The sequence below is a fragment of the Enterococcus sp. DIV0546 genome, from assembly GCF_051712785.1.
In the GTDB taxonomy this organism is placed as follows: domain Bacteria; phylum Bacillota; class Bacilli; order Lactobacillales; family Enterococcaceae; genus Enterococcus; species Enterococcus faecalis.
In genome coordinates this window covers 2,163,943-2,221,613 of sequence record NZ_JBIOPO010000001.1, presented here as the reverse complement: position 1 = coordinate 2,221,613, position 57,671 = coordinate 2,163,943, and the positions used below count along the sequence as shown (strand labels likewise).

Sequence of the window (57,671 nt, the reverse complement as noted above, 5' to 3'; positions counted from 1 at the left end):
CACCCGAAAATTAAGATTGTTTATAACACAGAAGTGAAAGAAATTACGGGAGATGATTTTGTCCGGAAAGCTGTGTTTGTCAATAACCAGACGGGAGAAGAAACGGTTTATGAAGCACCAAAAGACAGTACATTTGGTCTGTTTGTTTTTGCTGGAAATAAACCAAGTACAGAAATTTTTGAAGGAAAAATTGCCTTAGACCGTGGGTATGTGCCAACAACTGAGAATATGGAAACCAATATTCCTGGAGTTTATGCAGCAGGAGATTTACGAATAAAAGAATTACGTCAAATTGTGACGGCGGTTGCAGACGGTGCAATTGCCGCCACTCATGCGCAACGTTACGTGACAGAACAAAAAACACAGGCGGGCCAACCGATTGTAACGAAGCGAATGACTGAACGATTAGCTAATCAATCTGCCCCTGAAACAAACAGTCAGCAATCAAAAGAAAAACAGCCAGCGAAAGTTACTGGTAAGCATCAGTGGTTCCCAGAAAGTATGCGCCAACAATTAAGCGGTATTTTCGCTAAACTAACCAAAAAAGTGACATTGCTTCAGTTTTTGGATGCAAGTGATGAAAAATCATTGGAACTTCAGTCATTCTTAACAGAATTTGCAAGTCTGGATCAGAAGATTACTTTAGAAACGATTTTGAAAGATACTGAGCCAGCCAAAGAATTGCTGTATGGGATTGAAAAAATGCCTAGCGTTGTGCTCTTAGATGCGGCAGGAAACTATACAGGAATTAAATTTAGTGGTATTCCTAGTGGCCATGAAGTAAACTCGTTGGTTTTGGCAGTTTATAATGTCGGCAGCGAGGGGCAGCCGTTAGAAGCAAGTCTGCAAAAGAACATACTTGCATTGCCAAAAAGAAAAATAGAAATCTTTGTTTCACTAACATGTTATTTCTGTCCCGATGTCGTGGCGGCTTGCCAACGTATTGCATCAATTAATCCTCATGTGGAAGCAGAAATGGTGGACATTAGTCTATTTCCAGAGTTGAAAAAAGAAAAGAAAATTATGAGCGTTCCAGCAATGCTAATTGATGGCGAACAAATGATTTTTGGTTCAAAAACAATGACCGAAATTATTGAAGCCTTGGCTTAAAAGAGGCGGAAAAAAGTAATTAACCTAAAGAACCTAAGTCATTCAAAAAAGTGAGAAATACGTCGAGATGACGTATTTCTCACTTTTTTCGCATAGTTAGTCAAGTATCTCTTTTGATTAGGCGATTGAGTTTCCTAAAAAGAATTAAAAAGACACAACAGCAAATGAACAATAGGCTTCCTGTTAGTGGTAAAAAGATACCTTGCATGTAGCTATAGATATGCATTAAACCAGGTACCTCGCTGAAAAAATCATGGATAAACTGTTGAATGAGCTTATTGGCTAGAAAAGCAGCTAAAGGCAAAACAAAAATCAAATAATAGAGGGGTTGTAAGGCATAGCTAATTAAAATTTGTAATTTTGTCGTACCTAAAAGAGCTAAGATCAGTAAGTCGTTTTTTTGCTCTAAAAAAGTTAGGAAGAAAGTTCGGCAAATATAACTAATCAGGAAGAAAAAGAGTGTTCCAGCGCTGATTCCAGCCAAACCTCTGAAAATTGTCAAGGGAGGAATCACTGCATAATTATCAAGAAGAATCATTTGTGAAAGCCATCGAGAAAACAACAAAGTCAATAATAGAGCAGAAAAAGTCAGAAAACTAATAATAAAGATAAGAATCAACGTACTAAATTGGTTTTTTGAGCGCCACGCATTTTTGAGAGAGTCTGTGAATAAGTAAAGAATCGAATACATCATCGCGTCCTTTCTGAAAAATTTTTGGTCTAGAGGAAAAGTTATGTAAAAGAAAAGACGTTATCTCCTGCCAACTAGCTACTGAAAGAGATAACGCCCTTGCTGGAAACAAGAACTGGATTATTTCACCAATACTAATTTTTTTAAAGGTTCAACCCCAAATCGTTGTTCTTGCTGTAAAAGAATTTCGGCACAAGCTCGGCTATCTTCTAAAGCATCATGATGATTATTTAAAGTGATATTGAGGTTTTCACAAACGGTATTTAATTTATGATTAGGAAATTCAGGAAACAGTTTGCGACTCGTTTTGACTGTACATAAAGAAAGGTAATTAGGTTGTTCTAAGCCATAGTAATCTAAACAGCCAGCCAAAACACTACAATCGAAACTTGCATTGTGAGCGACCACTAACCGATTTGGTTGAAAACAATGCTGAATTTGTTGCCATACTTCAGGGAATTTGGGCGCATTGACAACATCTGATTCATGAATGCCGTGAATTTGCGTATTTCGCCAGAAAAAAGGTGTTTCTGGTTTGATTAACGTGTAAAATTCATCCACAATCTGACTATTTTCTACTTTAACAATTGCAATGGAACAGGCACTATGTTTATCATAACTAGCTGTTTCAAAGTCAAAAGCGTAAAAGTTCATTAAAAAAACTCCTTTCAACGCGTTGAGTAACACTTAAAAATCAAGTACAACTTCCACTGGACAATGATCACTACCAAGAATATCTGTATGGATTTTAGCACTGACTAAACGTTCATTCAAGGATTCTGACACAACGAAATAGTCAATCCGCCATCCTGCGTTATTTTTTCGTGCGTTAAAGCGATAACTCCACCATGAGTAGATGCCTTCAGCTTCTGGATAAAAATAACGGAATGTATCAGTGAAACCACTGTCTAATAACTCAGTAAATTTTTGCCGTTCTTCAGGCGTGAACCCCGCATTTTTTTGATTGGTTTTCCAATTTTTTAAATCAATATTTTGATGAGCTACGTTTAAATCACCGCAAAGAATGACGGGTTTTTCTTGATTTAATTCGTTTAAATAGGCACGAAACGCATCTTCCCATGTCATTCGATAAGCTAAACGCTTTAGTTCAGCTTGTGAGTTTGGTGTGTAGCAAGTGACCATGAAAAATTCTGGATATTCTAAAGTGATCACGCGGCCTTCTTGATCGTGAGTCTCGATACCTAAGCCATAGCGAACACTTAACGCTTCTTCTTTAGCGAAAATTGCTGTGCCAGAATAGCCTTTTTTTTCGGCGTAATTCCAATACTGATGATAGCCAGGAAGTTCTAAATCAATTTGCCCAGCTTGTAATTTTGTTTCTTGTAAACAGAAAAAATCTGCATCTAATTCATTAAAAACATCCATAAAATTCTTTTTAACAACCGCTCGTAAGCCGTTGACATTCCAAGAAATACATTTCATTGTTGAAACTCCTTTCAAATAAGAAACGCTTTTGCTCGTTTCAGTGCAAACCAGAACCAAAGAAAAGGTCGCTTGGTGCTTTCTTCTATTCTAATACTTTTTAAAGAAGTTTTAAATACTTGAAAAGAAAAAGAGAAAATGACTGATTTTTGGAAAGAAGTAGTCTATGATAAAATAGTAAAAAGAGCAGAAATGAGGACAAACGAATGAAAATTGGAGTCATTGGTTTAGGAAATATTGCACAAAAAGCGTATTTGCCAACTTATAGTGAATGCCGCCACTTGGCAGAGTTTGTATTAGCAACTAGGAACCCAGAAACACGACAAAAAATCGCTGATCAGTATGGCTTTACAGAAACCGTTGGGACCATAGAAGAATTGATTGAAGCAAAGATTGATGCTTGCTTTGTCCATGTAGCCACAAAAGTGCATGGTGCAGTCGTTCGCCAATTATTACAGGCTGGTATTCACGTCTTTGTGGACAAACCTTTAAGTGAAGAGCTTGCTGAAGTCAAAGAATTACAAGCATTGGCAGCAGCAAAAAATCTGCGCCTGATGGTTGGCTTCAATCGTCGTTTTGCCCCTTATACGGAAGTATTGAAAAATATTCCTGAAAAACAAACAATTTTTATTAAAAAGAACCGCATCAATACAACGAGAGAAACAAGTTTTATGATGTATGATTTATTTTTACATGTCGTTGACACCGCAGTTTATTTAGCGGAAGGACCGCTCCACGTGGTGCAGTCAAAATTAGTGGAAGAAAACGGTTATTTAAAACGAGCAATTTTACAATTAGAAACCGAACAGACAACGATTGTTTGTTCCATGGATTTACACTCTGGGGCCAATACAGAAACTTTTGAAGTCACCAGCCCCACAGGTACTTATCGCTTGGAAAATTTAACGCATTTGACCGTCCAAACAGAAGAAGAATACCAAGTAAAAGAGATGGGGGATTGGACGCCAACATTGGAAAAAAGAGGTTTTTACCAAATGGTTACTGCTTTCATCCAGGCCATTCAAAAACCGCAAGAGCAAGAGTTAAAACAAGAAAAAGTCTATGAAAGTCATGCGTTATGTGAAGAAATGCTACGCCAACAACAACGGCATGTTCTTTAAAGAGGACTAGCAACTTTCTTTCTATCATGCTAGAATAAGACAGATATTTTGAAAAGAAAGGACTAACTTTCGTGAACACTAAAGCTATGTTAGAAACATTAAACGAAATTACTTTATTAGTAGATGAACCATTAAAAAACGTAACCTTTACCAAAACAGGCGGACCAGCTGATGTGTTGGCCTTACCCAAAACAAAAAAAGAGGTCGAAGAGATTGTGGCGTATTGCCGAGAACAAGGACTTTCATGGTTAGTATTAGGCAATGCTAGCAACTTGATTGTTCGTGATGGCGGTATTCGCGATGTCGTGATTATGCTAACAGAAATGAAAGAAATCAAAGTAGCCGGTACCACCATGATTGTGGATGCTGGTGCCAAGCTGATTGATACAACCTACGAAGCCTTAGCAGCTGATTTAACTGGTTTTGAATTTGCTTGTGGCATTCCAGGAAGTGTCGGTGGTGCTGTTTATATGAATGCTGGAGCATATGGCGGGGAAATTAAAGATGTTTTCCAGTCTGCAGAAGTGCTGTTGGCAGATGGAACTATCCAAACCATGACGAAAGAAGACCTGAATTTCCGTTATCGTCATAGTGAAATTCAAGAATTACATTGCATTGTCTTGCAAGCTACGTTTGCTTTAGAAAAAGGGAATCATGCAGAAATTAAAGCCCAAATGGATGAATTAACGGAACTTCGTGAACTGAAGCAACCGCTAGAGTATCCCTCTTGTGGCAGTGTCTTTAAACGCCCTGTTGGTCATTTTACAGGAAAATTAATCCAAGACGCTGGCTTACAAGGCTTAAAATGGGGCGGTGCTCAAATTTCCGAAAAGCATGCGGGATTTATTGTTAACATCGATCATGCAACCGCAACAGATTATGTGGAATTAATTGCACATATCCAAGAAGTGATTAAAGAAAAATTTGATGTTGAATTGCAAACGGAAGTTCGAATTATTGGTGAAGAAGTCTAAAAAATAAGCTAGGGAGGTAAGTCATTTTGACTTGCCTCCCTAGCTTTAAATCCTAAGATAAAGGTCGTAAATTTTACTCGTCTTCTAAATTTTCCAATTCTACAACTTTAAAGTTTTTCCGCTCTAAATGTTCTACAATGGCTGTACACGTTTCGGCAGTTGTGCCGGCTGGTAAAGTAATAAGTGTGCGACGAACAAATTCTTCACTATCGACATCCAATGTAATACAGCTGGCGATGCTGCTATATTTGGCAATGATTTTTGAAATGGCTGCTAAGTCGCCTTGTTGACCAACTGAAGCAATTGTTAAAACGTAGCTCCCTTGTTTTACATTCCAAGATTGCGCTAAAATATTTAATAAGGTGCTGTGTGTTAAAATGCCGTAAAAATAATTATTTTCATCTAAAACAGCAATGTAAGGTAGTTCTTTAATAGTAAAAAATACCTTGAAAAATGAAGTGTTGACATAAATAAATTTTGTGGCATTTTTTAACAAATAGGTAACAGGTAAACTCATATCGCCACCGTTTGCTTTATGGCGGTAAATATGCATTTTATAGATATTTCCTCGGAAAATTTTTCCAGATTCGTCTAAAATTGGGACACAACGGTAACCTGAGTCTTCTAAAATAGAAAGAGCTTCTTCTAGAGTACAAGATTCATTGACGGTTGTTAAATTATCTTTTTTAATAACTACAGATTTTAATAACATAAACAGGCCTCCTAAGGGTTCATTTTTAATAAATTTATCATATCATAACTTAGCAGAAAACAATAGCTGAGACCTCAGAATAAAAGCAATTTTGTTAAAATAAATAGAAAATAAAGAAAAATCAGATATTTTATAAAAGAAATCAAGCACGTATTCGCGATAATGGTAAAAAATTACGTAAGAATCGGCACGGCGCTTCTTTAAAAAGTAAATTAAACTTTGACAACTTTTTCGAATAATGGTACTGTTAAGAAGTAAATTTGTGAATAGAGGAGGTCGAAGAACATGGCAACAAAGAAAGCAGCTCTTGCTTGTTCCGTTTGTGGCTCTCGCAACTATTCTAAATCCGTTAGTGAAGGTAAACGTGGCGAACGCTTAGAAATCAATAAATTCTGTAAATATTGTAATCAATACACGTTACATAAAGAAACGAAATAGATTTAGAGGAGGGTATCAACATGAAATTTTTCCGCAGCGTTGCTGATGAGATGAAGCAAGTAACTTGGCCAACAAAAAAACAATTGCGTAAAGATACATTAGTTGTAATTGAAACATCTATTTTATTTGCAGCATTGTTCTTTATCATGGATACTGTTATCCAAACGGCATTTGGCTGGATTTTAAAATAATTAATTCTAGTATTTCCCGACGAGGGGTGCTATAATAGTATTCGAGAAAAAGCTTCGGGAAACTGAGCTTTTTTTATTTGCTCGAAAAAAATAAACTAAAACATTTAAAGGAGCCGAATCAGTAATGGAAACTTTTGAAAGAAATTGGTACGTATTGCACACCTATTCAGGCTATGAAAATAAAGTAAAAGCAAACATTGAATCACGTGCACAAAGTATGGGAATGGGCGATTATATTTTTCGTGTCGTTGTACCAGAAGAAACAGAAAAAGAAGTCAAAAATGGTAAAGAAAAAGAAATCGTTCATAAAACTTTCCCTGGTTATGTGTTAGTGGAAATGATTATGACCGATGATTCTTGGTATATTGTTCGTAACACGCCAGGCGTAACTGGTTTTGTAGGCTCACATGGTGCCGGTAGTAAACCCGCTCCTTTATTACAAGAAGAAATTAACCACATTTTACGTTCAATTGGCATGAGCACCCGTCAATCAGACTTAGAAGTAGCGCTAGGCGATACAGTGAAAATTATCGAAGGTGCCTTTTCTGGTCTTGAAGGTGTTGTGACAGAAATCGATGAAGAAAAACAAAAATTAAAAGTAAACATCGATATGTTTGGTCGTGAAACAAGTACAGAATTAGACTTTGAACAAGTCGATAACATTGATTAATAAACAAGCTGACAAACTATTGTTCAGCTGATTGATACAGATTGTAGGGTCTGGAAAAGCAGTCAACTGACTTCTTTTCCAAGCCCTTTTTTAGTTCATCGCAGAAAGGAATGAAAAAAATGAAACATGCCCAAAAATATCGTTATTTTTCTTTGCTAATGGGTCTTGTTCTATTATTAAGTGCTTGCCAAATTGGGGCAACCACGAAGAATGACAATCAAGCCGCCACAAAAGAAGCAACTGTTGAGTTAAACCGCACAACAACACCAACACTTTTTTTTCATGGTTACGCAGGAACTAAAAATTCGTTTGGCTCGTTACTGCATCGCTTGGAGAAACAAGGTGCCACAACTCAAGAATTAGTGCTACTCGTTAAACCTGATGGGACCGTGGTTAAAGAGCGAGGAGCTTTAAGTGGCAAAGCGACGAATCCCAGTGTTCAAGTTCTATTTGAAGATAATAAAAACAATGAATGGAATCAAACAGAATGGATAAAAAACACATTACTCTATTTACAAAAAAATTATCAAGTGAACAAAGCCAATATTGTCGGGCACTCTATGGGTGGTGTTAGTGGTTTACGTTATTTAGGAACCTATGGGCAAGACGCATCGTTACCTAAAATTGAAAAATTCGTCAGCATTGGAGCACCTTTCAATGATTTTATTGATACGAGTCAACAGCAAACCATCGAAACGGAACTAGAAAACGGCCCCACAGAAAAAAGTAGCCGCTATTTGGATTATCAAGAGATGATTAATGTTGTTCCAGAAAAACTGCCCATTTTATTAATTGGTGGTCAATTAAGTGCAACAGATTTAAGTGATGGAACGGTACCGTTATCTAGTGCCTTAGCAGTCAACGCCTTGCTAAGACAGCGGGGAACCCAAGTCACTAGCCAGATTATTAAAGGAGAAAATGCACAACATAGCCAATTACATGAAAATCCTGAAGTAGATCAATTGTTAATCGAATTTCTATGGCCGAGTAAAAAATAGCAAAAAGGCACATGTTCCATAAAAAATGGAACATGTGCCTTTTTCTATACTTGGGCTAGCGAAATAGCTTTTTTCAGCTATAATAAATAAAATTATTTATTTTTAGGAGATATTGGAATGGAATCCTCATGATTTAAATAAGCACAAATCAAGGCTTCAAAGGTGATTAATGTTTGGCCAAAAAACATTTGTGGCTGAGCGACACTTGTTGAAAACGGGCTGTAAGAGTCAGTTGAAAAAACGAGATCTGCCAGTCGACCAAGAGTTGAATTTTTGGCACCAACAAAAGAAATGATAGGATGTTTTTTCTCTTTCGCAAGCAGAGCTGTTTCTTTTAGGTATTTTTCTTCACCAGAATGTGAAAGAATGATAAAAAGAAAATTCTGATTATTTTGACTATTTATCGAATGAGTATGGGCTGTTGTGATACTGGGGATGCCATGAAAATTGAAAACCTCACTAATGTAAGCCGCCAAATGTCGTGAAAAGTCATGACCTAAAATAACAAATAAATGACTCTTGTGTTTGGCAAGCAGTTGACAAAACTCGTTGGTTGTTTCAAATGAAGGCGCTGTTTCAAAAGGGATTGGCTGAGAAAAATGGGCTTCTTTTAATTTGTAAATAAGTTCATTATAACCTGATAAATTTAATTTTTTGGCTAAACGAATGATGGAACTAGGCGAAGAAAAGCAGTGTTTGGCAACTTCTCGAATACTCAAATCGGCCGCGTTCGTACTTTGTTGATCCAAATAATACAAAATCTGACTTTCTGTTTTTGTTAAATGATACGTTTCTTTTAAGTAATCTAAGTTCATGAGCAAACCTCCTTTATCAGATTATAAATAATTTTGTGGGAAAAAGGTATCAAAAAATAAAAAAATGAGGTGTTTTTATGAAAAGGGCAACAAAGCAAAGGCTGTCTTTGGCAGCAATCATGGTTCTACTTCTCTCGGGCTGTGGAAGTGTTGGGAAAGAAACCAAAAAGCAAGAACAACAAGTATTACGGGTCGGGATTGATTCGGAATTATCAACGGCAGACGTGTCGTTGGCAATGGATAATACAGCAGCAGATGTAATGAGCCAAGTAGGGGAGGGACTTTTCTCCTTTGACGAAAAAGGAGAAGCCAAACCAGCATTGGCAACTGAAAAAGTACAGCCCTCCAATGATGGTTTAATCTATACTTTTACGATTCGAAAAGATGCAAAATGGAGTAACGGCGAGCCAATCACAGCCAATGATTTTGAATACTCTTGGAAGCGCACAGTGGACCCAAAAACAGCTTCCCCGCAAGCGTATTATTTTGAAGGGCTAAAAAATTATCGTGCTATTGTTGACGGTGGCAAATCTAAAGAAGAGCTAGGGGTAACAGCCATTGATGACCATACCTTGGAAGTAGAGCTGAGCTATCCTATGAGTTATTTTCAACAATTATTGGCGGTGCCAGCTTTTTATCCTTTAAATGAAGCATTTGTCGAAAAAACGGGCAAAAACTATGGTACATCAGCTGAGTCAACACTTTACAATGGCGCCTTCACATTAGAAGGTTGGGATGGCACGAATAATACTTGGTCCTATGTGAAGAATAAAAATTATTGGGATCAAGCGAATGTTTCGCTAGATAAGGTGGATGTCCAAGTAGTTAAAGAAGTCAATACTGGGAAAAATCTTTTCGAAGGGAAAGAATTAGATGTTGTAAAAATTTCTGGAGAAATTGTTGCACAAGAACAAGGCAATGCAGCTTTGAAAATTCGTGAAATTCCTGGAACGTATTATATCCAATTAAATACGCAAAAAGATCTTTTGGCAAATAAGAATGCACGTCGAGCGATAGCATTATCATTGAATTCTGAACGTTTAGCTAAAAATGTTTTAAATGATGGCTCAAAAAAAGCACTTGGCTTCGTACCAACAGGTTTCACTAATCAAGAAACGCAAAAAGATTTTGCAGAGGAATTAGGAGATTTAAATCCTAGTGAACCAGAAAAAGCGAAAGAGTTATGGCAAACGGCTAAAAAAGAATTAGGAATTGAAAAAGCGGAGCTAACGATTTTAAGTTCGGATACAGAAAATGCTAAAAAAATCAGTGAGTATGTTCAAGGAGCTTTAGCAGATAATTTAGAAAATTTAACAGTCAATGTTTCACCAGTTCCTTTTAATAATCGTTTAGAAAAAAGTCGCAGCGGAGATTTCGACATTGTGGTTGGTGGCTGGACGCCAGTATATGCTGATCCAATCGATTTCTTAAACTTACTGCAATCAAAAAATTCCAATAATTTTGGTAAATGGTCTAATAAGACCTTTGATCAGTTGCTTCAAGAAGCAAACGTAACTTATGCAAATAAATATGAAGAACGTTGGAAAACATTACAAAAAGCGGATCAATTGGTTGCGGAAGAAGCACCCCTAGTTCCTCTTTATCAATTAACAGAAGCACGCTTAGTGGACGATTCTGTCCAAAATTTAGTCTATGGTCCATTAGGTTCAGGCTATTACAAATCAGTCTCTATCAGCGACAAGTAAAGGTTGGGAAAAAATGAAAAAAAGTCAAGCTGTTCAATTAATTCAGGAACTTTCAAATGCTAATGGTGTTTCAGGCTTTGAAACAGAAGTCGTTAGAATCCTTCAACACGCAACTGCGGATTTTACTATTCAACGGCTAGATGCCATTAAAAATTTATATCTTGAGAAGAAAAATAATCTAAGTGAAGGTCCAGTTGTGCTTTTTGATGCCCATAGTGACGAAGTGGGTTTTATGATTCAAGCAATTAAAGAAAACGGCTTGTTGCGTTTTCTTCCGTTAGGTGGCTGGGTCCCTAATACGATTTCTGCACAAAAAGTTCGGATTCGTAACCGGGAAGGCACCTATCTGCCAGGCGTAGTTACTAGTCGGCCCCCTCATTTTATGACACCAGAGGAACGTCAGCGGCCATTAACCATTGCTGATTTGACGATCGACATTGGTGCTACCTCAAAAGAAGAAGTAATTGAAACGTACAAAATCGATCTTGGTGCACCGGTCATTCCAGATGTGACGTGTTGTTACAACGAACAGACAGATCTTTTTTTAGGAAAAGCTTTTGATTGTCGCATTGGCTGTGCTTGCTTAGTGGACGTCATGGAGGAGTTGAAAGAAGAGACACTTCCATTCAAGTTAGTTGCGACAGTAACTGCACAAGAAGAAGTTGGCGAAAGAGGAGCACTTATTGCCGCAAAACAAGTCAATCCTGATTTAGCTATTGTTTTCGAAGGCTGCCCGGCTGATGATACGGCAGAAACGCCAGAGATGATTCAATCAGCAATGGGAAAAGGACCGATGTTACGTTATTTTGATGTTTCTATGATTACGAATCCGGAATTTCAAGAGTATGCACTAGAGATTGCTAAAATACACAAAATTCCTGTTCAAGTTTCTGTTCGAAGTGGTGGTGGAACCAATGGCATGGCGATTACACAAGTTCAAGGAGCCCCGACGATTGTTGTAGGAATTCCTGTCCGTTACGCTCACACACCCCATTGCTATGTGGACTTTCAAGATTACCAAGCGGCGAAAGAATTAGTCATTCAATTAATCAAAAATTTAGATGCTGACAAAATTCAAGCACTGGTTCAGCCATTGTCAAAGGAGTGGAACAAATGAAAATTTATGTGTCATGCGATATTGAAGGATTAGCAGGTATTGCGACATTTGATATGGAAAAAGAAGACACCGTTTTATTCCGAGAATTATATCACCAACATGTGGCTTGGTTGATTGAAGGGATTCAAAAGAGTGCCAAAAATGAACAAATTACAGAAATTACTATTGCCGATTCGCATAGCCGTGGATTGAATTTAGCTTATGCGCGCTTGGCAGAAATGGATGAACGAATTTCCTTAGTGAGCGGCTTTCCTCGCATGGATTATATGATGAGTGGCTTGGATAGTAGCTATGATGTGGTCTTTTTCTTAGGTTATCATGCCGGTATTGGCAAACAAAAAGGGAATATGGATCATGGGTATAGCGCTAGTGTTGCTTATGATTTAAAAATAAACGACTTAGCGATGAATGAAACGACAATTAATGCAGCTTACGCTAGCGAATTAGGTGTCCCTGTTGGTTTAATTATCGGTGAATCAGGCTTAGAGGAACAACTTTTTCAAGAAAAAATGATGCCCGAAGTTCCCTTTGTTTCCACCAAAGAATCTCTGGGACGTTATGCAATCAAAAATAGACCCATGCAACAAGTTCGGGAAGCTATCGTAGCGACTACAAGTCAGGTGTTAACTTCCTTTGCGTTGTCTGAATTACCCCGATATGCCTTGCAAACACCTGCAACTGTAAAATTGCAATGTGTGACGACAGCACAAGCAGATCGTATTGAAATGTTACCAATGATTAAACGCATTGATGGTAGAACCGTTTCATTTGTGGGTGAAACGATGAAAGATGTCATGAATGGAATTGTCGCTGTGGTTGGTTTAGGCGGAACAAGTTATTAAAGAAGAAGCTTACGGAAAAAACGAATGGACGTTTTTTTCTGTAAGCTTCTTGCTATAGTTATTTCTATTTTTGTTTCTCTAGAATTTCTTTGCTTAAACGTTGTGCAGTTGGTGTCACCGCAAGACCGCCTTCAGCGGTTTCCTTGAAAATTTGTGGCATTTGGCGACCCACTTGGTACATTGCGTGGATGACTTCATCTGGTGGAATGACACTTCGGATCCCCGCTAAAGCCATGTCAGCTGAGATGAAGGCTTGAGAAGAACCTAATGCATTTCGCTTCACGCAAGGAACTTCAACAAGTCCCGCAACAGGATCACAAATGAGGCCCATCATATTTTTTATCGTAATGGCCACAGCTTGAGCAGATTGATCAGGCGTACCGCCAGAAGCCGCAACTAAAGCGGCACTTGCCATTGCACTAGCAGAACCGACTTCAGCTTGACAACCACCTTCGGCACCACTGATTGAGGCATTATTGGCAATCACTAAGCCAAAAGCCCCAGCTGTAAATAGAAAATCCAATTGTTGCTGATGCGTTAACTTTAAGCGATCAATAACTGCCAACAAGACGCCAGAAACTACTCCGGCACTGCCTGCGGTTGGTGTAGCACAAATCAAGCCCATTTTTGCATTAACTTCATTAACAGCAATCGCATTTCGCACGGCTTGTAAAATGGTCTCACCGCTTAAAAAGTTGCCTGAATGTATGTAATCATTTAAGCGGGTTGCATCGCCACCAGTTAGCCCTGTTACTGAGGTAACACCAGCGATTCCTTCAGCGACAGATTGTTTCATAACGGCTAGATTTTTTTCCATTGTTTCAATAATTCGTTCACGAGAATACCCGCCATGAGCCATTTCTGTTGCAATCATTAATTCGCTCACAGAAGGGTAATCTTTCGCTTGAGCTACCAAATCTTCAATTGAATAAAACATCGTATTACTCCTTTACGTTCATTTAGTCAAAATAGTTAACGCTATATATATGAGGGATTTCAGCTAATTGCATGACAATGTCACCGACTTCGGCTTGATCAACTTCAATAATCATAATCGCTTTTTCCCCTTTAGATTCTCGGGTAACGGTCATTGTACTAATATTGATATCGCTAGCTGAAAGGATGTTGGTCACCTTAGCAATCATGCCAGGAACATCTTGATGAACAACGATAAATGTTGGCGTGCCCATACTTAAAGACAATTTGAAGCCATTTAATTCAGAAATTTGAATGTTTCCACCACCAATTGAAATTCCTGTCACAGATAGTTTTCGGTCGCCAGAAGAAACCACAATTTTAACTGAATTAGGGTGGTCTGCTTTTTCACTTTTAGGAATAAAACAAACTTCCATTCCTTGTTCATAAGCAATTTCCAAAGAATTGGCTAGTTGCTCATCATCTGGTTCCATGCCTAAAAGGCCGCCAACTAAGGCGATATCTGTTCCGTGACCACGATAAGTTTTGGCAAAAGACTCATATAAATAAATGTCAACGCTATCAGGTTGCTGTCCAAAAATACTGCGAACCACTTTTCCAATTCTTGCCGCTCCAGCTGTATGAGAACTGCTTGGACCAATCATAACGGGTCCGATAATATCAAAAACACTATTAAAGCGTAACTCTTCCATTTCAGCACCTTCTTCATTAGAATATGTTTTCATTGGAAGTCTAACACAAAAAATGGCGGGGAACTAGGCAATCGCTTGTGTTTTAGCGAATAATTTAAATTTTTATCAGAATGAAAGCAAGGGGCCTTCGTTGACAAATCAGTGAAGAGATGCTAAATTCTAGATAATAAAAGACGAAAAGAGGGATTCGTGCGTTGAAAATTTAAGTTAATTTTTTAGAGAAACTGTATAACTTTGCCTGAATATAACGGGTGGAGTGTGCGGATTTTCGGAAATTAGCTTAAAGAATTCAACCACGGGTCTTTTTGTATACCTTGGATTGATGCCGCTGATTTCCGTAAAGCTGCATCAATTTTGCTTTATGGAGGTATATTTATGTCGAAAATTGAACTAAAACAACTATCTTTTGCCTATGATAATCAAGAAGTATTGCTTTTTGATCAGGCAAGTATCACGATGGATACCAATTGGAAATTAGGATTGATTGGCCGCAATGGCCGTGGGAAAACAACCTTATTAAGATTGTTACAAAAGCAGTTGGATTACCAAGGAGAGATTCTTCATCAAGTCGATTTCGTCTATTTTCCACAAACAGTTGCAGAAGAACAACAGCTCACTTATTATGTCTTACAAGAGGTGACTTCTTTTGAACAGTGGGAATTAGAACGAGAATTAACGCTTTTAAACGTTGATCCTGAAGTTTTATGGCGTCCCTTTTCTTCTTTATCAGGCGGCGAAAAGACGAAAGTTTTATTAGGTCTTCTTTTTATTGAAGAAAATGCCTTTCCTTTAATTGACGAGCCAACAAATCACTTAGATCTAGCTGGCAGACAACAAGTGGCTGAATATTTGAAGAAAAAGAAACACGGGTTTATTTTAGTCAGCCACGATCGGGCATTTGTTGATGAAGTGGTTGATCATATTTTGGCGATTGAAAAAAGTCAATTGACACTGTATCAAGGGAATTTTTCTATTTATGAAGAGCAAAAAAAATTAAGAGATGCTTTTGAACTGGCAGAAAATGAAAAAATCAAAAAAGAAGTCAATCGCTTGAAAGAAACCGCTCGTAAAAAAGCGGAATGGTCGATGAACCGTGAAGGTGATAAGTACGGCAACGCTAAGGAAAAAGGAAGCGGGGCGATTTTTGATACAGGAGCCATTGGTGCCCGGGCAGCGCGCGTAATGAAGCGCTCGAAACACATTCAACAACGCGCCGAAACACAATTAGCAGAAAAAGAAAAACTATTAAAAGATCTTGAGTATATTGATCCTTTGTCAATGGATTATCAGCCAACGCATCACAAAACATTATTGACGGTGGAAGAGCTTCGTCTGGGCTACGAGAAAAATTGGCTATTTGCGCCACTTTCTTTTTCAATAAACGCGGGAGAAATTGTTGGAATAACAGGGAAAAATGGCTCAGGAAAATCGAGCTTAATTCAGTATTTATTGGATAATTTTTCCGGGGATTCAGAAGGCGAAGCCACTTTGGCTCACCAATTAACCATTTCTTATGTGCGCCAAGATTATGAAGACAATCAAGGAACTTTATCCGAATTTGCAGAGAAAAATCAGTTAGATTACACCCAATTTTTAAATAACTTACGAAAACTTGGGATGGAGCGCGCCGTTTTCACTAATCGAATTGAACAAATGAGTATGGGCCAACGGAAAAAAGTCGAAGTAGCCAAATCATTGTCTCAATCAGCTGAACTTTATATTTGGGATGAACCCCTTAATTACTTGGATGTATTTAATCATCAACAATTAGAAGCGCTAATCTTATCTATGAAGCCTGCAATGCTAGTGATTGAGCATGATGCACATTTCATGAAGAAAATAACAGATAAAAAAATTGTCTTGAAATCATAAAAACATCTTGAAAAAGTAAAGGGAATCCTGTATAGTAATGGGGTATGTTTTAAATGTACGTTGAGTGGGAGGGGAAATCTCAACCCCATTAACCACGCACGAGAACTTAAGGAGGTATTTTCGTGGCTAAAAAAGTAGAAAAAATCGTTAAATTACAAATTCCTGCGGGGAAAGCAACACCAGCTCCACCAGTAGGTCCAGCGTTAGGTCAAGCAGGTATCAACATCATGGGATTCACTAAAGAATTCAATGCTCGTACAGCTGACCAAGCAGGCTTGATTATTCCAGTAGTAATCTCTGTATATGAAGATCGTTCATTTACATTCATTACTAAAACACCACCTGCTGCAGTATTATTGAAAAAAGCTGCAAAAATCGAAAAAGGTTCAGGTGAACCAAACAAAACTAAAGTTGCAACAGTTTCAAGCGATCAAGTGAAAGAAATCGCTGAACTTAAAATGGCAGACCTAAACGCCGCTGACGTTGAAGCAGCAATGCGCATGGTTGCAGGAACTGCACGAAGCATGGGTATCATCGTAGAATAATTTTTATTCCACACTTACTCAAAGAAGTAGCTTCTCAGTTCGTTTCATATTTAAAGATATGAAAGACGTGGGAGGTACAACCGTTATAACCACAATCAAGGAGGAAACAAAATGGCTAAAAAGAGCAAAAAAATGCAAGAAGCATTGAAAAAAGTTGATGCTACAAAAGCTTACTCAGTTGAAGAAGCAGTAGCTTTAGCAAAAGATACAAACATCGCGAAATTTGACGCAACAGTTGAAGTTGCTTACAAATTGAACGTTGACCCTAAAAAAGCAGACCAACAAATCCGTGGAGCAGTTGTGCTTCCAAACGGAACTGGTAAAACACAAACTGTTTTAGTATTCGCTAAAGGCGAAAAAGCTAAAGAAGCTGAAGCTGCTGGTGCAGATTTCGTAGGCGACGACGACATGGTTGCAAAAATCCAAGGTGGATGGTTCGACTTTGACGTAGTTGTTGCGACTCCTGACATGATGGCTACAGTTGGTAAATTAGGCCGTGTCTTAGGACCAAAAGGTTTAATGCCAAACCCTAAAACTGGTACTGTAACAATGGACGTTACAAAAGCTGTTGAAGAAGTTAAAGCTGGTAAAGTAACTTACCGCGTTGACAAAGCTGGTAACATCCACGTACCAATCGGTAAAGTTTCATTTGATAACGAAAAATTGGTTGAAAACTTCAACACAATTAACGACGTATTATTGAAAGCTAAACCATCAACTGCTAAAGGTCAATACATCAAAAACATTTCAGTAACAACAACATTTGGACCTGGAATCCACGTTGACCAAGCTTCTTTCTAATTTGAAAGAAAATAATTAAAAAATTCTTGACTCACTCACTTACCCTATGGTAAAGTGAGTGAGGTTAATAATTAACTGTACCGAAGACAGTAGGTGACGCAAGTCTTAATTTCCTACCGAGGACAATTGTTGAGTTATATACAATTCGGTCCCTCTATGTCTACGGTGGCATGGAGTTTTGTTGTTTTACACGACTTTTTGAAAAAAGCCGATGTAAAACAATACTTGGCGAACGAAGTGAGCGAAGTTTCATTTGATTCTTCTACTTTACATATCGTAAACCAAGTCCAACTCCACCATCAAAATCAGGAGGTGAAATAAATGAGTGAAGCAGCAATCGCTAAAAAAGAAACCCTAGTTCAAGCAGCCGCTGAGAAATTTGAATCAGCAGCATCAGTTGTAATCGTGGACTACCGTGGTTTAACAGTTGAAGAAGTCACTAACTTACGTAAACAATTACGTGATGCAGGCGTAGAAATGAAAGTCATCAAAAACTCAATCCTTTCTCGTGCAGCTAAAAAAGTTGGTTTAGACGGCTTAGACGAAGTCTTTACAGGCCCAACTGCTGTCGCATTCAGCAACGACGATGTAGTAGCACCAGCTAAAATCATCGACGAATTTGCTAAAGATGCAAAAGCATTAGAAATCAAAGGTGGCGTCATCGAAGGAAAAGTTTCTTCAGTGGAACAAATTACTGCGTTGGCAAAACTACCAAACCGCGAAGGTTTACTATCTATGCTATTATCTGTATTACAAGCGCCAGTCCGCAACGTGGCTTACGCTGTCAAAGCAGTGGCAGAGAAAAACGAAGAAGTTGCTTAATTGCAGTCTAATTCAAACAAATAAAAAACAAACAATTTTAATTTAAATGGAGGAAATTCAAAATGGCATTAAACATTGAAAACATCGTTGCTGAGTTAGAAACAGCAACTATCTTAGAACTAAGCGAATTAGTTAAAGCTATCGAAGAAAAATTTGACGTATCAGCAGCAGCTCCTGTAGCAGTAGCTGGACCAGCAGCAGGTGGAGCAGCAGAAGAACAAACTGAATTCACTGTTGAATTAACAGCAGCTGGCGATCAAAAAGTTAAAGTTATCAAAGCAGTTCGTGAAGCAACTGGCTTAGGCTTGAAAGAAGCTAAAGCTGTAGTTGATGGCGCTCCTGCACCAGTTAAAGAAGCTGTTTCTAAAGAAGAAGCAGAAGCTTTAAAAGCTGCTTTAGAAGAAGTTGGCGCTTCAGTAACAGTAAAATAATTCATTCAACTTTTGAATGTTCGAGAACCCTTGTGTTACAAGGGTTCTTTTTTTATAGCAAACGGTAGTTGTCTTTTGCTAAAACAACTACCGCTAGTAAAATATCTATAAAATTTAATTGTCTACTTTGACAAATTAACAACAATACAATCATCTACCACTCGGATAGAATCTTTGCTAGGCCAGACATTCATTTCCGCTTGTAAAGCTTTGTGTTTTTCAAAATCTTCTGGTGTAGGATCATTAAAATTTAATCCAAATGTTTTCATATAGAGTAAAGTATTTAAACTAGTATGCACCGAGTTAGGCATGAATTCAAATAATGAGACACCGTTTGTTTCACCTTTTATATTTGAAACATTCCGAGGAGAACGATTTCCATACATTAAAAGTTTATAGGATTCAGGATTCTCAATTTCCATTGAATAAATATTATTTGTAATCATTTCCGCAGTACGTAAATCTTCTTCCGCTGTTAGATACTCAGAATATTCTAGGTTGGTTGTTTCCCGAACTTGAATAAAAGTAAAGAGAATTACTATGCCAACTAATAAATGTTTAAGCACAAAGTTGTATCCCCAGTAAATCATAATAAAGATGAGTAATAACGCTAAAACAGCAGGGAAGTTAGGTACTTCACCTCTAATTGCTGGACGTTTTCCACCTAAAATTGTAAACATGAGTGGGGTGATTAGAATACCTAACAAGGTAATAAAGATGAAGAAAACATTTTTGCGTTTCAGATAGGACATATTAATTAATACAATGACCAGTAAAAGAATACATATCAAAAACAGCGGTGTAAAAAAAGTGTCTCCGACTGGAGGGAAGAATAGTTCTTTGGCGTAATCTTTAATATCGTTGATAGAATCTATCAAGGGGCGTTTACCCCAAAGAATCATATTATCTAGATAGGAGCTTTCAACGTTTAAAACTTTTTTCGCTAACACCGTCATTAGTTGAGATAGAACGAGAGATGAAATAGCTAGTAGAATAAAATGACCAATTTTGAAGGCATAGTCTTTAAAAGAAATTTTAAGGTCATTCAACTGAGCAAAATACAATGCCATTAAAATCTTGAATAAAATTAAGGTACACGCAAATACAAAGAATGATTGGTACATAGTAAGTGTAAATGTCAGCAACAAAAAGCCGAATAATTTAAAAATTTTATTGGGAATATGGTAAATAGCAATGAGAGAAAGTATAACCAAACAGATACCTAATGAAAATTCAAAATTTTGTAGGACGAAGTAAAATTGTTCGCTAAATAATTGACTGGTTGGAAAAATACTTGGGATAATATATAAATACTTTTTGTTATAAATCTGCTTAGTTGAAAGATCAACATAATAGCACAACAAGATAGTGGCAATAGCAAAGAAAATAATAGCTAACAAATTTAAAAAATAAACATTTACATAGTTGTATGTTAAAAGCTTTAAAGCTACTAATCCTGGTCTACCAATCGAAACCCAATGTTTTAAGTAGCCTCTGTAGTTAGTCATTAAGTGCATAGTATCAATAGCGTAAGTATTGTTAAATAGTTTAATACCATAAGTAGCAAAGACGATTAAAAAGCTGTAGATGGCTAAACCTTTGTTTTCTTTAATAAAATGTTTCATTTTTCTCTCCAATATTGTTTATTTGCTAAAACTTGTAAATTATTTATTGATTTTGATTAGTCTATATATCACACTCCCACCTATAATAAAACCCTAATTAATTATAAAATAGATAAATTATAAGAACTACCTAAATTTGAAAATTATTAAATAAATCGTTTTTTTCTTTAACTACAGATAAGCAACAATTTATTTTAAGTCAAAAACTGTTGACGATATTGTCGAGGTGTCATCTCTTTTTTCTGGAAGAAAAATTTTGAAAAATAAGAAGGTGAAGAAAAACCTGCTTCAAAACTGATTTCCGTGATGGTTAAGGAACTTTTTCTTAACAGAGAACAGGCTTTTTGCAATTTTAAGTTTTGTACATAAATACTAGGATTTGTTTGTTCATAACGCTGAAACAGCTTAAATAAATAGCTACGATCAATGTTATATTCAGAAGCTAATTGACTAATTGAAAGATTGTTTGAAAAATTTTCGTGAATAGCCATTTTAATTTGGTTAAATAATTGTTGGCTTTGGTTTTCGTGCTGTGTAACGGAATGATGCTCTAGATAATTCAACAATTGAAAGCTTTCACTTAAACTGCCAAAATGATTATGTTTCTTCGCTTCTTGGTAAATATTTTTAAATAAACTTTCTAATTTCTTATCAGCAGTTCCTTTTAAAATACAATTTTCGGTAGTCAGGCCTATTTTTTCTAAATACTGAGACGAAAGATCTCCAACAAAACCGACCCAATGATAGGTCCAAGGATTTTGCCGATTAGGATAATAAATATTGCGACAATTGGCTGGAATCATAAACAAATCGCCAGCGGTAATGTGTTGTTTTTCCATAAAGGGTGTTGAAAAATAACCTTCACCATCGCTACAATAATGCAAAACCCAATAATTAATGGGGGCAAACTCAGTTGGTTTTGTCGGGCGGCATTTTTCATAGCCAGCTTCATAAAGATGAAATTCTTGGCTAATAGGTTGATCATTAATCAGGATGCTGACATTATTTGTAAAAACATTTTGCATGCTATCACCTCTTTATAAGAGTATGTAAAGGCTTTCTAAAAGTCAACATCTTTACAAGAAATAGGCAACATTTTTTATTTTTAAAAAACTGTAAGCGTTTTACAATGTGTGAGTACTAATTAATTTGATAAAGAGAGGATGTAGTAAAATGGCAACACATTCACGGGAACGATTAGGTTCTGTCGCATTGATGCTCATGACTTTTTCAGCGGTTTTTGCCTTTCCCAGCATTGTTAACAACAGTATTCAGATTGGCCTAGCAACTATTCCAGGCTATTTATTCGGCTCTATTTTTTACTTTTTACCATTTATTCTAATGATTGCAGAATTTGCTTCTGCTAATTCTGAGAATGAGTCAGGTGTTCACAGTTGGTTGGAATCTGTGTTAGGACCTAAATGGGCATTTTTAGGCGCTTGGTCATATTTCTTTGTCAACTTGTTTTTCTTCTGTTCATTACTACCGAATACATTGATTTATGGTTCATACGCTTTTTTAGGTCAAAACGTTTTTCAAGGAAACCATAGTACTAAAATAATTGCAGTGATTTCTATTCTGTTATTTTGGTTAATGACATGGGTTTGTATTAAAGGGGTCTCGTGGATTTCGAAAGTGACTAGCTTAGCGGGTGGTGCACGTTTATTTATGGGCGTAGCTTTTGTGGTTTTAGCCTTTGTCGTCGTGTTTGGTTTTGGCAATGAACCAGCACAAGAGTTTACCACGACGTCAATTATGCCAACTTTTAATTGGACTTTTTTCATGACGATGGCGTGGATTTTACAAGCTGTTGGCGGTGGTGAAAGTATCGGTGTATATATTAAGGATGTTAAAGGCGGCAATAAAACGTTTGTCCGCACGATGATTGGTGCAACGATTGCGGTCGGTATCATGTATATTCTTGGTGCCGTTGCTGTAGGTTTGGTAGTGCCAACGGATGTCTTAAAAGGAAATTTTTCAAATGGTATTTTTGATATCTTTAAAATTTTAGGTACGTATTTCCATATTCCCGCAGCAATGATGGTGCGCTTAGTAGGAATTATCTTATTTGTCGGAAGTCTTGGTTCTTTGGCTCTGTGGACGGCAGCACCAGTTAAAGTATTTTTCTCAGAAATTCCTGATGGGGTCTTCGGTAAGTGGCTAGTGAAAACGAACGAAGAGGGAAATCCAACCAATGCTTTGTTAGTTCAAGGAATTATTGTGACGATTTTAGTTGCCATTCCAGCACTAGGAATTGGAAATATGGATAGCTTTTTAGAAACGTTAATTAATATGACAGCTTCTACGTCATTAGTGCCTGTCTTGTTCTTGTTAATCGCCTATATTGGGCTTCGTTGGAAAAAAGAAACAATGCCGAGAAGTTTCCGCTTTGGTAATCGAACCTTTGGCTTAATTGCGGGGATTTTCTTATTAGCCATTTTTATCTTTGTATTCTTTATGTCAACTGTGCCGGATCCAAAATTAATCATGGAAGAAATCAATGGCACGTTACCGAAAGGAACCGCTAGTCCACTGGGCATGTTGACGTATAACATCATTGGTTTAATTGTTTTTATGGGCTTTGCTTGGATTTGTTGGAAACGGTATGAAACAAAAGAAAAAAATGAAGTTGGTAAAGGAGAAATGGATTATGAAGACTTGGGAAAATTATAAAGTAGATAGTATTAATCGGTTGCTTGGACGAGCACACTTTTCGAGCTTTCCCTCGAAAGAAACAGCGTTACTAAATGAAAATAAATATACACAAGCATACAAAAATTTAAACGGACGCTGGCATTTTCTTTTTTTAGAAGCGCCAGAATACAGCCCAGAAAACTTTTTTGCGACGGACTTTGATACAAGCCAAATGGATCAAATCACTGTTCCTGGAAATTGGCAAGTCCAAGGATATGGCAAAATGCATTACTCTGATTTATGGTACAATTTTCCCATTAATCCGCCGTATGTACCAACAGAAAACCCAACAGGTATTTACAAACGGACATTTGCTATAGATGAAACATTTCACGATAAAAAAATCATTTTACGTTTTTGTGGCGTAGATTCAGCTTATCATGTTTGGGTGAACGGCCATGAAGTTGGCTACAGTAAAGGTGCACGAAATGAAGCAGAATTTGACATTACGCCTTACGCTAAAATTGGTGAAACAAATGATTTAACGGTGCGAGTCTATCAATGGTCAGATGGTACGTATTTAGAGGATCAAGATATGTGGTGGTTAAGTGGTATTTTTCGTGATGTTGAATTACTCGGTGTACCAGAAAATGGGCTGGAAGATTTCTTTATTATTTCCGATTTAGATGATTCGTATCAAAATGGCCACTTGGCAATTACGGGTAAATTTTGGCAAGGCAAAGGACAACAAGTTCAATTGGAGTTGATGGATCAGCAGGGAAAAACGGTTCTTAAAGAGACTGTCGCAGGAAATCAAGGTAAGGTTGAATTTTCAGCAAGTTTACCGTCTGTCACTGCTTGGTCAGCTGAAAAACCATACTTGTATCAACTATTTATCACTGTTTTTTCTGAAGGGGAAGTCGTCGAAGTTATTCCGCAAAAAGTTGGTTTCAGAAATATTCATGTATCTGGTGAGACTTTCTTAGTCAATGGTGTGGCCATTAAACTAAAAGGAATGAATCGTCATGATTATAATCCGAAAAATGGTCGAGTGGTTAGTCGTAAAGAAATTGAAAAAGATATTCGTTTAATGAAACAATTTAATATTAATGCCATTCGAACCAGCCATTATCCAGCATCTGCTTATTTCTATGATTTATGCGATGAATATGGAATGTATGTGATTGATGAAACTGATTTGGAATGTCACGGCTTTGAATTAACCGGAGAATATGATTGGATTAGCAACGATCCAGAATGGGAAACGGCTTATGTTTCTCGGATGGTACGGATGATTCAACGGGATAAAAACCATCCATCAATTCTCTTTTGGTCGTTAGGAAATGAATCTGCGTTTGGTCATAACTTTATTGAAATGGCCCGTATTGCCAAAGAAATGGATCCAACACGTTTAGTTCATTATGAAGGTGATTTTGAGGCAGAGGTCACGGATGTCTATTCTACAATGTATACGTGGTTGGAACACCCAACTAGAGAATTACTGATGAATACGATTATTGAAAATTCAAAAAAACCGCATATTTTATGTGAATATTGTCATGCGATGGGGAATGGCCCTGGGAATTTAAAAGAATACCAAGAGCTATTTTATGCTCATGATAAATTACAAGGTGGCTTTATTTGGGAATGGTTTGACCATGGCATTGAATCGGTAACAGATAACGGTGAAGTTTATTATCGTTATGGCGGCGATTTCGGCGATGATCCAAGTAACAAAGATTTTTGTATTGATGGGATGTTGATGCCTGACCGTACGCCATCTCCTAGCTTGTATGAATACAAAAAAGTCATTGAACCCATTACAACTAGCGCTATTGACGTTCTGTCAGGTGAATTCTCATTATTGAGTCGGTTTGACTTTGAAAACTTGGCTATCTTTAAGCTGGTTTATACAATTACTGAAGATCAAACAGTGATTCAATCAGGGACAGTAGCAGTGCCAGCAATTGCTGCTAGAGAAGAAGGAAGACTGCACTTACCTTATCATTTAGATTTTCCTAAAAAGGCAGGAGCCGCCTATTATTTAACTCTTTCATATCAATTGAAAGAAACGACCGCCTATGCATCTGCTGGTCATGAATTAGCTACCGCACAGTTTGAATTGCCAATTGCAACACCAGGGATTGAGATCACACCAGTTGGCTCGCTAATGGCAAAGGAAATTGGCCCTCATTTATACATTGAAGGACCAAACTTTTCAATTAATTTTGATAAAGTGAAGGGCGCCTTAACGAATGTGACACGAGATGGTAAAAAATTATTGCATAAAGGGCCGAGATTTACATTTTGGCGGGCACCGATCAGTAATGATATGGAAATTATTGATGAAATGAAGAAAAAATATTTCTTACATTTAGAGCATGAAATTGTCCGTTCTTTTGAGTGGAAAAAAGTTGATGATTTTATCCAAGTCATCGTAAAAACAATTAACGGAACGACTAACAGTGCTTGGCATTATCAATGTACCTATCAGTATTTAATTGCACCAAATGGCGAAATTTTCTTCGATTTAAAAGGTAGTCCTGCTGGTAAAATTGAAAATGCGCCAGATATGTTACCACGTTTGGGTGTGACTCTCCATTTAGACAAGTCTCTATCAGAAGTAAAATATTTCGGTAAAGGGCCGAGAGAAAACTATGTAGATTCACAAGAAGCTGGTTTACTTGGCGTTTATGATGCTACAGTGGCGGAAATGTTCACTAATTATGTTGTTCCACAAGCCAATGGTAACCACATGGCGACTAAATGGTCCGCATTCACGGATGATCGCGGCCAAGGGGTAGTAGCAACAGCGGCTGATTCATATAATTTTAGTGTTTCTTATTTTGAAGAACAAGCGCTAGATGTTGCTAAGCATACCAATGAATTGCAAGAAAGTGAGTATGTTGTTTTAAATATCGATTACAAACAAAACGCCCTAGGTAGCTACTCTTGTGGCCAGTGGCAATTAGAAAAATACCGGACTACGTTTGAAGAATTCCAATTGGCATTCCGCTTAACACCTTTTAATAATAAAGAGATTCAAGCAGCGGATGTCGCACATGAACGAGTAAAACGACCAACAATTTCTTAAATAAAAGCTCAGAACAGTGCACATCGGTCTCCTGTTCTGAGTTTTTTTAATGAAATTATCAGAAATTATTGCTTTTTTTTCATGGAAACAAGCAAACTATTTTGTTATCTAATAAAAGTAGTCCATAATAGTAACATAGCGAATTATTCGCTAGATAAAGCATTTAGGAGGAATTATTTTATGCATACTTTATGGGTTTTAATCGTTGGTGCTGTTATCGGTGCTATCGCTGGCGCGCTTACAAGCAAAGGTCAATCAATGGGTTGGATTGCGAATATCGTTGCCGGTTTAGTTGGTTCATTTATCGGAGAAAAAATCTTAGGTAGCTGGGGTCCTCACGTAGCAGGTATGGCAATTGTGCCATCAATTATTGGGGCAGTAATTTTAGTTGCTGTGGTTTCATTCTTCTTCGGACGAAAAAATAGCTAATTAAGTAAATAATTGTTTAATTAGTTAAAGGCACCAAGTCTCACGAATTTCGTGAAACTTGGTGCCTTTTTTTATTTTCTCGTTAATTTTACGACAACTTCACAACGAGCGGTTTGTGGAAACATATCAACAGATTGTAAATAGTCTACTTGATATACTTTGGCTAATTGAACTAAATCACGTGCTAACGTGGATACATTACAAGAAATATACACCATTTTCTTAGGTGGTTGTTTCAAAAGGGCCGTTAATAATTTACGATCCAAACCAGTCCGTGGGGGATCAACTACAATAGCATCAGGTTTAAAGCCTTCTTTGAACCATTTAGGTAATAAGTCTTCAGCTGTTCCAACAGCATAATGTGTGTTCGTAACACCAAGTCGTTTTGCATTGAATCTAGCATCGTCAATTGCGGCGGGAATGGTATCCATACCACGAACTTGATGCGCTTGTTTCGCTAAACTTAAGCCAATGGTCCCGACGCCACAATAAGCATCAACAACAGTTTCGTTTGGTTGTAAATCTAAGGCCTTGATTCCTTCATTATATAAAACTTCCGTTTGTTCTGGATTCAATTGGAAAAATGCTCGCGGCGATAAATCAAAGACAACGTCGTTAATGTGTTCTTCAATGCTTTCTTTGCCCCATAAGTGAAGGGTATCATCACCCATTACTAGAGAGGTTTTTTTATTTTGGACATTTTGCATAATAGAAACAACTTCTGGTAATTGTTCATTAATTGCGCGAACCATTTTTTCTTTTTGTGGAAATTTCTGCGATTGTGTAATGAACACTACTTGGACTTCGCCAGTTTGGATGCCCACTCGAACCATTAATGTTCGAAAGATACCACTATTTTTACGTTCATCATAAATTGGTAATTGAAAGTCATTCAATAAATCAACTAATGTATTCATCACCTTGGTTGTCGCAGGCTGTTGGACCAAACACTTATCAATCGGTACTAATTGATGTGAATCAGCTTGATAGAGACCAGCTTCTACTTGGCCATCGATTTGGCGTAATTGGAATTGGGCTTTATTTCGATAATTCCAAGGATTCTCCATTCCAATTGTTTTTCGTAGTTCATAGTTTTGATAATTGGCTGGTTTAAATTTGTTAAGCGCCTGCTTTAATAAATCTTTTTTAAAGTCTAATTGTGCTTTGTAGGCTAAATGTTGTAGCTGGCAGCCGCCACATGTTTCATAGACAGGACAAGGAGGGACCACGCGATCTTTAGCAGCTTTTTTGACAGATTGAAGGGTTCCTTCAGCAAATTTTGGTGTAACATTTGTGATCGTGGCAGTCACTTCTTCTTTCGGTAGCGCCCCAGGAACGAAAATAATTAATTTTTTATAATAGCCGATACCTTCGCCATTAATTCCTAATCGTTTAATTTTTAAAGAAATTTGTTGGCCTTTTTTTACTAGTTGTTGGGTCATATTCTTTCATCCTTTAGTCATCTCACATTTTTCACTTCCTCCCATTTTAGCACATTTTTATTTATTTGGCTTCCAAGGATTCTATGGTATAGTAGAATATATGTTCTGATTTAGAGGGGCAGGAGAATAAGATGACAACAATCACACGAATTAGTAAAGATAAAGGTGAATTTTATCTACTTTGGCTATCTTCAGGCGAAAAACTGCGTGTCTCGGAAGATATTTTAGTACGGCAGCGTCTGCTAAAAGGCCAAGAGTTATCAGATACTTTAATAGAAGAAATAAAAAAAGCCAGTTCTTATGATGTCGGGTTACAAATGGCGATGAATTACTTAAGCTATCAGTTACGTTCAAAGAAAGAGATTTTTACTTATTTAAAAGAGAAAGAAATTGTACCTGAAGATCGAGTAAAAATCGTTCAACGTTTAGAAGAGCTGCGGTTGTTGGATGATGCAATTTTTAGTGAAAGTTACGTACGGACAGCTATGCGAACCAGTGATAAAGGACCACGAAATGTGGCACAACAATTAAAACAAAAAGGCATTAGTGAAGAAGATATTCAGCATGGTTTGACCTTTTATACGTTAGATGAACAACTTAATGTTGCCACAGCAACTGCAGAAAAAGCCATGAAACGCTATCGAACTAAAAGTTTTAAAGATGCACTTCAGAAAACGCGTCTGCATCTGATGCAAAAGGGCTTTACAAATGAAATCATTGATCTAGCTTTGGAATCTTTAGCTTTTGAAAAGGACGAAGAACAAGAACAACAAGCGTTAAACAAGGAAGGCGAACGTTTATGGCGTGCTAATCAGCGATTTGTTTTTTCTAAAAAAGTCCAAAAAGTCAAACAAAGCTTATTCCAAAAAGGGTTTGACTATGATTTGATTCAGCAATTTATTAGCGAAAAGGAAGTAGAACATGACGAATAAAGAGCCTTGGGAGGCGTGGAGTCCCGCAAAAGTTAGTTCATTCCAGGAAGATTTTTTAGCTTGGTATGAACGAGAAAAACGCAATTTACCTTGGCGAGCGAATACAGATGCATATCGTATTTGGATTTCTGAAATTATGCTACAACAAACTCGCGTAGATACAGTCATTGATTATTTTTATCGATTTATGGAATGGTTTCCGACGATTCAAGATTTAGCGGAAGCGCCAGATGATAAGTTGTTGAAAGCTTGGGAAGGGTTAGGTTACTATTCACGAGCGCGTAATTTAAAAGTGGCAGCGCAACAGATTGTTTCAGAATTTGGTGGGAAAATGCCTGATACAATCGAAGATATTCGGAGTTTAAAAGGAATCGGCCCCTATACAGCTGGTGCGATTGGCAGTATTGCCTTTAATTTACCCGAACCAGCAATTGACGGTAACGTCATGCGGGTAGTGAGCCGTTTATTTGAAATTGATGCAGATATTGCAAAAGCGAGTAGTCGTAAAGTATTTGAAGCGGCGATGCTTAAAATCATCGATCGTGAGCGTCCAGGGGATTTTAATCAAGCCTTAATGGATCTAGGCTCAGCCGTCTGCACCCCAACTTCACCTAAGTGTGAAAGCTGTCCGCTTCAGCAATATTGTGCGGCCTATCAGGCAAATAAAATGACCGCTTATCCAGTCAAATCAAAAAAAGTTAAGCCGAAAGATGTGTATTATGTCGGCACTATTATTGAAAATAACAAGCAAGAATTTTTATTAGAACAACGCCCTGAAACCGGTTTGTTAGCCAATATGTGGCTGTTTCCGATTGAAGAAATTAGCAAAAAACAATTTCAACAATTGCAAAAACTGGCGCAACCAGCAGAAACGGAAAAACAATTAACTTTAGAGTTAGATCCTGTAACAGAGCCTTTGGTTGCTGAAGAACCTGTCAATGTTTTTGCTGACTATGACACAGTTGTCTGGCAAAAACGTGCCTTAGGCGAAGTCGTTCATATTTTCAGTCATTTAAAATGGCATATCTTAGTCTTTTATGGCCGAAATACAGGCGAATTAGCCACACTAGAGTCGCAGCGATGGGTGGCAGCACAACAATTTTCGGACTATGTTTTTCCAAAACCACAGCAAAAAATGGTGGAATTGTTCAAAAAAGAACACAAAAATAAATAACAAAAAAGAGAGACTTTTAAACAAACAAGCCCCTCTTTTTTGTTTCCTCTAGGTTATACCCCTATATAAATTCTGCTATGTTTAGTTTTGAAGGGGACTGGTAAGATAGACTTGTCTCTTGTCTGCTTAGAGGAGTAGTAATGATGGTGGAGACTTTTCAAGAGAGAGGAAGTACAGCCAATGAGTAGGAAGCGAAAAATCAGCTTAATTAGTTTAGTCATCATTTTGGTTTTTGTCACAGTCGGCTCAGCATACTTTGCTGTAGCGGGTAGCTATTTAAAGAAAACAATTGATAAAGGCTATGTTCCCATAAAAAATGATTATAATGAAGCGCAAAATAAAGATAGTCAATCGTTTTTGATTATGGGGCTAGACAATACAATTGAACGGAAATTAGGCACAACTAGGACTGATGCTATGATGGTGATTACCGTGAATAACAAGACGAAGAAAATAACCTATTTAAGTTTGCCACGGGATAGTTTTGTGCAAATTGATGCGAAAAATTACCAAGGGATGCAGCGAATTGAAGCCGCCTATACCTACGATGGACCAACAGCTTCTGTTAACACAGTTGAGAAATTATTGAATATTCCAATCAATCATTACGTTGTGTTTAACTTTTTATCTTTTATTAAGTTAATTGATGCGGTTGGTGGCATAGATGTCAATGTCAAGCAGGCGTTTGATGGTGTCACCAAAGACGGGCCAGGATCCATTCATTTTGATGCAGGGAAACAGCATTTAGATGGTACGAAAGCTTTATCTTATGCCCGTGAAAGGCATAGCGATAACGATATTATGCGTGGATTCCGACAACAAGAAATTATTCAAGCAGTTGAAGACAAGTTGAAATCTGGTCAATCAATCATGAAAATAATGGACATTATTGATTCGTTAAATGGAAACATTCAAACTGATGTGGATTCCAATGAATTGACTCATTTAGTCAAAGAAGGTTTGACTTGGACCAATTATGATAAACAACAGCTTTCTTTTGACTGGCGCACTTTTAGTAATGAAGGGCGCAGTATGGTTGAACTATATCCAGATAGTATTGAAAATGTCCGTCATCAATTACGTGTGTCTTTAAATTTAGAAAAGCCAGATGAACGAGATCAAGACGGCTATGTCTTCCATACGAACGGTGAATTTTTATATCAAAGTGATTATACCGTTCAAGATGAAGCAGCTGAGGAAAACGAAATGACTTCCATCAACGGCAATACGTATATTGGTGTTCCTGGCAATACACAGACCGGCCCGTTGCCATCAGTTAAAACGGAAAATGGCTTTATAAAATAATTTATTTTCCAAGTGTAGAAAATCCGAACATAACAGATTAAATAATCCGCTTACTTATTATTCTTCTAAGGAAAAAACGAAGGATTTTAGCAAGGAAACAGCGTATCATTTGATATAAACCCAACATTCCCTTTATAATGAAAGTAACAAGCAAATTTTTGTTACTTAGAAGGGGAAGGGAGCAAGGAGTTATGTTTAGTTATACAGATACCATTTTGTCAATTATGCAAAGAATTGAAGTATACAACGAAATTTTCAAAGCCATCTCTAAAGAAGTTCAAGAATACGGTTGTAATCAGGCTGCACATCGGAGAGGCCGTGACACTTATATGTTTTGCCGAAATAATGTGAATCGTTTTTTTACAGAAGAAATGATGTTTCGTAAAAATTTAGAGCCGTATTATGATAAAGAAGCAACGAAAATCTTGCTAGAAGGATTAGATACGTATAAAGAAGGAGTATTTTTCTGGTTAGAGGCATTAAGTGAATCTTGCCAAGTGACAGATGAATTGAAATATCAATTAGGAATCCGCCAAAAAGAATCCTCTTATTTATTAATTAATCAAGCTTGTAAAGAAGCCTGTGAGGGCATTCAAAGCGCTCATAGTGTTCATAAGATGTAAAAAGTTAGGGATAGCTGTCAATCTGGCAGTTATCCCTAACTTTTTTATTTCAATATCATCTGATAAGCATAACGTTCGCCATCGTTAACATCTAAAATCACGTCACCTTGATAAACAAAGCCAGCTTTTTTAATCAGGTGCTGCATAGCGAGATTTTGTGGATGTGTATCGATTCGAATATCAGTAGCACCTTGCAAACGAGCGGCTGTAACCAGTGAGCGCAAAAGCACCAAAGCCAGTCCTTGACCTTGAAAGGAACTTTTTAGAGCAACACGATGAATTGCCGTATACGTAGTTTGAGAATGAGGTTGCCAAGAACCATTAAAAATCGCTTCATAAGCAGGATCAATCTCCGAACATAAAACACCAACGCCTGCCAAGGCATCCTCAACCATTAAAATATAGCAAGTTTGCTGGTCGATATCTTTTGCTAAAATTTCTTGATTCGGGCCATCGCCGTTTTGCCATTGGGGAATGCCACTTTTTTGTAAGGTGCGGCGTCCATCTTCAATGATAGCAAGGATGTCAGGCAAATCAGAAGGTTCTGCTTTTCTTAAGTAAACAGTCAAAAAATATTCCCTCCTCTTAGAAACCTGTTGTTGTTTTCAATTGGTAAATTTTTGAAGGGCGGCCAATGCCAACGGGACGTTCACCTAACTCTTCAAAATATTGTGTCATGGCTTTTTTAAAATTTGAATGGTCAATGCTGCGATAATCAACGCCGAGGAACTTCGCAAAAACTTTACGGGCTTCCGTAATGGTGAAATCTTTTCCTAAGACTTGAAGCACTTGCGGTTCATGTTCCATTTTATCAACAACACGATTAAACGCCTTAATTATAATTTCACTATGGTCGAAGGCTAATGTATCTTTACCAAGAGAGGCCGCTGTTTTCAAGTCTAAAGTAATTTCCACATCTTCATGAGATAACGTGATGTGTTGACCATGCCGTTCAAGATTGAACCAATGGACTTCTTTGGCATCGTCGCCAGCAATTAAAGGTTCTTCACCAATAAAGGCTAAATAGCTGACTGTCACGACCCAGCCACGAGGATCTCGATCTGGGCGACTAAAGCTGTGTAATTGTTCAATATTTTCTTGAGAAATCACCACACCAGTTTCCTCTTTTGTTTCTCTTAAAACACTATCTTCAGTAGATTCGTTACGATTAACAAAACCGCCAGGAAGCGCCCATGAGTTTCTAAAGGGGTGACCTTTACGTTGAATCAGTAAGACTTTTAATTGATCAGCTTCCTTGTTGTAACAAAGAAGAACCATATCAACGGTTAAAGAGGGTTTTTCATATTCAGGTAATTCTTGTTGATGATACCAAGTTAAAAACTCTGCTAAACTAGCTTGGCGTTCATAATAATTTTTTTCTTCGGCTTTAGAAGCAAATTGTGGCACAATTGCTCCTCCTTTCAAAAAGAAACATGGTTTTCTTTTATTGTATCATTAAGTGGCTGAAATACAATATTCAAGCGTAAAAAGAAAAGCAAGCCTGGGACAAAAATCACTTTGGATTTTTGTCCCAGGCTTCTACTATAAGAAGTTTGTTCTAGACAGTGTTTATTGTGTTAATTCTAATAATTTATTTTTCAAATCTTCTTCCATATGGCCAAGTTCGATTTCGGCAGCTTGGCGTTTTTCTTTTCCTTCTTGTTGAATACGTAATGTTTCTTGGATAGTTTCAATTAAATCATTTTGTGTTTTTTGTAATGTTTCAATATCGACTAGGCCACGTTCGTTTTCTTTTGCTGTTTCAATTGCAGAAATTTTTAGCATTTCTGAATTTTTCTTCAGTAAGTCATTGGTGGTTTCAGAGACTTGACGTTGAGCAGTCACAGCATCTTTTTGACGGAGTAAGGTCAAGGCGATGACTACTTGGTTTTTCCATAACGGAATCGCTGTATTCACCGATGATTGAATTTTCTCAGCCAAAGCTTGGTTAGTATTTTGGATTAAACGAATTTGTGGGGCTTGTTGAATCGTAATTTGACGAGCCAAGCGTAAATCATGGGTTCTTTTTTCTAAACGGTCTAGGAATTGGTTATAATCATTAACAATTTGGACATCCATTTGATCTCCAGATTCTTCCGCTTTTTTCATGGCTTCAGGAATAATTTGCGTCCGTAGTTCTTCTGCTTTTAATTCCCCAGCGGCAATATAGATGTTTAAGGCATCAAAATAATCTTTATTTTTTTGATACAATTGATCTAACATGGCATTATCTTTTAAAAGACCATCTTTTTCATGGGTTAATTTGACAGCAATTTTGTCAATTTGCGCACCAATTTTTTGATATTTGGCGGTAATTTCGTAAACGGATTGTTTGACTTTACCTAACATTTTTTGAATAAAGTTGCCTTCGCCAGCACGTAATTCATTGGGATTGGCTTCATTTAAACGAAACATTAGATCGGTCAGTGAATCACCAACAGGACCAATGTCTTGTGCTTGAACGTGGTTTAACATCGCTTGCGAAAATTCGCCGAGTTTGATTTGGGCATTTGAACCATAGGTAATTACTGCTTGTGAATCTTGAACGTCAATTTTTGAAGCTAACTCTTTTGCTTGGGCTTGACGTTCTTGTGGTAATTTATCAATTAAACGAGGAGCTGCTTGCTGTTCTTTTAACTCAGATAGTTCATTTTGTTGCGTTGGTGTTAGTTCATCCATTGATGAAAATGGATTACTTAATAAATCGTCCAATGTATTGGTTACAGATGTTGTTTCTTTGGGTTGTTGCTCAGTCATTTTTTTTCCTCCCTAATGATTATTGCTGGTCTTCGTTTACTTGAGGTGATTCCTCAGTTGCAGCTTTTTGCGACAAGCTGCTTTTAGCGATCGACATTTCGACATCTAAATCGTCTAAGTCATCGGAAACGATTTCCTCATAATCATTTTTAACTAATTTTGACAATTGGTCAATGATTTGTGCGCTTTCTTCTAATTTTTCATACGTTTGTTTGTTTTTTACTTCATGTTGTTCGATTTCTAAATGCTTACTTGTTAAGTCAACGATATTTGGTAAATGTGTATAGAGAAAGTGATTGGCTAAGTGTAACTTTTTAGGTTCTTTCACTAACTCTTTAAACAGAGCTTTAGAAACCTTCGTTGTATCATTACGTAAGTCAATCGCCCGTAATTTAGTTGAACGATTCATGTTTTCTTGTAATTGTATGATTTGTTTTTTGGCTGTGCTCATTGTACTTCTGAAAAAATCAATTTCTTGTGGAGATAACCCCAACTCACGATAATGGGCTTCTTTATCTTTTGTTAAGTAAGGCATTTGATCGCTCTTGTCGGCGGCATTTTTCTTTTTTCGATAGAGAACGAATACTAAAAAGCCTACCAGAATCACAAAAGCGAAGAAGCCATATTCTCTAGCGACAGCAATGATTAAGGCTCCTAAAAGAATATAGCCAATCAGTAATTTTGTATTTAATTTGTTCATTTATATAGTTCCTCCTATCTATCTAATCCTCGAAAGAGTCAGCTCTCGTTACAATAGTTATTTTAGCATACTCTGTGAGAGAAAAGACATACAGCGGAAGATGTATTTTATGATTTAGTGAAATCCTAAGAAAAAAAGTATAAAACGCAAAAAAAGACCCGTCCTAATTGGGGGTAGGACGGGAAAGGAGTTAAAAATGAAAAAGTGTTTTGTTAGGGTTGTTTGTTGGTATGCTTAAATAATACAAGGAAGTTGTGAATTTTTTATGTCTATTTTTTTTCGAAAATGTAATTTTTTTCTAAAGCAATAAATTTTTTTCTTTGAAAAGGGTTTAACTAGAGAAGAAGGGGTGCGATTTTTATCATTTTAGGGTATGATAAACAAGAAAGGTTGGTGAAAGATATGTTAAATTATGAGGACTTCGAAGAAAAAACACTTCAACGTCGAGAAATTTTTAAAGGAAAGATTATTGATGTTTTTTTGGATGACGTGGCTTTACCGACAGGCGGCACTGCTAAACGCGAATTGGTTTTTCATTCAGGCGCAGTAGCTATGATTCCGTTAACCGCAGAAGGAAAAATCGTCTTAGTTAAACAATTTAGAAAACCCTTGGAACAAGTGATTTTAGAAATTCCAGCGGGAAAAATTGATCCTGGAGAAGAAAATCAACTGGAAACGACGGCTATGCGGGAATTGGAAGAAGAAACTGGGTATCGTGCAGGTCAGCTTACCTACATAAATTCAATGTATCTGTCACCAGGATTTGCTAATGAAAAATTGGCTCTCTATTTGGCAACGGATTTGCAGAAAGTCGAAAATCCGCGTCCTCAAGATGAAGATGAAATCTTGGAACTTTACGAGCTAACAATAGCTGAAGCCAAAGCAGAGGTGGCAAAAGGCACGATTTGTGATGCCAAAACACTTTTTGCTATACAATACTGGGAATTGTATTTACTGCAGAGACAGTTTAAGGAGGACACGCAATGAGCAAAGGTCCGTTAGTCACTCGGACAGAGCTTCGCAAACGCAGAGAAGCAGAAGAAAAAGAAGCGGAACGTCGTCAGCAAGAAGAGCAGAAGCTGGCGGAAAAAGCGTATAAGCGAAAAGAAAAAGAAATTTCGACGTTTTATCGTAAAGAAAAGAAAAAACAAAAACCGATCAACAAGTCACGAGTAGGAGAATACTCGAAGCGTCGAGAACGGAGTACTTGGTTAAACAAGGCAATTATTATTGTAGCGATTTTATTAGCCGTTGTGGCATATATCGTTTTGAATTTATAGAAAAGAGGAATCACTATGAAAATTGGAATTATTGGAGCAATGGATCAAGAGGTCAAAATTCTAAAAGAAAAATTGACAGACACGATGTCATGGGAACGAGCAGGCGCTTTATTTGTTTCTGGTTCGTTAGGAAGACATGAGGTGATTGTGGTTCGTTCAGGAATTGGTAAAGTGGCCTCAGCTGTGACCACGACTTTATTGATTCATCAATATGGCGTAAATATGGTGATTAATACCGGTTCTGCTGGTGGTATCGGTGAAGGACTAAAAGTCGGCGATTTAGTCATTGCAGACAAATTAGCTTACTTTGATGTTGATGTCACTGGTTTTGGTTATGCCTATGGACAATTGCCTGGTGGTGTGCCTTTGTATTTTGAAACAAGTGAATACTTGCGGATGGAAATTGCGAAAGCTGCTGAAAAAACTGGTTTAGCTATTCGTAAAGGATTGATTGTTACTGGAGATACTTTTGTGGATAGCGCTGAGAAAATCGCCAAAATTAAGAAAGAGTTTCCTGAAGCCTTAGCTTGCGAAATGGAAGGCGCAGCAATTGGCCAAGCGGCTTCACAGTTCAATATTCCATTCTTAGTTGTACGGGCAATGAGTGATACAGCAGATGGTGAAGCAACTCAAAGCTTTGACGAATTCATCGATGAAGCTGGGAAAAAATCAGCCGAAATGGTTATTCATTTTGTCGAGAACTTAGTTTAAAAAGAGAAAGAAACAGCCATCATTTCATCAATGAAATAATGGCTGTTTCTTTTTGCTTGTTGTCATTTAATGAAAGGTTTTTAAATACTGTTCTTTTTGTTTACGCGTTAATTTTTTAAAGGCGGCTTCGGCTTTGGTGGCCGCGCTACGTGTTTCAAATTTCTCTGTATGAATCATTTTGACTGGCCGTCGTTTGGCTAATCGAGTATATTTTGCACCAGTTCCGCTATTATGTTCGGTTAATCGACGTTCTGGCTCAGTTGTATAGCCACCGTAAAAGGAACCATCTTGGCAAAGTAAAACATAAAAATAATGGGATTTCTTATTCTCCATACAGCATAGCCTTCATTTCTGCTTCGTATTCGTTCTTCTCATTGTATGTAAAAAGAGGTGGTAACACACGAAAACCGTCTTTTTTGCCTTGCTTAATGCCTTCAATTAGTAAAACATTGGCTTCTTTGCCTGGCTTCGGATAAACAAACCGAGCTTTTTTCGGCGCAATATTGGCGTTTTCCATGGCATGTAAAATATCCAGGAAACGATCAGGACGATGAACCATTGCGAGGCGACCATTTGTTTTTAATAAATCCGCCGACACAGTGACCACTTCTTGAAGAGACGTGTGAATTTCATGACGGGCAATCGCTAAATACGGGTTTGGATTTTTTTGGCTAGTTGGTCGTTCTTTAAAGTATGGGGGGTTACATAGTACTAAATCCACAGAATCTTTTTTGATGACCTCTGTCGCTTGTTTTAAATCACGTTCATACATCGTTACTTGTTTTTCCAATTTATTTAATAGAATACTTCGTTGCCCCATATCTGCCAAACGAGGTTGTAATTCGATTTGGTCGATCTTTGCAGCTGTTTTCCGACTAACGAAGAGGCCAACCGCGCCATTGCCAGCACACAAATCGACAATCTTGCCTTTTTTTGGTAGTTGCGGAAAATTAGCCAATAAGACTGCATCAATGGAAAAAGAAAAGACTTCTTTGCTTTGAATAATTTGAATATCATCCGCATATAATTGATCAATCCGTTCGCCGGATAATAACATAGATTAAGAACCTCCAACTTTTCATCTGATTGTTCATGTATTATACTACTTTTAAACCCGTATGACAAAATCTGTTCACTAGATTAGTAGGAACATGTTATTTCTCTAATTGATAGACGTAAAAAAAGCTTGTCAAAAGGTAGAGCTTTCGGCATACTAGAAAGCGGAGAGAAGAAAGGAAGAAAATTATGTTTTTTACATTTATGCGTGGCGTGGTTCGCGTCATTTTATTTGTGATTAATGGAAATGCACATTATGAAAATAAAGAAAAATTACCAAAAGACCAAAACTATGTCTTAGTTGCGCCGCATCGAACATGGTGGGAACCGCTGTATTTAGCTGTTGCTGGCAGTCCTAAGAAGTTTAGCTTTATGGCAAAAAAAGAGTTGTTTAAAAATCCTGTTTTACGTTTCATTTTAAAACATGCGAATGCGTTTCCGGTGGATCGTGAGAAGCCCGGTCCCAGCGCGATTAAAACACCTGTCAAAATTTTAAAAAATTCTGATTTAAGTTTGATTATGTTCCCCAGTGGCACGCGTCATTCCTCAGAATTAAAAGGTGGGGTAGCCTTGATTGCTAAAATGGGGCGAGTACCTATCGTGCCATCTGTTTATCAAGGTCCGTTAACTTTAAAAGAGTTGTTTAAACGTAAAAAAGTAACGGTTCGTTTTGGGGAGCCAATCGATATTAGCGATATTAAAAAAATGGATAAAGATGGTTTAGCTGAAGTGGAACGTCGGATGCAAGAAGCATTTGATCAGTTAGATAAAGAAATTGATCCAACTTTTAAATATGAATCAACAGAAAAAGAATAAAACAAACCGCTATAGAATAGGAATGTTACTGGCAGGTAGTCTCATCAAAAGATGATGCTCCCTGTCTTTTTTCTTGCGTTAAGAAAAAAGTTTGTTAAAAATCTAATTCTTCTGTCCGATTTTCTTAAAAAATACCAGAAATTTGTTATAATAATAAGAAGGACTTTTTTAGGCGGTGAAAAAATGAAATTTTTACATACAGCAGATTGGCATATTGGCAAAAAATTACATGGTTTTGATTTGTTGACAGAACAAAGGGAAGCCTTTAAACAAATCTTAGCAATTGCGAAAGAAGAGCAAGTGGATGCTGTTGTAATCGCTGGAGATTTGTATGATCGCTCTGTTCCAGCAGTTGAAGCAGTCGAGATTTTTAATGAAATGATGATTCAAATGAATCTCAAAGAGCATTTCCCCGTGTTAGCTATTTCGGGAAACCATGATAGCAGCACTCGTTTAGAAACAGGAGGCCCTTGGTTTAACCAAACGCAATTTCATTTGAATACGCGTTTAGAACAAGCCTTTCAACCAATTGAAATCGACAATACCCAATTTTATTTGTTGCCTTATTTTGAACCGATTGCGGCTCGCTTATATTTTGAAGATGAAACGATTCGAACGATTCAGGCGGCGATGGAAAAAGTTGTCGCGAAAATGCAGGAATCTTTTCTTCCCAACAAAAAACAGGTGTTAGTTAGTCATTTTTTTGTCGCTGGCAGTGAAAAAACTGATTCTGAAACAAAATTAACAGTGGGTGGTTTGGATGTTGTACCGACGGCTTTGTTAGAGCCTTTTGATTACGTCGCGTTGGGCCACTTACATGGAAAAAATGCGTTGCAGGCACCTAATGCTCGATACAGTGGCTCGCCTGTAAAATTTTCTTTATCAGAAATGACACAAGAAAAGGGTGTGTGGCTTGTTGAAACAGAAACTGAAGTTCATTTTCAATTCCGTGCTTTGAAACCATTGCGAGACATTCAACAATTGACGGGCTCGTTTCAGCAGTTAACGGATCCCGCTTTTTATCAAGAAGTGAATCGGGAAAATTATTTACATGTCCAATTAACCGACCGAGCGATCATTCCCAACATGATGAATCAATTGCGAAAAATTTACCCCAAAATTATTGGGTTGGAACGTTTGAATGGTCGAGAAACAAGCAGCGGAAATCAGAAAAAAGTGGTACAAATAGAACAACGTTCACCAGAAGAACATCTGCATGACTTTTTTAACGATGTGACAGGAGAGGCCTTGACAGAACAACAAGCACAATGGGTCCAAGAAGAACTGAGTACACTTAATCAATTAGAAAGAGGGAAGTAATAGGATGAAACCATTATCTTTAACATTGAAAAACTTCGGACCGTATATTAATGAAACCATTGATTTTACGAAGTTTGAAGATTCTTCACTTTTTCTAATTAGTGGAAAAACAGGGTCTGGGAAAACAACGATTTTTGATGGAATGAGCTATGCTTTGTTTGGTGAAAGTTCTGGGAAATTACGTTTAGGCAAAGAAATGCGTTCCACATTTGCTGACCCCTCAGAAGCCACTGAAGTTACTTTGCTTTTTAAACATAACGAGTATCTCTATGAACTGAACCGCCTTCCCGAACAAGAACTTTTTAAAAAACGTGGCACAGGAGTCCGTAAACAAAGTGCCAAAATTTCTTTAATTGTCAAAGATGCTCAAGGGAAAGAACTACGAGCCTATTCTAAAAGACGCGAAGTGGACGAACTCATTCAAGAATTATTGCATTTGAATGCCAATCAATTTGCTCAAATTGTATTGTTACCACAAGGAGAGTTTCGGACTTTTTTAATTGCTAAAAGTGATGAAAAAGAAAAGGTTTTGCGTAATTTATTCGGAACAGAATTGTATCAGTTGTTCAGCGAAAATTTAAAAGAACGCTTAAAAATTGCCAATCAAGAGATTCAAGAAACCCAGCAAAAAATTGAACTGAAAACAGAACAGTTGCATTGGTCAGAAGAACCTGAACCGACAATGACACTTTTTGAAAAACTTCAATTATTAGAAAGCCAACAACAAGAGGCTCAGCAACAACTATTAGTTGAAAGAGAACAAATTGCAACCTTAAAACAAGCCAAACAAGCAAAAGAGCAAGTTCGTTATGCCATTGAAGAACGGCAAAACTTGCAACAGCAAAAAGAAGAATTACTGGAAAAGAAAGCAAAACAAGCTGAACAGGAAACCGTCATTGAGCGGCTAAAGGAACAGATTCAGCAATTAAAATGGAGCCAAAAACAGCAATCTTTAGCTGAAAAAGTCTTTGAAAAACGAAGCGAAAAACAACAAAAAGAGCAAGAAACAAAGTCCAAACAACAAGCTCTTATGGAAACGCAACAAGCATTGACAGATTGGCAAGCAATCATGAGTGAGTTGGAAGAACAACAACCATTGATTGCTGAAAAACAAGAACGTCTTCAAACGATTCAACGTCAATTACCACAATACCAAGAATATGAACAGTTAGCCCAACAACAAATAGCAGAACAAGCCAATTATCAAGCCATTCAAAAAGAGTATGAATCTTGCCAACAGGAAAAAATAACATTAGCGGATAAAGTGGCGACAGCCAAACAATTTATTGAACAAGAAGGAACACTTGAAAAAGCAAATTTTGAATGTTCTAGTGTAGCAGATCATTGGCAAAATTTTGTAGAACGTTGGCAAAAAAATCAAAAAGCTTGGCAAAAAATTAGTCAAAACCAAGGGGAATTGCACGAGTTGACACAACGGTTTGCTGTTGAACAGCAACAAAAAAGCGCCGAAGAAGCGAAGTTGCAGACAAAGAAAAGTCAATGGGCCTCTTTACAAATCCAACGATTAAGCTTGTTACTTGAAGAGGGGGAACCTTGCCCAGTTTGTGGCTCTTTAGAACATCCAAAACAACAAACTCATCAAGAAGTTTCCTTAGAAGAGATTGATCAAGCGGAACGGGAATTAACGGAAGTTGAAAAAACGGTTCAACGATTTACTGAAACGCTCTCTGCATTAGGGGCGGAAAAGCAACAGAAAGAAAGCCAATTACAAGAACAGGAAGCTGCGTATACTGAGGAACAAGAACAATTAGCAGCGCAGTTTGCTGACTTGCAGTTGCCGTTAACAGGACTAACTTTTTCACAAGTAACACCTGCAGAAATTGCGGAAGTTGAGTCGCAATTAGCTAAAGAAAAACAACAAATAGCACAAAAACTAACGGAAATTTCAGTCGAAAAGGACCATCTAGCGGAACTAGAAGAACAAGTAGCTGAAAATTCCCAACGCTTTGAAGTGCTCCGACAACAAGTAGAAACAATGCAACAAAGTCTGGAAAGAATCACTATCCAGCAGCAAATGATTGCTAGCCAATTATTGGATGCAACCGTCACATACGAAGAAATGACCAAACAACAAACTTTGCTTCAAGAAGAACTCTCTGCATTTGAACGTCAAAAAGAAAACGTGACGACACAAGGAGAAACCTTGAAGAAAGAAGAAATGATCCTTGAAAGTACGTTGACGCATTTGGAGAAAGAACAACAAACACTTCAACAAACAGTCGCACAACTTGAGAGTCAGTTAAACGCAGTTTTAACGGAACAAGGAGTGACAGAGGACCAATTGACGGAGTGGTTGAAAGAGGTACCGACACTAGAAAGTCAGCAAGAACAAATTGCTTTATTTGAACAAGAGCAAACCCAACTGACTATCCAACTCGCTGAAATTGAGAAAAAATTATCTAGTGATACGTTCCCAGAATTATCTTTAATCACCACAGAAATTGAACAAATAACACAACAAATTGAAGAACAAGAAAAAAAATACTATCAACTGCATGAAAAAATGCAAAATAACCAACAGTTGGTTCAAGAAATTAATGCGCAAAGAACAACAATTGAAGACAAGTTTGAGGAAGTTGCTGCACTACAGCAGTTGGCAGATACGGTGAATGGCAATAATCCTAAAAAAATTAGTTTTGAACGGTATATGTTACAAACGTATTTAGAAAGAGTGCTGACAGTCGCTAATCAGCGTTTAGACCGCCTGACCAATAGTCGTTATCAATTTGAATTGAATCACGAAGCAGGCAGTTATCGGAATCAAACGGGGCTAGAAATCAATATTTATGATGACAATTCAGGGACGGTACGCAGCGCTCACACGTTATCAGGCGGGGAAAGTTTTATAGCAGCGTTAGCTTTGGCACTTTCTTTAGCAGAAGTGATTCAAGAACAAGCAGGCGGAGTCTTAATTGATGCGTTGTTTATTGATGAAGGCTTTGGTTCCTTAGATGAAGAAGCATTGGAAATGGCAATGGAGGCGTTAGAAACGATTGAAAATGAAGGCCGCATGATTGGGATTATTAGTCATATTGGCGAATTAAAAGCACGAATTCCACAACAATTACAAATAAAAAGCAATGGGAATGGTCAAAGTACCGTTCACTATCAGCTAGCTTAGTAGAAGAGGAGGTGAGTCGATGAAATGGAGTATTCCAGAGCGAATCGTTGAACAAGGACGCGAATATATGCAAGAAGGCCGGGTCTTATCTATCGTTCAAAATCCAGAAAAAAGGATCTGGTTGTCTGAGGTTTTAGGGGAAGAACTTTATCTTGTTGAATTGGATGGTACCGCCAAAGAACAAGATGTTTGTGAATGTCAATATTGGATGGAACATGGCTATTGCAAGCATACAGTGGCAGTTGAACTGGCACTGAAACAACGAGGCGTGTCAAGAATTATTCAAGCGAATCAAACAGTCAGTTTTGAGAAAACAAATCGATCAACAGCTGAAATGTTTACCAAAGGCTTTGCCAAATTAAGCAAAGCTTCTGCCGAAGTTCCCTTGCAGCCTTTACGTTTAGAATTTCATTTAGATGTGATCGAAACGAATAATTACTATCCAGAATTATCAACGATTGGTCTTTCTTTAAAAATTGGTTTGGAAGGCACCAAACCTAAAACATATATTGTGAAAAATATTGGTGATTTTTTACAAGCATATGAAAAAGAAATGACTTTTATGGTGAATAAACAACACCAATTTACTTTGCTACATGATTCTTTTTCAATGGAGATTCAAGAAATTTTAACAGAACTTGCGGCAATTTATCATACCAGCCAATTATTAGGTGCAAACGGTATTCAAGTTAAAGGGAAAATCGACAAACGTTATCTATTATTACCAATTGATCGCAGTCAATCGTTAGTTGAAAAAATGAATCGAACGGGTCAGTTTATATTGACCAATCAAACTCATAAGTATCGCTATCTAACGTTTAAAGAAACCAGTTTGCCACTTACGTTTACAGTGCAAAAAAACGAGGAACAAAGCTTCAAATTAACTATTCAGAATCCTATTACAACGTTTCTAGCCCACTATCACTGGGCGATTTCGGATCAAACGGTTTATTTACTAACAGAAGAGCAGGAAGCCATCTACACCACGTTACTTCAATTAATGAAACGCTTGGAAGAGCCGTCAATTATTTATGAAAAAGAAACAGTTTCTGATTTATTTAGTGAAGTGTTACCATTATTGGAAAAAATTGGTCGAGTGTCTATTGAAGAATCAGTTGAAGAATTAGTCGTCCATCATCCTTTAAAAGCAGTCTTTATTTTTAAGAAAATTAAAGGTCGGATTAACGCTCGGATTGACTATCACTATGGAGAAGTCATTTTCTCGACAAACCCGAAATATGCTCAATTACCTGAAGTTAATCAAGAAATCGTTCGAGATAAAGCAAAAGAAACAGCAATTAAGCAGCAATTTCAACAGTTTGCCTATCAGCAAACAACCACAGGCTTTGAAAAAGTCTTACCTGCTGGAGAGTCCTTGTATTATTTCTTTAAAGCCGAGGTTCCAGCTTTCCGTCAATTAGGAGAAGTTCGGATGGGACGGAAATTACGGGAATTGTATTTAGATGCCCAGCATCATCAACCAACGATTGAAGTTGCGGAAGGGGATTCTTGGTTAGATATTCGGTTTGATGTCACTGGCATTGATGAAACCGAAATCGATGCAGTATTGACTAGTCTGCTACGTAATGATGCTTTTTATACGTTAAAAAGTGGTGAAATTCTTGCTTTTGACTCAGAGGAATTTTTCCATACAAGTGCAATTTTAACGAAGCTGCGAAAAAATATGCATCAAGAAGATAATGTCATTCATGTGCCCAAAAACCAAGGCCTCATGATCGAAAGTTTATTAGAAGACAACGAGCGGGCACATTTTTCAGATTCCTTTAAAAAAATGGTTACGGATTTAACACATCCGGAAAACTTTGAAGCGCAAGTCCCAAAATCTTTACAAGCAACGTTACGCCATTACCAAGAAACAGGGTATAAATGGCTGAAAATGCTTAGCCATTATCAATTTGGCGGTATTTTAGCTGATGAAATGGGTTTAGGGAAGACACTGCAAACCATTACCTATTTACTTTCGGAAAAAGAAGAAGAGCGCTTGAAAGGGACAGCTTTGATTGTCGCACCTGCAAGTTTAACCTATAACTGGTTAGCCGAAGTCAAACGTTTTGCGCCAACCTTAAATGTTCAAGTGGTTTCTGGCAACCGCCAAGAACGAGCAGCGCTTTTACAAAATAGCACCGAAGATATTCTGATTACTTCTTATGCAAGTATGCGACAAGATGTTCAGCTTTATCAGGAAATGCGTGTCGGCTATTTGATTCTAGATGAGGCCCAAATGGTTAAAAATAGTGGGACCAAAACGGCGCAAGCCTTAAAAAGTTTAAAAGTACCCCAACGTTTTGCATTAAGTGGCACACCAATTGAAAATAATTTAGATGAACTGTGGTCAATTTTCCAAATGATCTTACCGGGATTGTTCCCAGGCAAAAAAGCCTTTCGAGAAATTAAGCCAGAAGAAATTGCCAAAATGATTCAACCATTCATTTTACGACGAGACAAGAAAACGGTGCTCGCAGACTTACCAGAAAAAATTGAAAATAATATGTACAGTGTCTTAACAGAAGAACAAAAAACGGTTTATTTGGCCTATCTAAAACAAATGCAAGCAGATGTTAGTCAAATGGATCAGGCGACCTTCAAGAAAAATCGCATGAGTATTTTAGCAGGCTTGACCCGTTTACGACAAATCTGTTGCGATCCGCGTTTGTTTATTGAGGATTACACGGGAGGTTCTGGCAAAGTGGAACAAGTCAAAGACTTTTTAGTGGCTGCGAAAGAAAACAATCGTCGTGTCCTATTATTTTCTCAGTTCACAAGCATGCTTTCTATCTTAGAAAAAGAATTGAATGAATTAGGCTTAGAGACGTTTTATTTACGAGGAAGTACGAAGCCTCAAGATCGGTTAACGATGGCGAATGCCTTCAATGAAGGAGAAAAAGATGTCTTCTTAATTTCATTGAAAGCAGGGGGAACCGGACTAAATTTAACTGGTGCAGATACAGTTATTTTATACGATTTATGGTGGAATCCCGCAGTCGAAGAACAAGCGGCTGGTCGGGCGCACCGCATGGGACAAAAAAAGGTTGTTGAAGTGTGGCGGATGATTGCAGAAGGAACGGTTGAAGAAAAAATGAATTCCTTACAGCAAGAAAAACGCGAGCTGTTCCAAAAAGTGATTCAAGGAAATGAAGAGCAATTAGCGAAAATGACGGAAGAAGATATTCGCACAATTTTAAGCATTGGGGAATAACCGTTCAACTTAGTTGCTATCTTATTTAAAGAGAAATGGAGTAATTCGTTTGAAACAAAAAGAATATATGGAATATCGGCCGCTAGGTGAAGAAATTGAACGGATTCGTAAAGGGAAAAATATTCCTCTGCGTGTCTTTGATGAAAATGGTGTTTCTAGTCGAAGTTATCAACGCTTTGTCCAAGGAAATAGTGAATTGCGTATTTCGGATTTAGCCATTATTGTCGAAATCTTGTCTATTTCGCCGATGGAAATGACAGAAAAATTAACGCCAATGTCCAAAACAGTTTTAGCTAAGGAGCAGTTTAATCAAGCAATCTTTAGTAAAAATTTTCAAGAAAGTAGTCGAATCGTTGCAGATTATCGGGCGTATTATGAGAAATCGTCTTTTGCTTTAGGAAAGCAAGAGGTAATGTATTCGATGTTGGCGTTGGAATATCTTTTTAACCCTCAAACAGTTGTGACAAAAGAAGAGATTATTGCATTAGAAAATCAGATTCTGGAACGATTAATTAATGCCGATGTGTATACTATTTTTAATTTGAAATTTTTAGCATTACAAAAAAACGTTGGCTTGCAGCCGTTTCCAACTTCGTTACTTTTTCGTGTACTACAATCTGTCAATGAGCGGGAAATTATTGATATTCGCTCGCTAGAAATTATCGAGCAAGTAATTATTGATTTTTTATTTGCGGCGATTGTCAGCCAAAATGTTCCCCATATTCTTCATGTATTAAGCATGTTTAAAGAATATGAAGTGGGTGAAAATAACTGGCGAATGATCCTCTGGAAAAAAATAGCAGAAAAAATAGAAATGATTTTAACCAATGAAGAAATATTTGCAGATTGGGCAATCTTTAAAGAACAAATCCTTTTATCTATCACATTGTTTTTACCAAAAGCCAAACAAGAATTTTTTGCTGGGCAATTGGAAAAAATAGAGGATAGTTTAAAAGAAATAAAAGAAAATTAGGCATAATTGAGAATTTGTCATAATAAATTCTGGTTGTGTTTAGCGACAAAGAGCGCCAAATAGGGGTAGAAAACCCTATTTGGCGCTCTTTGTCTTGTCTATACAAATTAATTTGGACAGTTTGTCGTAATTGAACCCATTTTCAGTTGATATTCACTATAATTAAGAAAATATCAGGAGGTGAAGTTTATGAAAAAAATGTGCATCTCCGCAGTTAGTGCCTTACTTTTGGGTAATAGTTTGCTACTTCCTGTAACAACTTTCGCCGAAACGACCGAAACAATCGCATCCTCCAGTGAAGAAAATGTTTCATCTGTTTCAGAAGAAAAGATTCCAGAAACTTCATCAGCAGAAGAGCAAAATTCAGCAACCAGTAGTTCGGAGATTCCCCAATCAGAAGAGTTAACGACTGTTGAAACAAGTGAAGAGCCGCCAAATGAAGCACTAGCGATAACGGAAGCACAACTGATGATGCCCCAATTATACGCAGGTGCTGTCTTAGATAAAGCGACGCCTATCAGTACACTATTTCCTGATCCAGCCTTTGCGGAAAATATCAGAAAACAGTTAAGCAAATCTCGGACCTCTAATACTGTCACCCAAGCAGAATTGGATAAACTGAATAAAGTTATTTTAGAAAATGTCGTTGTTTCTAATGTGGAAGGAGTTCAATACCTAAGAAACTTAGAAGAATTATCTTTTCAAGATTCACTCAATGTAACAGATTTGAGTCCTTTTGCTAAAGGTGAATTTAAGCTATTACGTTTTTTATATATGAGAAACAATAAAATAGCTGATCTTAGTCCGTTAGGTCAAGCAGGATTAATTAGTTTAGAAGGCTTGTATGTTGAGAACAATCAATTAACGACATTAAATGGACTTGAAGGAATGCCTGCTTTAAAAAATTTAAGTATCCAAAATACGACAGATCATCCGTCAAAAATCACGCCGAATAATCGAGTGACTTCCTTCGACCCGCTTCGTTCTCTTCGTAATTTAGAAACCATTTGGGCTGCCAATAATCAGATTGCTACTTTAGATGGGCTTACGGAAGCAAATAACCTACTCCGTCTTTATGTGGAAAATAATCAATTAAAAACAATTGCGCCCTTGGCGAATAAACAACGTCTAGAAGAGTTGAGTATTATGAATCAAACGATTACTAGTCTGGAAGCTTTAAGCACTGTTCCTAATCTGCGTGTACTGTATGCAAGAAACAATCAAATTTCTTCCTTGGCGCCGTTAGAGAAAACACTCAATCTAACAGTTTTAGATGTGGGAGAAAATCAAATTTCAGATATCAGTCCGTTAAAAGGCTTAACGGCCATTACAGGGTTAGATGTATCTAATCAAATGATTATCTTATCTTCTGTCGATTATATTGCTGGGAAACCCCTGCAATTAAAAAATAAGGTGGTATCTCGTGATGGTCAACTATTTCCACCGCTGACGATTAGCCCTTATGGAAGTTACGATGCTACAAAAGGACTGTTTGAATGGAATTTACCCAAAGCTCATGAAGGCGTTTCTTATATCTGGGAATCAACAGATAAAGCATACTTGGGGAATTTTTCTGGAACGGTCGTCCAACCTGTCAAAGAAGTTTTCTTAAGTGAAACGAAACTATCTTGGTCAAAAGAGCGTATAGAAAAGTCGTTGGAAAAAACAATCGATATTGATGACTTTCAAAAAACAGCCCTGCCTTTTTATTGGCAAGATGTCGATGCTGGGAATAGATTACAATTTATTGTCAAAAAAGAGGGCCAAGAAATCCAGAAATTAGCAGATGAAACAACCACTAATTCTAAAACATTTAAGGAAAAAGCCTTGTTATTACCAGAACTAACTTATGGAAAACAGCAGTTGGTCGTGGAAGTCTATGATAAAGGCTACAAGATTGATGAATTAGCGCTAACAGTCACTGTGGTTGGCTCTGTCAGGTTCAAAACGGTACCAACAGCGATTTCCTTTGGGAATGAGCTGCAAATCGCTAGTAGTACGACCCAATATCCAATTGTTTCCATGGATCAACCATTAGTGATACGAGATACTCGTCAAACGGGGAATAATTGGTCGCTTGCACTAACCGTTACTTCTGATTTCAAATCTGAATCAGGTGCTACATTGCCAAATGTTTTAAAATTTAGAACCAACCATCGCTTACAGGACATTCCAGAAGGCCAATCGATTCTTGTTCACAACCAAGTCAATGGACACCAAGAAACAAATATTTCTGATCAATGGAAAGAAAATGACCAAGAGTTGTTATTATCTGTTCCTGGAGGGACGGCCAAAGCAGAAGAATACGAAGCAAAACTAACTTGGCACTTGATGGACGTACCTGATGGCAGTGCAAAATAGGGGGTGAGTCTTATCAAAAAAATAGTTAGCGGCGTATTGCTATTAGGATTGATTTCATCAGTTGATGTATTTGCTGAAACAAATGCCTATCCGACAAATGCAGAAGTTTCTTTTTATGGCGAGTATGAGCCACCAGCCAACAAAGAAAAACCAGATGGTAAGATACCACAGCGTTTCCCCAAGCAGTCGGAAGCAATACCAGCAGTGAGTGGAGAATCATTGAAGCATTCAACAAGTAAAACGGTTGATCAAAAAGGCTCAGGCTTCTTACCTCGAACTGGTACTAAACAGCAACAAATGTTTAATTATCTCGGAATAATAGTCATCTTTATGGCTAGTTTTATTTTAAAAAAAAGAAAGAAGGAACAATAAAATGAAAAAAATTATCTTATCAACAATCCCCGCTATCACTTTAGGCGTGGCTATTGCACCAGAAGTGAATGCAGAAGAAAAAAACTATGAATCAAATGCCATCGTAGAATTTACACCGGATGCCTCTATCAACAAACCTGTCGATCCAGTGAATCCAGATACCGAAAAACCTGTTGAACCCTTTGATCCAACGACACCAGACACAGGCAATAAGCCAAATGAAGGAACAACTGGTCCACTAAGTATCGATTATGCTTCTAGTTTAGACTTTGGCAAAAATAAAATTTCAAATAAAGATGAAAAATATTATGCAAATCCACAATACTTTTTCTTGGCAGACGGTTCTGGTCCTGATTTGACTAATCCTAAACCAAATTATGTACAAATTTCCGACAAACGCGGAACGAATGCCGGTTGGGCCTTAACAGTTAAACAAGAAACACAATTAACAGCGACAAAAGAAACATTAAATAAAGTTTTAGACGGTTCAGAAATTAAATTAAGTCAAAACAAAGCAGTGTCTAATTCCAAAGCAGTCACACCAACTGCGCATGAAGTAACTTTAGTAGCTGGCGATTCATCAAATGTGATGTCTGCCGCTGAAGGTCAAGGTTCTGGAACTTGGCTTAGTGCGTTCGGTGGGATTGAAAAAGTGGAAGTTGACGGTGAAAGCGTAGATAAAAATACAGCGATCACATTAACTGTACCAGGAGCAACACCAAAAGATACGATTTAGTGTTGAAACAGAAATTCCAGAAAACCAAATAGATAAAACAAAAACATATTTTGATTTAATGATGAAACCAGACCAAGAACAAATTTTGAAAGTTCGAGCGGCCAATAGTACAGATGAAAATTTAGTGATTGATGTTAGTGTGAAGTCGGCCACAACAAACAGCAACGGAGTGATTGAATATGGTGAGTCGTTGACAGCTTTAGATAAATCTGCACCAGCAGATTTATCAGAAATCATTCAACTGAAAGACGGCGGTGAGAGTGTTGAATTGCCTGCTAAAAGTGAAAAAGTAGTTGAATTGCGAGTGAAGATGCCGAAAGAAGAGTTTTCAGGGCAACTAGCGGGCGGGATCACGTTTAGTGAAAAAGTCGATGAAACGAAAGACAAGCAAAAAGAAAATACAAACGGCTTAGCAATTGAAAATCGCTATGCCTATACAGTAGCTGTTTTACTTCGAGAAAATGAAACAGTTGTGCAACCTGAATTGTCTTTGGAGAAAGTTGAACCGACGCAAAGAAATGCGCGCAGTGTTATTTCTGCAACACTGCTAAACCATGAAGCAGCCTATCTTCAATCAATGAAAGTAACGGCAAATGTTAAAAATAAGAAAACAAATAACGTTATTTTAGAGAAAGAACAAGAAGATATGCAAATGGCGCCCAATTCAATTTTTAATTTCCCTATTCCTTATGAAGAAAATGAAATGGAAGCTGGGACGTATGTATTGGCAATGACTGTGGAAGGCTCAGGAAAAAAATGGCAATTTACGAAAGAATTTACGATCTCAAAAGAGGAAGCAAAAACATTTAATGAGAAAGATGTAACCGTCAAAAAAACGGAATCTAAACTTATTTATCTCTTAATCGGTTTATTGATCCTTTTATTGATAATCTGTCTGTTCATCATTTTACGTCTGAAAAAACAAAAAAATAAATAAAAAAAAGCCGCTCTTCAAATTGAAGAACGGCTTTTTTTAAAGATTAAATAATTTCTCCACAGTCGGACAAAGTTCGGTGAAACAAGTGACTTCTGCAAGGTGTGATGCAGGTTGGCAACTTGGTAGTTCTCGAGAGCGGTGGTTAAACCAAAGAGAATGCCAGCCACCATTACGTGCGCCTACAATATCATTGTCATAACTATCACCAACATATAAAGTATGTTCAGGTTCCATACAAAATTGATTACAGGCTAAATCAAAAATTTCCTTTTCAGGTTTTTGGAAACCCGTACTTTGAGAAATAATGATATTTTGGCTTGGAACCCATTTTTCAAGATTCAATTGTTTAACTTTTTTAAATTGATGGTCTGTTGGACCATTTGTAATAATCCCCATCGGAATTTCTTTCTCTTGTAAAGTATCAAGAAGCTTAGTAACTTCTGGATGCATCGTAATATTATCCAATTCTTCTTCATAAACTTGTTGGAAAATTTTTCCTTCTTCTTGTGAAATTCCTGGATAGTTTAGATCCTTTAATGTTTCATTCATCCGGAAAAACCGCATGAAATCTAGGGACCATTCATTGGCTAAAACTTTCGGAAACGTTTCATCGCTGTGGTGTCTAAAACGAAGATACAATTCATGCATATCCTCTGTCGCAACGTTTGGGAAAATTTTAGTCATCGCATTTCGAAAGGGTTGTTGCTGATCGTACAGCGTGTCATCAACATCAAAAACAATGGTTCTCATTTAACAAGTGCACCTCTTAACTTTTTTACAAAACTTTTCATATGTTATATTGTAGCTGATATTTTCACAAATAAATAGAGTATTTTTCACTGTATTTCAAGGTTTTTCGCAGAAATCAAAGCCTTGCGGGAAAAGACAATTATAGTTATTTTTACCGAAAAAATGGAAACGATAAATGAAAAAATATTCTGATAATGAAAAGTTTGTGAAAATGATTTTGAGTCAAAGTTACTTAAATAACACGTGTTCTGATAGAAGTTAGAATTTTGCAAGAGACAGTCTTTTTCCGTATAATGAGTGAGAATGAAGGGGGAGAGTTAGGGAGTTATGTTAAAGCGTTTTTTTGGGTATTATCGACCTTATCGTCGATTATTTATTTTGGATTTTGGGTGTGCCGTTTTTGCGGGGCTGTTAGAGTTGGCTTTTCCAGTAGCAGTCAATCAAGTAATTGATAAGATTATGCCAAAAGGAGATTTTCGCCTCATTGCATTAGCTAGTGCGGGCTTATTTGCATTTTATATAATCAATACGTTTTTACAATTTATTGTGGTTTATTTTGGTCATATGTTAGGCGTGAATATTGAAACAGATATGCGTGAAGAATTATATCAGCATCTGCAAACACAACCGTTTGAGTATTATGATAATCAAAAAACAGGGAAATTAATGAGCCGTTTGACCACTGATCTTTTTGAAATTTCGGAAGTGGCGCATCATGGTCCAGAAGACGTCTTTATTACGATTATGACGTTAGCAGGTTCTTTTTTATTAATGTTAACCATTCACGTGAAATTAGCCATCGCTACGTTTATTTTATTGCCATTTATCACGATTGCGCTAGGCTATTTTAATAAAAAAATGACAAAAGCGAATACGGATATTTACGATAATTTAGGTGAATTTAATGCTGGGATTGAAGCGTCAGTAAGTGGGATACGTGTCACGCAATCTTTTGCAAATGAACCATTTGAACGAAAACAGTTTAATTATTTAAATCAAATGTATCGAAAATCGAAATTATATTTTTATAAGGTGATGGGTGTCAGTTCCGCCTATAATTACTTATTAATTCGTCTGATAAATTTATTTTCATTAATTTTTGGTGCGTATTATACAATTAAAGGAGAAATTACAGAAGGTCAGTTTGTAGGATTTATTTTATTAGCCAATATTTTTATTCGGCCGATTGAAAAAGTCAACAATATGATTGAAAGTTATCCCAAAGGATTTGCTGGTTTTAAACGTTTTACGGAAGAAATGGACAAACAACCGTCCATCAAAGATTTGCCAGGAGCTGTTGCTGTTTCGCATTTAGAAGGAACGATTGCCTATAAAGACGTTTCATTTGCTTATGAAAATGGCACAAAAGTTTTAGACCATATCAATTTAAAAATTCAACCTGGTGAAACCGTTGCTTTCGTTGGCCAAAGTGGTTCAGGAAAAACGACCTTGTGCAATCTGTTGCCTCGTTTTTATGAAGTCAGTAGTGGTGAAATTACGATTGACGGTAGAAATATCCAGCAAATGACCTTGGCTTCAATACGTAAGCAGATTGGAATTGTTCAACAAGATGTGTTTTTATTCCCTGGAACATTACGAGAAAATATTGCTTATGGGAATTTAAATGCTACAGAAATAGACATTCAACAAGCGGTGAAATTAGCACATTTAGAACATGTAATTCAGCTAATGCCAGATGGCTTGGACACAATTATTGGCGAACGTGGCGTGAAATTATCGGGCGGTCAAAAGCAGCGAGTGGCAATTGCGCGAATGTTCTTGAAGAACCCGCCGATTTTAATTCTAGATGAAGCGACTTCTGCATTAGATACAGAAACAGAGCAAGTGATTCAAGAGTCATTAAACTCGTTAGCTGACGGGCGAACAACATTAATTATTGCCCACAGACTGGCAACGATTAAACATGCTGATCGAATAATCGTAGTGAGTGACCAAGGAATTTTAGAAGATGGAACACATGAAACTTTGTACGCGCAAAGAGGCCACTATCGTCGGCTGTACGATGCTCAATTTAGAACATAAAAAAACCCGCGAATAAAACTTCGCGGGTTTTTATTATATTTAGTTAGCGCCGAACTTTTCTTCCCAAACCAACAGCATTTTTCATTCGTTGAAGTGTTTTGTTGGCTACCTGGCGAGCGTTTTCTGCACCCTCATCTAAAATCATATCTAATTCTTCTGAAGCTAAAAGTTCTTGGTAGCGCACTTGAATAGGTTCTAATAAGGCAACTACTGCTTCTGCTAAATCTGCTTTGAAGTCTCCATAGCCTTTGCCTTCGTATGCTTGAACAAGTTCCTCAACAGTTTGACCTGTCGCAGCAGAATAAATATTTAGTAAGTTAGTAATGCCAGGCTTTTCTTCTTTATTATATTCAATTACACCAGTTGAATCAGTTACAGCAGAGCGGATTTTTTTGCGAATCACTGCTGGCTCATCAAGCATTGAAATAAAGCCCTTCACATTTGTATCAGACTTACTCATCTTTTTCGTTGGTTCTTGTAAGCTCATAATTCGACTACCTTGCTCAGCGATTTTTACTTCAGGCATCGTTAAAATTTCTTGATTTTTTTGAGCGTAACGTTTGTTGAAGCGTTCCACAAAATCACGTGTTAATTCTAAGTGTTGTTTTTGATCATCTCCGACTGGCACTAAGTCAGCGTTGTACAACACGATATCACCAACCATTAATGGAGGGTATGTTAAAAGACCAGCGCTTACGCCAGCACGACCATTTTTTTGCGATTTATCTTTAAATTGTGTCATTCGCTCTAACTCACCAATAGAAGTATTGCACTGAATGATCCAACCAGCTTCTGCATGCGCACTCACTTCAGACTGTATGAAAATTGTTGCTTTTTGTGGGTCTAAACCAACCGCTAGGTAAAGAGCTGCTAAGCTACGAATTTGTTGGCGTAGCTTTTGCGGTTCTTGGGGAACGGTAATGGCATGTTCATCCACAATACAAAAATAACAATTGTATTCATTTTGTAATTCGATAAATTGTTTCATTGCACCAATGTAATTTCCGATTGTCGGAGTACCACTGGGCTGAATACCAGAAAAAATTGTTTTCATTAAATAACCACCTGACTTTAGACTTAAGATAGTGAATAGTTCTATTATACATTTTATTAGAAAAAAATACATGGGAACTTCTTGAAAAATCACCAAGAGAAGTAAATTATAACAGCAACTATAAAAATAGAAAACTGTATTACTTTTTTACAGAATCATAACGAATATCCATAAAATTTTATAAAAATTAACCCTAATTTTACACGGATGTAATGAAGGAAAAATAAACAAAGTTAATAAAAAATGTTTAAAAACCCCTAGTATTTTTATTAGAAATTAGGTATACTGGTTTTAAATAGAGGAACAGTACAGTTCCCTGTTTCAGAAACGCGATGATTCGCGAAAAGGAGTGATGCACAATGTTGACACTTTATACTTCCCCAAGTTGCACGTCATGTCGTAAGGCTAGAGCCTGGTTGCAAGAGCACGAAATTCCTTTTAAAGAAAGAAATATTTTTTCTGAACCTTTAAATATTGAGGAATTAAAAGCAATTTTAATCATGACAGAAGATGGAACAGAAGAGATTATCTCTACTCGCTCTAAAGTTTTCCAAAAATTAAATATGGATTTGGACGAGCTTCCACTTCAAGATTTATTAGAGTTGGTTCAAGAAAACCCTGGATTGTTGCGTCGGCCAATTATGATTGATGAGAAAAGATTACAAGTCGGTTTTAACGAAGATGAAATTCGTCGATTCTTACCAAGAGATGTTCGACAACTGGAATTGCGCCAAGCACAATTAATGGCAGGTTTATAAAAAATATAAAATTTTGTTCTTTATTTGTTAATTGTAATAAAGAACGACTCATATGAATTTAGGGCCAGGGATTTTTATCTCTGGCTTTTTAATACATATTTAGAACTTGTATTCATTTGATTTGGCAGAACGTGGTCAAGGAAAAATAGTATCTTTTTTGGAGAGACTGCGTTAAGATGAAGAGGTAGAAGGAGCGAAAAACCAATCGTTAAAAAAGTTCAAAGTTTATAAAACGTTCGCTAGTTTTCGAGGATTTACAGACTTTCCACTTTACTTTTGTGTAGTTTTCGCTACAATGAACGTAAGAAGTTTCCTGATTGAAGCAAAGAGAGGTGTAGCGCTATGGAAATGGAACATATTAATGAAAATACGATTCGTGTGTTAATTGGCAACGAAGACCTGGCGGATAGAGGGATTACTTTTCTTGACTTACTAGGAAACCACAAAGATGTTGAAAATTTCTTTTATAGTATTTTAGAAGAAGTTGATGTCGAAGATGAATT

55 protein-coding genes, 1 pseudogene and 1 other annotated feature (2 of these 57 only partly in view) are annotated in these 57,671 nt (G+C 37.2%); of the genes and pseudogenes, 38 read left to right on the top strand and 18 right to left on the bottom strand.

Annotation, left to right across the window (positions count from 1 at the left end; translation table 11 throughout):
• Window positions 1–1,110, top strand: the 3' portion of a protein-coding gene (locus IGJ24_RS10730) for an FAD-dependent oxidoreductase (protein ID WP_289865612.1). Its footprint begins 573 nt before the window's first position; 1,110 of the gene's 1,683 nt are visible here — the last part of the coding sequence; its start codon lies off the left edge, out of view; its stop codon occupies window positions 1,108–1,110.
• A 100-nt stretch (window positions 1,111–1,210) separates the two neighbouring features.
• Here IGJ24_RS10730 and IGJ24_RS10725 read toward each other — a convergent pair whose 3' ends face one another.
• The 3 genes from IGJ24_RS10725 to IGJ24_RS10715 all read right to left on the bottom strand — a co-directional run bounded on the left by IGJ24_RS10725 (window position 1,211) and on the right by IGJ24_RS10715 (window position 3,244).
• Entirely contained in the window at window positions 1,211–1,801 is a 591-nt protein-coding gene (locus tag IGJ24_RS10725) for a hypothetical protein (RefSeq protein WP_289865646.1), read from the bottom strand.
• A 120-nt stretch (window positions 1,802–1,921) separates the two neighbouring features.
• Entirely contained in the window at window positions 1,922–2,455 is a 534-nt protein-coding gene (locus IGJ24_RS10720; RefSeq protein WP_010774685.1) for a 3'-5' exonuclease, read from the bottom strand.
• A 33-nt stretch (window positions 2,456–2,488) separates the two neighbouring features.
• The gene (locus IGJ24_RS10715; protein ID WP_002388431.1) at window positions 2,489–3,244 is read right to left on the bottom strand and encodes an exodeoxyribonuclease III; all 756 of its coding nucleotides are present in this window, start codon (window positions 3,242–3,244) and stop codon (window positions 2,489–2,491) included.
• 206 nt (window positions 3,245–3,450) lie between these two features.
• Here IGJ24_RS10715 and IGJ24_RS10710 point away from each other — a divergent pair, with 206 nt between their 5' ends.
• Both IGJ24_RS10710 and murB read left to right on the top strand, forming a co-directional pair.
• Entirely contained in the window at window positions 3,451–4,365 is a 915-nt protein-coding gene (locus tag IGJ24_RS10710; protein WP_126254678.1) for a Gfo/Idh/MocA family protein, read from the top strand.
• An 86-nt stretch (window positions 4,366–4,451) separates the two neighbouring features.
• Window positions 4,452–5,339 (top strand): UDP-N-acetylmuramate dehydrogenase, encoded by an 888-nt coding sequence (murB, locus tag IGJ24_RS10705; protein WP_002387193.1) that lies wholly within the window; start codon window positions 4,452–4,454, stop codon window positions 5,337–5,339.
• Between the two features lie 73 nt (window positions 5,340–5,412).
• On the opposite strand, the gene cbpA is transcribed toward murB, so the two are convergent.
• Window positions 5,413–6,051 (bottom strand): cyclic di-AMP binding protein CbpA, encoded by a 639-nt coding sequence (gene cbpA, locus IGJ24_RS10700; protein WP_002365057.1) that lies wholly within the window; start codon window positions 6,049–6,051, stop codon window positions 5,413–5,415.
• A 285-nt stretch (window positions 6,052–6,336) separates the two neighbouring features.
• On the opposite strand from cbpA, the gene rpmG reads away from it, so the two are divergent.
• The 4 genes from rpmG (at window position 6,337) to IGJ24_RS10680 (ending at window position 8,348) form a co-directional block, all read left to right on the top strand.
• Window positions 6,337–6,489, top strand: a complete 153-nt coding sequence (gene rpmG / locus IGJ24_RS10695; RefSeq protein WP_002356408.1) for a 50S ribosomal protein L33 — start codon at window positions 6,337–6,339, stop codon at window positions 6,487–6,489.
• Between the two features lie 20 nt (window positions 6,490–6,509).
• The gene (gene secE / locus IGJ24_RS10690; RefSeq protein ID WP_002356409.1) at window positions 6,510–6,680 is read left to right on the top strand and encodes a preprotein translocase subunit SecE; all 171 of its coding nucleotides are present in this window, start codon (window positions 6,510–6,512) and stop codon (window positions 6,678–6,680) included.
• Window positions 6,681–6,804: 124 nt separating this feature from the next.
• Entirely contained in the window at window positions 6,805–7,350 is a 546-nt protein-coding gene (gene nusG, locus IGJ24_RS10685; protein ID WP_002384070.1) for a transcription termination/antitermination protein NusG, read from the top strand.
• 110 nt (window positions 7,351–7,460) lie between these two features.
• Window positions 7,461–8,348: an alpha/beta hydrolase gene (locus IGJ24_RS10680; protein WP_002367203.1), complete on the top strand. Its 888-nt coding sequence runs from the start codon at window positions 7,461–7,463 to the stop codon at window positions 8,346–8,348.
• 92 nt (window positions 8,349–8,440) lie between these two features.
• Here the strand turns inward: IGJ24_RS10680 and IGJ24_RS10675 are convergent, their stop codons facing one another.
• On the bottom strand, window positions 8,441–9,163 hold the full coding sequence (locus IGJ24_RS10675) for a MurR/RpiR family transcriptional regulator (RefSeq protein WP_002356415.1): 723 nt from the start codon (window positions 9,161–9,163) through the stop codon (window positions 8,441–8,443).
• 77 nt (window positions 9,164–9,240) lie between these two features.
• On the opposite strand from IGJ24_RS10675, the gene IGJ24_RS10670 reads away from it, so the two are divergent.
• The 3 genes from IGJ24_RS10670 to IGJ24_RS10660 are packed head-to-tail and all read left to right on the top strand — an operon-like array spanning window position 9,241 to window position 12,828.
• Window positions 9,241–10,869: a peptide ABC transporter substrate-binding protein gene (locus IGJ24_RS10670; protein ID WP_104845551.1), complete on the top strand. Its 1,629-nt coding sequence runs from the start codon at window positions 9,241–9,243 to the stop codon at window positions 10,867–10,869.
• 13 nt (window positions 10,870–10,882) lie between these two features.
• Entirely contained in the window at window positions 10,883–11,986 is a 1,104-nt protein-coding gene (locus IGJ24_RS10665; RefSeq protein WP_002356417.1) for a M42 family metallopeptidase, read from the top strand.
• Window positions 11,983–12,828 (top strand): M55 family metallopeptidase, encoded by an 846-nt coding sequence (locus IGJ24_RS10660; RefSeq protein WP_002365054.1) that lies wholly within the window; start codon window positions 11,983–11,985, stop codon window positions 12,826–12,828. The genes IGJ24_RS10665 and IGJ24_RS10660 overlap by 4 nt, the downstream gene beginning before the upstream one ends.
• A 64-nt stretch (window positions 12,829–12,892) precedes the next feature.
• On the opposite strand, the gene sdaAA is transcribed toward IGJ24_RS10660, so the two are convergent.
• Window positions 12,893–13,765: an L-serine ammonia-lyase, iron-sulfur-dependent, subunit alpha gene (sdaAA, locus tag IGJ24_RS10655; RefSeq protein ID WP_002362308.1), complete on the bottom strand. Its 873-nt coding sequence runs from the start codon at window positions 13,763–13,765 to the stop codon at window positions 12,893–12,895.
• A 22-nt stretch (window positions 13,766–13,787) separates the two neighbouring features.
• On the bottom strand, window positions 13,788–14,456 hold the full coding sequence (gene sdaAB / locus IGJ24_RS10650; protein ID WP_002414070.1) for an L-serine ammonia-lyase, iron-sulfur-dependent subunit beta: 669 nt from the start codon (window positions 14,454–14,456) through the stop codon (window positions 13,788–13,790).
• Between the two features lie 375 nt (window positions 14,457–14,831).
• On the opposite strand from sdaAB, the gene lsa(A) reads away from it, so the two are divergent.
• The 6 genes from lsa(A) to rplL all read left to right on the top strand — a co-directional run bounded on the left by lsa(A) (window position 14,832) and on the right by rplL (window position 18,927).
• Window positions 14,832–16,328 (top strand): ABC-F type ribosomal protection protein Lsa(A), encoded by a 1,497-nt coding sequence (gene lsa(A), locus IGJ24_RS10645; protein ID WP_129193761.1) that lies wholly within the window; start codon window positions 14,832–14,834, stop codon window positions 16,326–16,328.
• Window positions 16,329–16,450: 122 nt separating this feature from the next.
• Window positions 16,451–16,873: a 50S ribosomal protein L11 gene (gene rplK / locus IGJ24_RS10640; protein ID WP_002356424.1), complete on the top strand. Its 423-nt coding sequence runs from the start codon at window positions 16,451–16,453 to the stop codon at window positions 16,871–16,873.
• Between the two features lie 111 nt (window positions 16,874–16,984).
• Window positions 16,985–17,674 carry a 50S ribosomal protein L1 gene (gene rplA, locus IGJ24_RS10635; protein WP_002356425.1) on the top strand — a complete coding sequence of 230 codons (690 nt, stop codon included), beginning with the start codon at window positions 16,985–16,987 and terminating at the stop codon, window positions 17,672–17,674.
• Between the two features lie 62 nt (window positions 17,675–17,736).
• Window positions 17,737–17,866, top strand: a sequence feature (ribosomal protein L10 leader region).
• Entirely contained in the window at window positions 17,804–17,995 is a 192-nt protein-coding gene (locus tag IGJ24_RS10630) for a hypothetical protein (RefSeq protein ID WP_033594421.1), read from the top strand. It overlaps the preceding feature by 63 nt.
• Window positions 17,996–18,496 (top strand): 50S ribosomal protein L10, encoded by a 501-nt coding sequence (gene rplJ, locus IGJ24_RS10625; protein WP_002356426.1) that lies wholly within the window; start codon window positions 17,996–17,998, stop codon window positions 18,494–18,496.
• 62 nt (window positions 18,497–18,558) lie between these two features.
• A complete protein-coding gene (gene rplL / locus IGJ24_RS10620; RefSeq protein ID WP_002356427.1) occupies window positions 18,559–18,927 on the top strand; it encodes a 50S ribosomal protein L7/L12 in 369 nt (122 codons plus the stop codon).
• 122 nt (window positions 18,928–19,049) lie between these two features.
• On the opposite strand, the gene IGJ24_RS10615 is transcribed toward rplL, so the two are convergent.
• Window positions 19,050–20,552: a glucosyltransferase domain-containing protein gene (locus IGJ24_RS10615; RefSeq protein WP_048737888.1), complete on the bottom strand. Its 1,503-nt coding sequence runs from the start codon at window positions 20,550–20,552 to the stop codon at window positions 19,050–19,052.
• A gap of 194 nt (window positions 20,553–20,746) precedes the next feature.
• On the bottom strand, window positions 20,747–21,577 hold the full coding sequence (locus IGJ24_RS10610) for an AraC family transcriptional regulator (protein WP_289865615.1): 831 nt from the start codon (window positions 21,575–21,577) through the stop codon (window positions 20,747–20,749).
• A 148-nt stretch (window positions 21,578–21,725) separates the two neighbouring features.
• Between IGJ24_RS10610 and IGJ24_RS10605 the strand changes: the two genes are divergently transcribed.
• The 3 genes from IGJ24_RS10605 (at window position 21,726) to IGJ24_RS10595 (ending at window position 26,709) form a co-directional block, all read left to right on the top strand.
• The gene (locus IGJ24_RS10605) at window positions 21,726–23,225 is read left to right on the top strand and encodes an amino acid permease (RefSeq protein ID WP_129193759.1); all 1,500 of its coding nucleotides are present in this window, start codon (window positions 21,726–21,728) and stop codon (window positions 23,223–23,225) included.
• Entirely contained in the window at window positions 23,158–26,280 is a 3,123-nt protein-coding gene (gene ebgA, locus IGJ24_RS10600; RefSeq protein WP_289865616.1) for a beta-galactosidase subunit alpha, read from the top strand. Before IGJ24_RS10605 ends, ebgA begins: the two co-directional genes overlap by 68 nt.
• Window positions 26,281–26,460: 180 nt before the next feature.
• On the top strand, window positions 26,461–26,709 hold the full coding sequence (locus IGJ24_RS10595; RefSeq protein ID WP_002356434.1) for a GlsB/YeaQ/YmgE family stress response membrane protein: 249 nt from the start codon (window positions 26,461–26,463) through the stop codon (window positions 26,707–26,709).
• A 71-nt stretch (window positions 26,710–26,780) separates the two neighbouring features.
• Here IGJ24_RS10595 and rlmD read toward each other — a convergent pair whose 3' ends face one another.
• The gene (gene rlmD, locus IGJ24_RS10590; RefSeq protein WP_129193757.1) at window positions 26,781–28,151 is read right to left on the bottom strand and encodes a 23S rRNA (uracil(1939)-C(5))-methyltransferase RlmD; all 1,371 of its coding nucleotides are present in this window, start codon (window positions 28,149–28,151) and stop codon (window positions 26,781–26,783) included.
• Between the two features lie 131 nt (window positions 28,152–28,282).
• Between rlmD and recX the strand changes: the two genes are divergently transcribed.
• From recX to IGJ24_RS10570, 4 genes are all read left to right on the top strand, one after another.
• A complete protein-coding gene (recX, locus tag IGJ24_RS10585; protein ID WP_438775404.1) occupies window positions 28,283–29,083 on the top strand; it encodes a recombination regulator RecX in 801 nt (266 codons plus the stop codon).
• Entirely contained in the window at window positions 29,073–30,257 is a 1,185-nt protein-coding gene (gene mutY / locus IGJ24_RS10580; RefSeq protein ID WP_289865617.1) for an A/G-specific adenine glycosylase, read from the top strand. The genes recX and mutY overlap by 11 nt, the downstream gene beginning before the upstream one ends.
• 180 nt (window positions 30,258–30,437) lie before the next feature.
• Window positions 30,438–31,562: an LCP family protein gene (locus IGJ24_RS10575; protein ID WP_002356443.1), complete on the top strand. Its 1,125-nt coding sequence runs from the start codon at window positions 30,438–30,440 to the stop codon at window positions 31,560–31,562.
• A gap of 137 nt (window positions 31,563–31,699) precedes the next feature.
• Window positions 31,700–32,185 (top strand): hypothetical protein, encoded by a 486-nt coding sequence (locus IGJ24_RS10570; RefSeq protein ID WP_002356444.1) that lies wholly within the window; start codon window positions 31,700–31,702, stop codon window positions 32,183–32,185.
• Window positions 32,186–32,229: 44 nt separating this feature from the next.
• On the opposite strand, the gene IGJ24_RS10565 is transcribed toward IGJ24_RS10570, so the two are convergent.
• The 4 genes from IGJ24_RS10565 to IGJ24_RS10550 form a co-directional block, all read right to left on the bottom strand.
• Window positions 32,230–32,754 carry a GNAT family N-acetyltransferase gene (locus tag IGJ24_RS10565; RefSeq protein ID WP_002362532.1) on the bottom strand — a complete coding sequence of 175 codons (525 nt, stop codon included), beginning with the start codon at window positions 32,752–32,754 and terminating at the stop codon, window positions 32,230–32,232.
• 16 nt (window positions 32,755–32,770) lie between these two features.
• Window positions 32,771–33,610 (bottom strand): NUDIX domain-containing protein, encoded by an 840-nt coding sequence (locus IGJ24_RS10560; protein WP_002384084.1) that lies wholly within the window; start codon window positions 33,608–33,610, stop codon window positions 32,771–32,773.
• A gap of 144 nt (window positions 33,611–33,754) precedes the next feature.
• Window positions 33,755–34,942: a toxic anion resistance protein gene (locus tag IGJ24_RS10555; protein WP_002356447.1), complete on the bottom strand. Its 1,188-nt coding sequence runs from the start codon at window positions 34,940–34,942 to the stop codon at window positions 33,755–33,757.
• 19 nt (window positions 34,943–34,961) lie between these two features.
• On the bottom strand, window positions 34,962–35,642 hold the full coding sequence (locus IGJ24_RS10550; RefSeq protein WP_002356448.1) for a 5-bromo-4-chloroindolyl phosphate hydrolysis family protein: 681 nt from the start codon (window positions 35,640–35,642) through the stop codon (window positions 34,962–34,964).
• 402 nt (window positions 35,643–36,044) lie between these two features.
• On the opposite strand from IGJ24_RS10550, the gene IGJ24_RS10545 reads away from it, so the two are divergent.
• The 3 genes from IGJ24_RS10545 to IGJ24_RS10535 are packed head-to-tail and all read left to right on the top strand — an operon-like array spanning window position 36,045 to window position 37,633.
• Window positions 36,045–36,629 carry an NUDIX hydrolase gene (locus IGJ24_RS10545; protein WP_002356449.1) on the top strand — a complete coding sequence of 195 codons (585 nt, stop codon included), beginning with the start codon at window positions 36,045–36,047 and terminating at the stop codon, window positions 36,627–36,629.
• Window positions 36,626–36,922 carry a cell wall synthase accessory phosphoprotein MacP gene (gene macP / locus IGJ24_RS10540; RefSeq protein ID WP_002356451.1) on the top strand — a complete coding sequence of 99 codons (297 nt, stop codon included), beginning with the start codon at window positions 36,626–36,628 and terminating at the stop codon, window positions 36,920–36,922. Before IGJ24_RS10545 ends, macP begins: the two co-directional genes overlap by 4 nt.
• Before the next feature lie 15 nt (window positions 36,923–36,937).
• Window positions 36,938–37,633, top strand: coding sequence for a 5'-methylthioadenosine/adenosylhomocysteine nucleosidase (locus tag IGJ24_RS10535; RefSeq protein ID WP_002356454.1), 696 nt, complete (start codon window positions 36,938–36,940; stop codon window positions 37,631–37,633).
• Between the two features lie 66 nt (window positions 37,634–37,699).
• On the opposite strand, the gene IGJ24_RS10530 is transcribed toward IGJ24_RS10535, so the two are convergent.
• Together IGJ24_RS10530 and IGJ24_RS10525 are read right to left on the bottom strand one after the other, a co-directional pair.
• Window positions 37,700–37,966 (bottom strand): GIY-YIG nuclease family protein, encoded by a 267-nt coding sequence (locus IGJ24_RS10530; protein WP_002356455.1) that lies wholly within the window; start codon window positions 37,964–37,966, stop codon window positions 37,700–37,702.
• Window positions 37,956–38,690 carry a tRNA1(Val) (adenine(37)-N6)-methyltransferase gene (locus tag IGJ24_RS10525; protein ID WP_108120143.1) on the bottom strand — a complete coding sequence of 245 codons (735 nt, stop codon included), beginning with the start codon at window positions 38,688–38,690 and terminating at the stop codon, window positions 37,956–37,958. The genes IGJ24_RS10530 and IGJ24_RS10525 overlap by 11 nt, the downstream gene beginning before the upstream one ends.
• Before the next feature lie 188 nt (window positions 38,691–38,878).
• Between IGJ24_RS10525 and IGJ24_RS10520 the strand changes: the two genes are divergently transcribed.
• From IGJ24_RS10520 to elrE, 9 genes and pseudogenes are all read left to right on the top strand, one after another.
• A complete protein-coding gene (locus IGJ24_RS10520) occupies window positions 38,879–39,505 on the top strand; it encodes a lysophospholipid acyltransferase family protein (protein WP_002356461.1) in 627 nt (208 codons plus the stop codon).
• Between the two features lie 51 nt (window positions 39,506–39,556).
• Window positions 39,557–40,825: an exonuclease SbcCD subunit D gene (locus tag IGJ24_RS10515; RefSeq protein ID WP_438775403.1), complete on the top strand. Its 1,269-nt coding sequence runs from the start codon at window positions 39,557–39,559 to the stop codon at window positions 40,823–40,825.
• Window positions 40,826–40,829: 4 nt separating this feature from the next.
• Window positions 40,830–43,967 (top strand): SbcC/MukB-like Walker B domain-containing protein, encoded by a 3,138-nt coding sequence (locus IGJ24_RS10510; RefSeq protein ID WP_173968762.1) that lies wholly within the window; start codon window positions 40,830–40,832, stop codon window positions 43,965–43,967.
• Window positions 43,968–43,986: 19 nt separating this feature from the next.
• A complete protein-coding gene (locus tag IGJ24_RS10505) occupies window positions 43,987–47,184 on the top strand; it encodes a DEAD/DEAH box helicase (protein ID WP_002415310.1) in 3,198 nt (1,065 codons plus the stop codon).
• A gap of 67 nt (window positions 47,185–47,251) precedes the next feature.
• A complete protein-coding gene (elrR, locus tag IGJ24_RS10500; RefSeq protein WP_289865647.1) occupies window positions 47,252–48,157 on the top strand; it encodes an Rgg family transcriptional regulator ElrR in 906 nt (301 codons plus the stop codon).
• A gap of 189 nt (window positions 48,158–48,346) precedes the next feature.
• Window positions 48,347–50,518 carry an enterococcal leucine-rich protein ElrA gene (elrA, locus tag IGJ24_RS10495; protein WP_252654344.1) on the top strand — a complete coding sequence of 724 codons (2,172 nt, stop codon included), beginning with the start codon at window positions 48,347–48,349 and terminating at the stop codon, window positions 50,516–50,518.
• 3 nt (window positions 50,519–50,521) lie between these two features.
• The gene (gene elrB / locus IGJ24_RS10490) at window positions 50,522–50,890 is read left to right on the top strand and encodes an LPXTG anchor domain-containing protein ElrB (protein WP_002356469.1); all 369 of its coding nucleotides are present in this window, start codon (window positions 50,522–50,524) and stop codon (window positions 50,888–50,890) included.
• Between the two features lies 1 nt (window position 50,891).
• Window positions 50,892–51,626 carry a WxL domain-containing protein ElrC gene (gene elrC, locus IGJ24_RS10485; protein ID WP_289865619.1) on the top strand — a complete coding sequence of 245 codons (735 nt, stop codon included), beginning with the start codon at window positions 50,892–50,894 and terminating at the stop codon, window positions 51,624–51,626.
• Window positions 51,613–52,563: pseudogene (elrE, locus tag IGJ24_RS10480) on the top strand (transmembrane protein ElrE); the annotation flags it as partial. The gene elrC and the pseudogene elrE, both read left to right, overlap by 14 nt.
• Window positions 52,564–52,599: 36 nt before the next feature.
• Here the strand turns inward: elrE and IGJ24_RS10475 are convergent.
• Window positions 52,600–53,313, bottom strand: a complete 714-nt coding sequence (locus IGJ24_RS10475; RefSeq protein ID WP_002356474.1) for an HAD family hydrolase — start codon at window positions 53,311–53,313, stop codon at window positions 52,600–52,602.
• Between the two features lie 327 nt (window positions 53,314–53,640).
• Between IGJ24_RS10475 and IGJ24_RS10470 the strand changes: the two genes are divergently transcribed.
• A complete protein-coding gene (locus tag IGJ24_RS10470) occupies window positions 53,641–55,356 on the top strand; it encodes an ABC transporter ATP-binding protein (RefSeq protein ID WP_289865620.1) in 1,716 nt (571 codons plus the stop codon).
• Window positions 55,357–55,399: 43 nt separating this feature from the next.
• On the opposite strand, the gene trpS is transcribed toward IGJ24_RS10470, so the two are convergent.
• Complete coding sequence (trpS, locus tag IGJ24_RS10465; protein WP_002359559.1) at window positions 55,400–56,410, bottom strand: tryptophan--tRNA ligase; 1,011 nt, start codon at window positions 56,408–56,410, stop codon at window positions 55,400–55,402.
• Window positions 56,411–56,769: 359 nt separating this feature from the next.
• Between trpS and spxA the strand changes: the two genes are divergently transcribed.
• Entirely contained in the window at window positions 56,770–57,168 is a 399-nt protein-coding gene (gene spxA, locus IGJ24_RS10460) for a transcriptional regulator SpxA (RefSeq protein ID WP_002356477.1), read from the top strand.
• A gap of 342 nt (window positions 57,169–57,510) precedes the next feature.
• Window positions 57,511–57,671: the 5' end (the start) of an adaptor protein MecA gene (locus IGJ24_RS10455; RefSeq protein WP_002356478.1), read on the top strand. 502 nt of this gene lie beyond the right edge of the window; 161 of the gene's 663 nt are visible here — the first part of the coding sequence; the start codon lies at window positions 57,511–57,513; the stop codon falls past the right edge of the window.

What these genes read in the sequence shown, in the direction of transcription:
- rlmD (WP_129193757.1), bottom strand. Translation starts at nt 28,151, where the DNA reads ATGACCCAACAACTAGTAAAAAAAGGCCAACAAATTTCTTTAAAAATT.
- macP (WP_002356451.1), top strand. Translation starts at nt 36,626, where the DNA reads ATGAGCAAAGGTCCGTTAGTCACTCGGACAGAGCTTCGCAAACGCAGA.
- rpmG (WP_002356408.1), top strand. Translation starts at nt 6,337, where the DNA reads ATGGCAACAAAGAAAGCAGCTCTTGCTTGTTCCGTTTGTGGCTCTCGC.
- IGJ24_RS10475 (WP_002356474.1), bottom strand. Translation starts at nt 53,313, where the DNA reads ATGAGAACCATTGTTTTTGATGTTGATGACACGCTGTACGATCAGCAA.
- murB (WP_002387193.1), top strand. Translation starts at nt 4,452, where the DNA reads ATGTTAGAAACATTAAACGAAATTACTTTATTAGTAGATGAACCATTA.
- rplJ (WP_002356426.1), top strand. Translation starts at nt 17,996, where the DNA reads ATGAGTGAAGCAGCAATCGCTAAAAAAGAAACCCTAGTTCAAGCAGCC.
- IGJ24_RS10510 (WP_173968762.1), top strand. Translation starts at nt 40,830, where the DNA reads ATGAAACCATTATCTTTAACATTGAAAAACTTCGGACCGTATATTAAT.
- sdaAB (WP_002414070.1), bottom strand. Translation starts at nt 14,456, where the DNA reads ATGGAAGAGTTACGCTTTAATAGTGTTTTTGATATTATCGGACCCGTT.
- IGJ24_RS10670 (WP_104845551.1), top strand. Translation starts at nt 9,241, where the DNA reads ATGAAAAGGGCAACAAAGCAAAGGCTGTCTTTGGCAGCAATCATGGTT.
- IGJ24_RS10515 (WP_438775403.1), top strand. Translation starts at nt 39,557, where the DNA reads ATGATGCTCCCTGTCTTTTTTCTTGCGTTAAGAAAAAAGTTTGTTAAA.
- IGJ24_RS10575 (WP_002356443.1), top strand. Translation starts at nt 30,438, where the DNA reads ATGAGTAGGAAGCGAAAAATCAGCTTAATTAGTTTAGTCATCATTTTG.
- IGJ24_RS10660 (WP_002365054.1), top strand. Translation starts at nt 11,983, where the DNA reads ATGAAAATTTATGTGTCATGCGATATTGAAGGATTAGCAGGTATTGCG.
- cbpA (WP_002365057.1), bottom strand. Translation starts at nt 6,051, where the DNA reads ATGTTATTAAAATCTGTAGTTATTAAAAAAGATAATTTAACAACCGTC.
- IGJ24_RS10530 (WP_002356455.1), bottom strand. Translation starts at nt 37,966, where the DNA reads ATGGAGAATAAGAAATCCCATTATTTTTATGTTTTACTTTGCCAAGAT.
- IGJ24_RS10470 (WP_289865620.1), top strand. Translation starts at nt 53,641, where the DNA reads ATGTTAAAGCGTTTTTTTGGGTATTATCGACCTTATCGTCGATTATTT.
- IGJ24_RS10725 (WP_289865646.1), bottom strand. Translation starts at nt 1,801, where the DNA reads ATGTATTCGATTCTTTACTTATTCACAGACTCTCTCAAAAATGCGTGG.
- IGJ24_RS10710 (WP_126254678.1), top strand. Translation starts at nt 3,451, where the DNA reads ATGAAAATTGGAGTCATTGGTTTAGGAAATATTGCACAAAAAGCGTAT.
- rplL (WP_002356427.1), top strand. Translation starts at nt 18,559, where the DNA reads ATGGCATTAAACATTGAAAACATCGTTGCTGAGTTAGAAACAGCAACT.
- ebgA (WP_289865616.1), top strand. Translation starts at nt 23,158, where the DNA reads ATGAAACAAAAGAAAAAAATGAAGTTGGTAAAGGAGAAATGGATTATG.
- IGJ24_RS10675 (WP_002356415.1), bottom strand. Translation starts at nt 9,163, where the DNA reads ATGAACTTAGATTACTTAAAAGAAACGTATCATTTAACAAAAACAGAA.
- sdaAA (WP_002362308.1), bottom strand. Translation starts at nt 13,765, where the DNA reads ATGTTTTATTCAATTGAAGATTTGGTAGCTCAAGCGAAAGATTACCCT.
- trpS (WP_002359559.1), bottom strand. Translation starts at nt 56,410, where the DNA reads ATGAAAACAATTTTTTCTGGTATTCAGCCCAGTGGTACTCCGACAATC.
- recX (WP_438775404.1), top strand. Translation starts at nt 28,283, where the DNA reads ATGACAACAATCACACGAATTAGTAAAGATAAAGGTGAATTTTATCTA.
- spxA (WP_002356477.1), top strand. Translation starts at nt 56,770, where the DNA reads ATGTTGACACTTTATACTTCCCCAAGTTGCACGTCATGTCGTAAGGCT.
- IGJ24_RS10570 (WP_002356444.1), top strand. Translation starts at nt 31,700, where the DNA reads ATGAAAGTAACAAGCAAATTTTTGTTACTTAGAAGGGGAAGGGAGCAA.
- IGJ24_RS10555 (WP_002356447.1), bottom strand. Translation starts at nt 34,942, where the DNA reads ATGACTGAGCAACAACCCAAAGAAACAACATCTGTAACCAATACATTG.
- IGJ24_RS10615 (WP_048737888.1), bottom strand. Translation starts at nt 20,552, where the DNA reads ATGAAACATTTTATTAAAGAAAACAAAGGTTTAGCCATCTACAGCTTT.
- mutY (WP_289865617.1), top strand. Translation starts at nt 29,073, where the DNA reads ATGACGAATAAAGAGCCTTGGGAGGCGTGGAGTCCCGCAAAAGTTAGT.
- IGJ24_RS10720 (WP_010774685.1), bottom strand. Translation starts at nt 2,455, where the DNA reads ATGAACTTTTACGCTTTTGACTTTGAAACAGCTAGTTATGATAAACAT.
- nusG (WP_002384070.1), top strand. Translation starts at nt 6,805, where the DNA reads ATGGAAACTTTTGAAAGAAATTGGTACGTATTGCACACCTATTCAGGC.
- elrA (WP_252654344.1), top strand. Translation starts at nt 48,347, where the DNA reads ATGAAAAAAATGTGCATCTCCGCAGTTAGTGCCTTACTTTTGGGTAAT.
- IGJ24_RS10715 (WP_002388431.1), bottom strand. Translation starts at nt 3,244, where the DNA reads ATGAAATGTATTTCTTGGAATGTCAACGGCTTACGAGCGGTTGTTAAA.
- IGJ24_RS10610 (WP_289865615.1), bottom strand. Translation starts at nt 21,577, where the DNA reads ATGCAAAATGTTTTTACAAATAATGTCAGCATCCTGATTAATGATCAA.
- IGJ24_RS10595 (WP_002356434.1), top strand. Translation starts at nt 26,461, where the DNA reads ATGCATACTTTATGGGTTTTAATCGTTGGTGCTGTTATCGGTGCTATC.
- IGJ24_RS10665 (WP_002356417.1), top strand. Translation starts at nt 10,883, where the DNA reads ATGAAAAAAAGTCAAGCTGTTCAATTAATTCAGGAACTTTCAAATGCT.
- IGJ24_RS10545 (WP_002356449.1), top strand. Translation starts at nt 36,045, where the DNA reads ATGTTAAATTATGAGGACTTCGAAGAAAAAACACTTCAACGTCGAGAA.
- secE (WP_002356409.1), top strand. Translation starts at nt 6,510, where the DNA reads ATGAAATTTTTCCGCAGCGTTGCTGATGAGATGAAGCAAGTAACTTGG.
- IGJ24_RS10525 (WP_108120143.1), bottom strand. Translation starts at nt 38,690, where the DNA reads ATGTTATTATCCGGCGAACGGATTGATCAATTATATGCGGATGATATT.
- IGJ24_RS10605 (WP_129193759.1), top strand. Translation starts at nt 21,726, where the DNA reads ATGGCAACACATTCACGGGAACGATTAGGTTCTGTCGCATTGATGCTC.
- IGJ24_RS10520 (WP_002356461.1), top strand. Translation starts at nt 38,879, where the DNA reads ATGTTTTTTACATTTATGCGTGGCGTGGTTCGCGTCATTTTATTTGTG.
- IGJ24_RS10535 (WP_002356454.1), top strand. Translation starts at nt 36,938, where the DNA reads ATGAAAATTGGAATTATTGGAGCAATGGATCAAGAGGTCAAAATTCTA.
- IGJ24_RS10550 (WP_002356448.1), bottom strand. Translation starts at nt 35,642, where the DNA reads ATGAACAAATTAAATACAAAATTACTGATTGGCTATATTCTTTTAGGA.
- IGJ24_RS10505 (WP_002415310.1), top strand. Translation starts at nt 43,987, where the DNA reads ATGAAATGGAGTATTCCAGAGCGAATCGTTGAACAAGGACGCGAATAT.
- rplA (WP_002356425.1), top strand. Translation starts at nt 16,985, where the DNA reads ATGGCTAAAAAGAGCAAAAAAATGCAAGAAGCATTGAAAAAAGTTGAT.
- elrC (WP_289865619.1), top strand. Translation starts at nt 50,892, where the DNA reads ATGAAAAAAATTATCTTATCAACAATCCCCGCTATCACTTTAGGCGTG.
- IGJ24_RS10680 (WP_002367203.1), top strand. Translation starts at nt 7,461, where the DNA reads ATGAAAAAAATGAAACATGCCCAAAAATATCGTTATTTTTCTTTGCTA.
- elrR (WP_289865647.1), top strand. Translation starts at nt 47,252, where the DNA reads ATGGAATATCGGCCGCTAGGTGAAGAAATTGAACGGATTCGTAAAGGG.